Below are 55,273 nucleotides of genomic sequence, written 5' to 3' on the forward strand. Positions count from 1 at the left end.
AGCACGCGATCGCCGTCGCGCGCGATCCACAGCCGATGCCGCGGACCAAGCTGGTCGAACACGCCTTCCCAGTATTCGCGCATCTGCGCCTCGTCGACGTCCTCGAGGAATCCCAGCGAGCCGCCGCCGTCGACGACGTCGAAGAACAGCTCGCCGAGCGCCGGCATCCAGTCGCGGTCGGTAGCGCGCAGTTCGATCAGGTCCATGAGGGGTCCTTGGGTTCCGGGTTCAACGGCGGGAAGGTGGGGACTGGCGCGCTGGCGGCGGCGACCCGCAAGGACTTGCCGAGGCATGCCGCGTCCTCGCGGCCGACGTGGCTCCCGTAGTTGGGGATCTCCGAGTAGCCGTGCCGTCGATAGAAGCGCAGCGCGCGCCCGTTGACGCGGCGCGTCTCCAGCCAGATCGCGCGATACCCCATCCCAAGGGCCTCGCGTTCCAGCGCCACGAGCAGCGCGGCACCGATGCCGCGCGTGCCGTCGCGGGCGAACATCCGCTTGAGCTCGCCCACCGGCGCATCGCCCGCCTGCGCGAGCGGGCGGATCGCACCGCAGCCGAGCAGCGCGCCGTCGGCGCCGCGTGCCACGAGGAACACCGACCGCCCCGCCGGCATCGACGCGGGCTCGAAGCCGCTGGCGCCGGAATCGCCGCTGAGCGAGGCCAACCGCTGGTTGAGCTGGTGCATCAGCAGCACCGCATCGGGGTGCGTGACAGGGACGGCTTCGAGCACCGGCCCTGCGGCTGTCGCGTTGGCATGGTCAATCGCAGGCAGTTGTGGCATCGTTCAGTCTTCATTCAAACCGTCGATCAAATACTAACCAATGGTTAGCAAATCCACAAGCGGCAGCCGCGCGCCGATGCCGGATCCGCGCCCGAGCGGTCCGAAGGGCCTGCACAACACCCCGGGCGTCGTGCAGGCGGGGCCGACGGGCCCGGCCGATGCGCGCCCCCAGGCCAAGCCCCAGCCGCGTGTGCGGCAGAAGGTGGCCAGGCCGGACGGGCCGCTCAAGCGGCAGGCGCAGCGCAAGGCGAAGAACGAGGGCGACCTCGGCCTCGACCTCGACGCCGACGCGGGGGCCGCCCTCGACGCGGGCGTCCCGCCCACCGCCTCCCAGCAGCGGCGCGCCGCGCACAAGCTCGCGCTGGAAGCGGGGATCCTGTCCGCGGCGCGCGAGCTCTTCGCCGAGCGGGGCGCGGACGCGTTGACGCTGCGCGACGTGGGGGCGGCGGTGGGGTACTCCCACGCGACGCTCTACAGCTTCTTCCACGACAAGGGGGAGTTGCTCGCCCGTCTTGCCGATGACAGCCTGCGGACGCTGCTCACGCGGCTGCAGGGGGCGTCGGACGGCGCGGCCTCAGGCGGCGAAGCCGCGGCGGTGGCGAGGGCCTTCGTGAACTGGGGCTTGCAGCACCCGCACGACTACCGTCTGCTGATGCTGGACACGCCGGTCGCCCTGCGTGAATCGCTGATCGCGGGCCTGGACGGGTTGATCGCCTCGGCGGCGTTGCCGGCCGCGCGCGCCGCGGCGCTCTGGGCCGGGCTGCATGGGCTGGTGATGCTGGAGCAGGGCGGCCTCGCCGCGCTGGGCGGTGTCGCGGCGCGGGCGAAGCGTGTCGAGGCGCTGCTGGCGGGCCTGCTGGCTGCGCGTTGACGACGGTGCTCCGACGGCGCTCAGGAGGCGCTCAGGAGGCGCTTGAGGCGCGCCGAGCGACGCCCGCCCGAGCGCAGGCCCCGATGTGCCGGACGTCCGCGCGTCCGGCGCTGCGGCTCAGACCAGATGCGGCAGGCGCTTGTAGTACAGCGCGGCGGCCTGCAGCTGGCCCTCGGCGCCGTGGCAGTGATCGGGGATCTGGCCGGCGCGCTGCCAGCCCAGGTGCGCGAACACCGCTTCCGCCTGGGAATCGGCGCAGGTCTCGAGCTGCAGCAGGAAACGCCCCTGCGTCGCCGCCGCGCATTCCAGGCGCGACATCAGCTGGCCGGCCACGCCGCGGCTGCGTTCCTGGCTGTGCACCATCAGCCGCTGGACTTCCCCGCGGTGGTGCGCATTGGCCAGCGGGCACAGCGACAGCTGGACGGCGCCCAGCAGGCGGCCGGGGCCTTCGGACTCGCAGGCGATCCACAGCATGTGGTGCTGGCCCAGCCGCGCGAAGACGCCATGCCAGTAGTCCAGCGCCTGGTAGCGCGACAGCGGGGCCAGGAAGCCCAGCGTGGCGCCGAGATGGACGTTGTCGATCAGCAGCGTCGTCAGGGCGGGCAGCCATTGCAGGTCGCGGGAGGTCAGCTTGACGACCTCCATCGGCGCGCGCTGCAGGTGCTGCGACGCGGCGGCATCGCTGGCCAGCGGATTGAGGGCGCGCGGGGCTCGAGCGTGAACGGCCGTGGGGCTGAGGGCGACATGCATGGCGGGAACTCCAGGTCTGGGTACAACGTCGTCCCGACCCCTTTCGTGGAGGGTGCTGGGACCTGGAAAACCCTGATGCAAACGTCATGCCAACCGGGCGCCGGCGCACATCGACTGGGCGATTGCCGCGCGACCGGAGCGGTGTGCGTGAAGCGCGTCACGCCCGGAGGACCCCGAGCCGGGAGGCCTGGGCCCGATCGGGCTCGATCGGGCCCTGTCCAGGCGCCGCCGCAGCCGCTGGCGCCGGGAGCGCGGGGGCCCTCTTCAGGCGGGCACGGCCACGCTGAGCTCGGCCTCGAGCCCCGGTTCGGCGCACAGGCGCCCCTTTCCCTGGCGTTTGGCGGCGTAGAGCGCCGCTTCGGCGCGGTGCAGGAGGTCCTCGATATTGCGGTCGCCGTTGCGCAGCTTGGCCCATCCGGCGGAGTAGCCCAGCGTGAAGCCGAGTTCGCGCGGCGCGAGTTCCAGCAGCGCCTCGCGCTGCCGCCGGTCGAGCGCGGGCGGTCCGACGAGGTCGGAGCGCGCCATCAGCACGGCGAAGCGCTGGCCGTCGATCCGGGCGACGACGTCGCCCAGGCGCTTCTGCTCGTCCAGGCAGCGGCCGAACAGCGCGATGGCCTGGTCCCCTTGGCCTCGCCGTGCGTCATGTTGATCGCCTTGCAGCCGTCCAGGTCCATGACGAGCAGCATCAGCGGCTCGCTGTAGCGGCGGGCCATCGAGATCATGTCGACCGACCGCTGCTGGAATGCGCGCCGGTTGGCCAGGCCGGTGGACGCGTCGATCTGCGTGAGGCGGCGCAGTTCGGCTTCGCTCTCCCCGCGCCAGGCGACGAGGACCGCGACCGCGGCGGACAGCACGCAGACGTTGGCGGCGACGGCGAAGATCATGTTGAGCGGATGCGGCGCGTCGAAGCTGGGCAGGTGGGCCGTGTCGAAGCCGGCGAGGTAGGCGCGCGCCAGGTTCAGCACCGCCAGCAGGCCGAGGCTGACGGTGAACAGCAGCCGCCAGCGCAGGTTGCCGACCGGACCGCGCTTGACCGGTTGCATCAGGCTGGCCCCGAGCGCCAGCATCTGCAGCCCGATGCAGCCGTTGGACCAGGCCAGGCGCAGCGCGTAGTTGTCCCAGCCGGCGCCGTAGCCGACCATGACGAGCGCCGGCATGCCGTACTGGAAGAGCCGGCCGAGTCGGCCGGGCAGCCAGCGGTCGGCGGCCATCCACAGCAGCGTGACGCTGCCGCTGAGCAGCCCGAGCGCGACGATCGCGGTCAGGCGCATGCCGTCGGGCGGCAGCAGCAGCAAGGCCCAGCCGGCGGCCTGCGCGGCCGCGCTCAGTTGCGCGCGACGGGCGGCGATGCTGTCGCACCAGCCGAGCAGCAGCGGCAGCAGCAGCGCCAGCGCCAGGGACTGGATCAGCATCAGGCTGAACAGCGTCGGGACGTCGAAACGCATACGCGCGGCGCCCGCCGGCGAGGCGGGCTGGAGCTGGTCGTGACGGGGCATTGTGGCCGTAAAGTCGCGCTCCGATGACCCCCTCGACCCCCATGATCCCTGCTCCCCCGCCCGAGGGCTTGCCGTTCGCGTACGCCGGCGGTTATGCGCCGCAGTGCGGCGGGATCCACGCGCTGGTGCGCGACGCCGACGGCCGCGTGCACGCGCGCCTCGCGGCGGCCGTGCCGGGCAGCCCGACGTGGTTGCACCTGACCGACGGCGGCCGGCGTCTGCACGCCCTGCTGGAGGACGGGCACGAGCTCGCGACCTTCGATGTCGATGCGGCAGGCGCGCTGACGCTGCTGTCGCGGCACGCGACGGGCGGCGCGTTGCCGGTGCATCTGGCGCTGGACGCCCGCGTCGAGGGCGGGCACGCGTGGATCGCGCACTACGGCGATGGCTCCCTGCGCCGGGCCGCGATCGGCGCGGATGGGGCGCTCCGGGCGCCGGATGCCGTCATCGCGCCCCGGTCCGGTGTCGGCGCCGCCGCGACCGGGAACGGCACCGAGACCGAGACCGCGGCCGCGCACGCGCACATGGCCCGCTTCCATCCGCGCTGGCCGCTGATGCTGGCCACGGACCTCGGACGCGATCTGCTTCGGGCGTGGCGACTCGGGACCGGCATGGCAGAGCCCGTGGAGCTGGAAGGTCTCGTGCTCCCGGCGGGCTCCGGGCCGCGTCACTTCGTCTTCCATCCCCGCAACGACGGCCATGTCTATCTGCTCAACGAGCAGGCGAACGCGCTCGACTGGCTGGGCCTGGACGAGGCGGGCCGTCTCACGCATCGGCTGCGCCTCAGCAGCCTGCCGGCGGGCTTCGAGGGCCTGAGCTACGCATCGGATTTGCTCATGGCGGCGGACGGTCGTCGACTGTTCGCGCTGAACCGTCTGCACGATGCGATCGCCGTCTTCGATCTCGACGAGGCGGGACGACCCGCCTGGGGAGGGGAGACCTGGACGCAAGGGAGCTACCCGCGCAGCGCGACCGTCAGCCCGGATGGCCGGGAGCTGTGGGTCTGTCTGCAGCGCAGTCACCAGATCTGCGTGTTCGAACTCGAGGGCACGGCGCTGCCGCGCTTCGACGGCCGCTTCATCGCCATGCCGGGTGCCGCCTGCGTCGTGTTCCGCTGACGATCTGCGCGTTCAGCCGAACTGGCGTCGATACCGTGACGGCGCTGGCAGCCCCATCAGCCGGAAATGCCGCCGCATCGACTCCGGCGAGCCCAGGCCGGCGAGGTCCGCCACGGCCTCGACGTCGAGCGCCTCGCGCGTCTCCAGCAACTCCTTGGCGATGGCGACGCGCTCCCGGGTCAGCCATTCGAGCGGTGCGAGGCCGGTGGTGTCCTTGAAGCGGCGCTGCAGCGTGCGGGCGCTCATCGCGGCCTGACGGGCCATCGACGCGACGGTGTGCAGCTCGCGCGGATGCGCGCGCAGCCAGTCCTGCAGCACGGCGATGGGACTGGCCTCCTCGGAGGGCATCGGCCGGGGCACGAACTGCGCCTGCCCGCCGTCGCGGTGAGGCGACATCACCAGCCGCTGCGCCACGGCGTTGGCGATGCGCGGACCGTGATCGCGTCGCACCAGGTGCATCAGCATGTCGAGCCCCGCGGCGGATCCCGCCGAGGTGATCAGCGCGCCCTCGTCGACGTAGAGCGCGGACGGATCGACCTCGATCGACGGGAACTCCCGCGCGAGCCGCTCTGCGTAACGCCAGTGCGTGGTCGCGCGCTTGCCGTCGAGCAGCCCCGCATGCGCGAGCACGAAGACGCCGGAGCAGATCGTGCACAGCCTGGCGCCGCGCGCATGGGCGGCGCGCACCGCGTCGAGCAGCGCTCCGGGCGGCCGCTCGGCGGCGTCGCGCCAGCCGGGAATGACGATGGTGTCGGCGCGGCGCAGCATCGCCAGCGTGTGCGGGGCCTCGATGCGCACGCCGCCGGTCCCGCGCAGCGGGCCGGGCTCCGCGGCGCAGATCGCATGGCGGTACCAGGCGACGCCGAGTTCCGGGCGGTCGAGCGCGAAGAGTTCGACGGCGCAGCCGAACTCGAACATGCAGAGCCGGTCGTACGCGAGGATCGCGACGAGAGGCGGCTTCGCCGGTGTCGACGAGGCAGGAAGGGGCCGGGCCTGGGATCGAGTGGTGGCGGTCTCACGTGGCATGGCGCGATGTTACCGGTCAATGTCTTTCCTGCCACTCGATCGATCCGGAGGATCTCACGACACTGACCCTCGTCGATACAACACCGCTGAAGGAAACCCCGATGAGCTCGAACATCTCCGCCGTTCCCGCCGCGCCCAGCGCCCAGGCACTCGCGCACTTCGCGCAGGCATTCGCCTTCGAGACCGATTGCTGGGACGTGCACGACGCGTTCGCGCGCGGCGTCGAGGACTTCGTGCTGCTCGATGTCCGCAGCCACGAGCTCCACGCCCGCGGCCACGTGCCCGGCGCGGTGAGCCTGCCGCACGGCAAGATCACCGAGGGCAAGATGGCCGCGTACCCGATGGACACGCTGTTCGTCGTCTACTGCGCCGGTCCGCATTGCAACGGCGCGCACCGCGGCGCGATCCGGCTTGCGACGCTCGGGCGGCCGGTGAAGCTGATGATCGGCGGATTGACGGGCTGGATCGACGAGGGATTCGACGTCGCCCGCCAGGCGACGCCCGAAGTTGCCGCTCAGTGAGAGGACACGAACGGTCCGTCGTCCTGCGCCGGCAGGGCGAACGAGGCCTTCAGGCGCGCGACTTCCGCCTGTGGCGCCTGCCCGAACAGGCGGCGGAACTCGTGGCTGAACTGTGAGGCGCTCGCGTATCCGACGCGGTCGGCGGCCGCGGCCGCCGTCATGCCCTGCCGCAGCATCAGCAGGCGCGCCCGGTGGAGCCGCGTCGACTTCAGGTACTGCATCGGCGTGGTCTGCGTGACCGCCTTGAAGTGGGCGTGGAAAGCGGCGAGTCCCAGGCCCGCCTCGCGCGCCAGGCGCGAGACGTCCAGCGGCTCGGCGAAGTCCGCATGGATGCGCCGGAGCGCCAGGGCGATGCGCCCGAGGTGCCCGCGCTCGCCGAGCACGCTGCGCAGCGTCGCCCCCTGGGGGCCGTCGAGCACGCGGAAGTACAGCTCGCGCAGCAGCGCGGGCCCCAGCACGGCGGTCTCGACGGGATCCGCCATCGCTTCGAGGAAGCGCAGCAGCGTGGCCTCGATCCGGTCGTCCATGGGTGAAGCCTCGAGTCCGAGCGCTCCGGGCGCGCTCGAGTCATCGTCGCGCGCCCCTCGACTCCGATCGATCGCGAGGGCGACTTCCGCCGCCAGCGTCTGGTCCAGTCGCAGGTAGACGGCCAGCAGAGGCGCCGCCTCGCTGGCGTCCGTCTCCATCGTGAACGGCACCGGCACGGCGACCACCAGGTAGTGCCGAGCGTCGTAGACGATCGTCCGATCGCCGACGAAACCGCGCTTGCGGCCCTGGCAGACGAAGACGATGCCCGGCTCGTAGAGCACCGGCGTGCGGTCGAGCGGGCGGTTGCTGCGCAGCCACCGGACCGAGTCGATGGGGCTCACGGTGTAGCCCTCGTCCGGCGCCAGCTGGCGCAGCAGGTCGCGGATCTGGCGTTGGCGGTGGTCGTCGGTCATGGGATGCCGTGAATTCTCGTCTCCGTGAGGACCGGTCGGCGGCAGCATGGAGGAATAGGCAAGACCGGCAGGCCCCTGGGCCTGCGCAAACGGCCCGGCGATTCCTAGCATTCCCTGCCATGAACACGACCCCCACCAACTGTCCGCCGTCGACGGCGCGATCCGCCAAGACCTTCCTCATCACCGGCGTCAGCAGCGGCTTCGGACGCGCGATCGCGCAGCGCGCGCTGACGGACGGCCACGTCGTCGTCGGCACGGTGCGCAACGCCGAAGCGGCGCAGGCGTTCGAGCGGCTCTGTCCGGGCCGGGCGCACGCACGTCTGCACGACGTGACGGCGCTGGCGCTGGCGGCGCCGCTGGTGACGGCCATCGAGGCCGAGGTGGGCCCGGTCGACATCCTCATCAACAACGCGGGCTACGGGCACGAGGGCATCCTGGAGGAGAGTCCGATCGACGACCTGCTGCGCCAGTTCCAGGTCAACGTCTTCGGGGCGGTGGCGATGATGAAGGCGGTGCTGCCGTTCATGCGAGGCCGTCGTTCGGGTCGCATCTTCAACACGACGTCGATGGGCGGCTTCATCACGATGCCGGGCATCACGTACTACTGCGGCAGCAAGTTCGCGCTGGAGGGCCTCTCCGAGGCGCTGGGCAAGGAGGTCGCGGACCTGGGCATCACCGTCACCGCGATCGCGCCGGGGTCCTTCCGGACCGACTGGGCGGGACGGTCGATGGTCCGGTCCGGGCGCAGCATCGCCGACTACGACGCGATCTTCGACCCGATCCGCGCGCGGCGGCAGGCCGTGAGCGGTCGTCAGCTGGGGGATCCGGCGCTGGCCGCGGGCGTGATCGTGGACCTCGCCGTCGGCGCGGAGCAGCCGCCTGCGCATCTGCTGCTGGGCAGCGACGCGCTGGGGCTGGTGCAACAGAAGCTGACGTCGATGACCGCGTCGATCGACGCGTGGCGCGCGGTGACCGTCAGCACGGATGCGCCGCTCGGATGACGGCGCGTGGCGCCGCCAGTGCCGGGAACGGTCGGTGACGTCCCTCGGTGAGGATCAGCGGCGGCCCCATGGCCCGACCGCCGCCATGGCCCCCTTGGCGGTCCTCACTTCACCGGAATGACGGTCCCCCGATCCACCGGCACCGCGGTCACGCTGTTCTGTGGCGAGCCTTCGATCACGCGGTCCGAGTAGGTCAGGTAGACCAGCGTATTGCGCTTCGCATCGACCATGCGGACGACACGCAGCCGCTTGAACACCAGCGAGGAACGCTCCGAGAAGACTTCTTCCTGCTTGGGCAGCGGCTTGGGGAAGCTGATCGGGCCGACGGCGCGGCAGGCGATCGACGCTTCCGACTTGTCCTCGGCCAGGCCGAGACCGCCCTTGATGCCACCGGTCTTCGCGCGCGACACGAAGCAGGTCACGCCGTTCACGGCGGGATCGTCGTAGGCGTCGACGACGATCTTGTGGTTCGGGCCGACGAACTTGAACACCGTGCTGACTTCGCCGATCTCCTCGGCGCTGGCGGCCATGCACGCGGAGGCCACGAGGGCCAGCGCGGCAGCGCCGATGGACAGGATCGCCGTGCGGCGGGCAGGACGGGAATGGCCGGAAGGACGAAGGCTACGCATGCTGAGGACTCCTTGGATCCGCCGTTGTAGCACGCGGGGCCTCGGCGAATTGCGACGGGATCCAGCGGTCCCGCAAGGCCAGGAACGGCAGCTCCACCCACCGGTACAGCAGCCAGCCGCCGAGCAGGCAGGCCGCCGCGATCACCGGCACCGTCCAGCCCGAGGCGCGCATCAGGCCGATCGCCGCGAGCGGTTTGACCAGCGCAAAGGCGATCGGCTTGTGGGTGAGGTACAGCGCATACGACCAGCGCGCCAGCGCGTTGGCACCGGGGACCTGGACACACGCCATCGGCCCTTGCGGCGGGAGCACGGCCAGCACCATCAGCCCGAAGCTCCAGGCCAGCGCGCTGTAGCCCCAGCTGCTCATCGCATGGCCGTAGCCGTAGTCGTCGATGTAGTAGCCGTGCAGCATCAGGGTCAGCATGCCGAGGCTGGCCGCCACGCCGATCGCGAGCAGCGTCCTCGCGCGCCGCATCAGCGCCGCCCAGAGGTCCGCGTGGCCGTGCTTCATCAACGCGATCGCGACGCCGGGCAGGAATTCATCGAGTCGCGCGAGGCTGCCGTAGTACAGGTGCGGGTAGTAGCCGAGCGACGGGTCCTGCGTGCCGTACAGGCGCCACAGGTGGTCGCGCCAGACGACGGCCGCCAGCGTCAGCACGCCGATCAGCGACCAGGCCAGCGCGCGGCGGTGGCGCTTCAGCGCCGCACCCAGCATCAGCGCCGCCGGCAGCACCAGGTAGAACTGCTCCTCGATGCACAGCGACCAGGCATGCGAGAAGGCGGTGCCCGGCGTCAGCGCGATGTTCTGGGTGAAGGTCAGGAAGCGCCACAGCGGCGGCGGCTCGCGTCCGCCCATCACCTGCGGGAACAGCCAGTACAGCGCCAGCACCACGTAGAAGTTGGGCAGCGTGCGCAGCAGGCGCCGCCCGTAGAAGCGCGGCAGCGAGAGTTGCTCCCCGTTTCATGCCGCCCATCAGCTGGTTCGCGATCAGGTAGCCGCTCAGCACGAAGAACAGGTCGACGCCTGTCCAGCCGATGCGGCTCAGCCAGCCGAAGGTCGGTGCGCCGCTGACGAAGACCTGGTAGTGGTACGCGAAGACCAGCAGGATGGCGGCGGCGCGCAGCGTGTCCAGGCCGTGCTGGCGCGGTGAACCCGTGGCGGGCAGGGAAGGGGAGGACATGAGCGGAGTCGGGCCTCGAGGCCGTGTCGTGTGAGCGGCGGCGATTCTCGGCGCGCTGCCCGACGCCGGGACGGATCGTGCGACGAAATCGTCGGAGCGGACGACGACACCCCGGCGGAAGGCGCGTTACGAGCGTTACGCGCAAGGCCCGGCGCGACGCGCGCCTGCCCGGGAGCGCGGCGGGCTCATCCGCGATGCCGCTCGCGGCTGTCCGGTGGCGCCTGCTCGCGTTCGGTCATGCCGTAGTCGCGCAGCACCGACGCGACACGCAGCCGGTAGTCGGCGAAGACGCCGGCGCGGCCCTCGGATTGCGCGCCGCGATGCGCCTCGATGCGGCGCCACTCGCGCACCGCCTCCTCGTCGCGCCAGAAGGACAGCGATAGCAGCTTGTCGGGATCGGTCAGGCTCTGGAAGCGTTCGATGCTGAGGAAGCCGTCGACCTCCTGCAGCAGAGGCTTGAGTTCCGCGGCGAGTTCCAGGTAGCGGTCGCGTCCATCGGCGCTGGGGATGACTTCGAAGATGACGGCGATCATGAGCGGGGCTCCTTGTCCAGGTTGTCCTGGTCGTCCAGGATGTCCAGGATGTCCAGGAATTGCGGGATGTCCATGTTGGGCAGCGACAGCGGTGCGGCCGGCTCCGGAAGGCGCAGGCCGGTCTGCTCCGAGAGCCAGTTCAGTGCCGCGAGCAGGCTGGTGAGTGTCAGGCCTTGCCCGGGACAGCGGTGGGCGCCGTCGCCGAAGGGATGGTCGGTGCCGGACAGCGGCACGCTCACGGGCTCGGCGGGGACGTGTCGCACGTCGAAGCGCCGGGTCACGCGCACGGCCCCGTCGTCGCGGGCGATGCGGAGCAGTCCGTCCCGGGAGGGCATGCGACCGGTGGCCCGCCATTCGAGCAGTGCGTGCCCGAGCAGTGCCGCGCCCGCCTCGTGGCTCTGCCAGATCAGCGCCAGCCGGTTGGCGGTGAACGCCGCGCGGTCTGTCCATCGCTCAGGGGCCGCGTGTCGAAGCAAGGTCCATTGCAATGGCGCGTCCGGTGAAAGACGCTCCGCATCGTCGAGCGCTTTCAGCCATCCGGCGACGGCGTCGCCGCCCGCGCGGACCGCGTCGGTGCCGGCACTCGCGCCCAGGCCGGCCGCCATCGCGCGCAGGGCGGCATGCAGCCGTCGTTGCGCGTCGACATCTCGGATCTCGAGGCCGAGCAGGCTCGCGACCGTCGACGCCGGAACGGCCCAGGACCAATGCGACCAGCCGCCCTGCAGCGCGATCGCGGCCTGTCGCCGCGCATGGGCGCGGACGTCATCGTCCGAGAGCGCCTGCAGCGCGCGCGTCAGCGCCGCCTTCTCGGGCGCATGCGCGGTGTCGTCGCGCTGGCGCAGCCAGCGCGCGAAGACGTCGGCCAGCGGCCCGCCGTGCGCGCGCAGCGGCGGCGGCAGCGGCTCGCCGGGCGGCCGCATGCGCAGGTCGGGATCGAGCAGCGGCGAATGGAAGGGGCAGGAGGAGGTCATGGGGGAATCTTCGCGATGGATCGCCAGGAACGCTTCGCTTAGCATCGAAGCATGATTGACGCCCCCACCGCCGACGAGGCGCTGGCCCACATCGCCGCCAGCATGGCCGAGCCGGTACGCGCGCGCATGCTCTGCTGCCTGATGGACGGCCATGCGCGCACGGCGACCGAACTGGCCGCCGTCGGCGACGTGGCCGCGTCGACCGCCAGCGCGCATCTGGCCAAGCTGCTCGGACAGGGCCTGGTCGGCTGCATGGCGCAGGGCAAGCACCGCTACTACCGGCTCGCCGGGCCCGAGGTCGCCCAGGCGCTGGAGGCGATGCTGGTGCTGGCGGGGCTGCCGCGTCCTCGCTTCGAGCCCAGCACGCCGCCTGCGCTTCGACAGGCCCGCCGTTGCTACGACCACCTGGCTGGCCATTGGGGCGTGCGCCTGCACGACCACGCGCTGCGTCTGCAGTGGATGGCGCCGGACCCCGACGAGGCCCGCGGTTACCGCTTCACCGGCGCGGGCCTGGACGCGCTGCGCGAGCTCGGCGTCGATGTCGTCGCCGCCACCGGCGCGCGCCGTCGTCGCCTGGCCTGCGCCTGCATGGACTGGAGCGAACGGCGCCCGCATCTCGGCGGCGCGCTCGGCGCCGCCTGGCTGCAGGCGATGCTGGCGCAGGACTGGCTCGACCCCGATCCCGACAGCCGCGCGCTGCGCGTGACGCGCCGCGGACAGACCCGACTCGAACGACTTCTGGAGGACACGACGACATGAGCACCTCGATCCACGTGGGCATCGGCGGCTGGAACTTCGAGCCCTGGCGCGAGACCTTCTATCCCAAGGGGCTGCCCGCCTCCCGCGAGCTGGAATACGCCAGCCGCCAGTTGAGCGCCATCGAGGTCAACGGCACCTACTACTCGACCTTCAAGCCGGCGACCTTCGCCAAGTGGCGCGACACCGCGCCGGAGGGTTTCGTGTTCTCGCTCAAGGCCAACCGCTTCGCGACCAACCGGAGCGTGCTGGCCGAGGCCGGCGAGTCGGTGATGCGTTTCATCGACAGCGGCGTCGCGGAGCTCGGCCCCAAGCTGGGACCCATCGTCTGGCAGTTCGCCACCACCAAACGGTTTGATCCGGCCGATTTCGGGGCCTTCCTGAAGTTGCTGCCGAAGGACTCCGCGGGCGTCCCGCTGCGGCATGCGCTCGACGTCCGGCACGAGAGCTTCCGTTCGCCGGAATTCCTGGCGATGGCGCGCGACCACGGGGCCGGTGTCGTCTTCACCGAATCGGACGACTATCCGCCGATCCCGGACCTCACCGCCGACTTCGTCTACACGCGGGTGATGCGCACGCGCTCCGAGCTCGTCACCGGGGTCACGGAGGAGGAACTCGACGGGCTGGCTGCCAGCGCGTCGCGCTGGGAGTCCGGCGGACAGCCCGACCGGCTGCCGCTGGTCGAGGCCGACCGCACGCCGCCCAGGCGCGCACGCGACGTGTTCGTCTTCTTCATCAGCGGCGCGAAGGAGCGCGCGCCGGCCGCGGCGATGGCGCTGATCGACCGTCTGTCCTGAGCGCGAACGCAGGCGTTCCCCATGGCCACGTGGGTCTGACGCGTCGGTAACCGGCAACGCCCGCGATGTAGGGGGCAACGGCGGGGCGTCGTCACTACACTCCTGCGTCATGGCGTCCATCCACATCCCCACGCTGATGTTGGCGCTGCTGAGCGGTTTCGCGATGCTCGGCGTGCAGCTGTGGGCGGCGCAGCGCAGCCGGTTGCATTACCTGGACCTCGGCGTGTGGACCTGGGGCTCGTGGACGCTGCTGTTCGGCTTCGTGGGGCTGGCGTCGCGCCTGGTGCTGCCGTTGTGGATCTCCGCGCTGGTCGGCAACGGGCTGATCGCCCTGGGCCTCGTGTTCTACAACGAGGCGATCCACCGGCATGTGCTGGGACGTTCGCTGCCGCGATGGATGTGGTGGGGCGGACCGGCGGTGGCCTGGGGGCTGACCGCGTGGATGCTGGCGTGGCCGCTGGCGCTGCGCACCAGCGCGATCTCGCTGGTCTTCGCGGTGCTGCTGCTGCCGGCGATCTTCGTGCTGCTGGGGCCGGGGTGGCGCGGTGAGGCCTCGCTGCGCGCCGTCGGCGTCACGCTGGTGGCCGCCGCCGCGAGCCTGCTGCTGCGCAGCGTGCATGCGCTGACGAATCCGGACGAGTACCTCGACCTGATGCAGGGCAGCCTCGGCCAGGGCCTGACCTTCCTGTTCAGCTTCATCTGCCTGATCGGCGCCGGCTTCGGCTTCGTGCTCGCCAACTTCGAGCGCATCGCGAGGCGCATGGAGGAGGTGGCCTCGACGGACGGCCTCACCGGCTGCCTGAACCGGATGACCGCCGACGCGCTGCTGCGGCATGAGCTGGAGCGCGGCCGGCGCGAAGGCACGCCGCTGGCCTTCGTGCTGCTGGACCTGGACCACTTCAAGGACGTCAACGACTGCCACGGGCATCACGCCGGGGACGACGCGCTGCGCGCGTTCGCGGCCGAGGTGCGGGCGCGGCTGCGCGCGTCGGATGTCGTGGGGCGCTGGGGCGGCGAGGAATTCGGACTCGTCCTGCCGGCGACCGACGGCGCGGGTGCGATGAGCCTGGTCGAGCAGATCCGGGAGGCGGTGGCCACGCTGCAGCTGTGCGACGGCGACGGCCGGGCCTTCACGCTGACGGTGTCCGCCGGCATCGCGGTGGTGGAGCCGGGTAGCGCGCTGACCGCCGATCAGCTGTTCATGCGCGCCGACCGCGCGCTGTATCGCGCCAAGGACGGCGGCCGCAACAACGTGCAGGTGCACGACAGCAACTGGGAGCTGGGGACGGAGTCTCCCGTCGCCTGAGTCCGTCGCCTGAAGCCTCGCCGTCACCTCGCCGTCACCTCGCCGTCACGCCAGCGTCGCTCCACCGCCATTCCGCCGCCATTCCGCCGCCATCCCGGGCACCCCCTGCGAGCGCCTCAGCAGTTCTCGTATTTCCAGTTCCGCCGCTTGCCTTCGGCGATCCATTCGACGGCCTGCGCCAGGCGTCGCGCGCGGGTCTCCGGCTTCTTCGCCTCGACGATCCAGTCGATGTACTCGCGCTGCTGTCCAGGCGGGAAGGACGAGAAGTGCCGGAGCGCGGCGTCGTCGGCCCGGAGCGCGGCGGCGAGATCCTCCGGGATCTCCGGAGGCGGTCTGGGTGCTGCCGCGCGCGCGGCACGGGCCTTCACGCCGTCCTCGATCAACTGCATCGCGCGCTTGAGGATGGCCTTCTGCTCGGCCTTGGACGGCAGGTCCTTGATCGCGGTCAGCTTGCCGAAGTCGCCCATCGCGCCGCCCTTGGCGTGGTCGGCGCCGACGGCCGCCTCGCCGTGCCAGAAGCCGATCGAGCAGTGCGCCTTGAAGGCGGCCATGCCGGTCAGGATCTTGTCGCGGTAGGTGAAGTTCGGGAAGCCCCACTTGATCGTCTCGACGACGTCGGGGCAGTGCGCATGCACGGTCGCGCGCCAGTGGCGCAGCAGGTCCTGCGCGAACGGGGCGGCGCGCTCGATGTAGGCATCGACGCGGGGATCGAGGGTCGGCATGGTGCGCCGAGCGTAGCGCGTCCGAGGCCCTTGGACCATCGTGGTCTATGCTCGGCCCATGCATGTGAAGCGCTCCAACTCCCTCCTTGCCCGTCTGCCGGCGGCCCTGCCCCTTTGGTCGCTGGCCGCGCCGCTGGCCGCGATCCTCGCGCTGGTGGGCCTGACGGCCGGCGCCAATTCGACACTGGTGCTGGGCGTGGTGAGCGTGCTGCTGATCGCCGCGGTGCTTGCCGCGGTGCATCACGCCGAGGTCGTCGCGCACCGCGTGGGCGAGCCCTACGGCTCGCTGGTGCTGGCGGTCGCGGTGACCATCATCGAGGTGGCGCTGATCGTGTCGCTGATGCTGGCCGGCGGCGAGTCGACCAACGCGCTGGCGCGAGACACGGTGTTCTCCGCGATCATGATCGTCTGCAACGGCGTGCTGGGGCTGTGCATCCTGGTCGGCGGCTGGAAGCATCAGGAGCTGGCCTTCCGCGTCGAGGGCACGAGCCCGACGCTGGCCGTGCTGGCCGCACTGTCGGTGCTGACGCTGGTGCTGCCGGCGTTCACGACGAGCTCGGCCGGTCCGACGTTCACGACCACGCAGCTGCTGTTCGCCGGCGGCGTGTCGCTGGTGCTCTACGGGGCCTTCGTGTTCGTGCAGGCGGTGCGGCACCGCGACTATTTCCTGCCGGTGGCCGGCGTCGACGACCAGGACACGCACGCCGCGCCGCCGAGCTGGCGCGTGGCCGGCACCAGCCTGGCGCTGCTGCTGGTGTGCCTGGTCGGCGTGGTCGGCTTGGCGAAGCTGCTGGCGCCGACCATCGAGCGCGGCGTGCAGGCGATCGGCGCGCCGCCGTCGCTGGTCGGTGTGATCGTGGCGATGCTGGTGCTGCTGCCGGAGACGGTCGCGGCGGTGCGCGCGGCGCTGCACAACCGGCTGCAGACCAGCCTGAATCTGGCGCTGGGCTCGGGCCTGGCGAGCATCGGCCTGACGATCCCGACGGTGGCGGTGCTGTCGCCGCTGTTCCCGCACTCGCTGGTGCTGGGGCTGACGCCGCTGAGCATGGTCCTGCTGTTCCTGACCTTCATCGTCGGCGGCCTGACGCTGGGCGGCGGCCGCGCGACGGTGCTGCAGGGCGCCGTCCATATGGTCGTGTTCGTGGTCTTCCTGTTCCTCGCAGTGTTCCCCTGACCGCGCAGAGGCCGGAAGGCGCTGCCGACAGGCGCGGCGCGATGGAATGACAAGAGCCGCCCGAGGGCGGCTCTTTCGCTTGTGGCGCGGAGCGGCGTGGCGTTCCGTCGCCGGTCCGTGCAGGGTCAGTCGTCGACGCCGACGATCACGCTGGACGCCTTGAAGATCGCGGTCGCCTCGGTGCCGGCAGCGAGCGCCAGTCCGGTCGCGCTGTCGTTGGTGACGACGGCCACCAGTGCCTGACCGCCGGAGAGTTCCAGGACGACCTCGCTGTTGACGGCACCGGTTGCCACGGACCGCACGCGGCCCTGGAACTGGTTGCGCGCGGAGAAGCGCGCGTTGCCGACGTCGGTGAGCAGCACGACCGACGGCGCCTTGACCAGCGCGAACGCGTGGCGGCCGAGCTTCAGCCCGAGTTCGTTGCGGCTTTCGCGCGTGACGGTGGCGACGATGCGCAGGCCCGCGGCGGTCTCGATCTCGATCTCGTCGTTGATGCTGCCGTCGCGCACCGCGGCGACGGTGCCTTCGAAGAAGTTGCGGGCGCTGGCTTTCATGCGGTCAATCTCCCTGGGCGATGAGTGGAGGCAGGGTCACGGTGGTCTGCGCCGGCGCCGCATCGGCGCCCATGCAGACCGCGAAGTCGCCGCAATCATCGCACTTGGGCGGACGCAGGCCGGGACGGCCGAGCGCATCGCCGAGGCTCAGGAACAGGTGGCGTTTCCAGCGCAGGTTCCGGACGTTGCCGTCGTGCAGGGCCGGGAAGGCGAGCTGCATCAGTCGCGAGACCTGGGCCCGTTCCTGGAGACCGAGGTCCTGCCACAGGTGATGGCTGCCCATGCAGGCGCTGGCGAGCCAGCCGGACAGGCGCGCATGCGACGAGTCCCGGGCCGCCCGGTGCTCGAGCAGGAAGCGATAGAGCGGCCCCGTGAGCGCGGCGGGGTCGGGCGCGTTCGGCGGGAAATCGCCGGCGTCGGTCCGCGACTGGACGTGGTGGCCGACGGTCGCGAACAGCGACCGGTCCGCCGCGTCCCAGTGGCGCGGCGCGTCGGACAGCAGCCGCGTCAGAGCGGCTTGATCTCGATCTTGTTCAGCCATTTGACGTGACGCGGTCCGCTGCGCAGGTCGCGGCCGGAGACGAGCGCGATGCGGCCTTCGCCGTCATCGAGCGCCTGTCCGTCGCGTTCGAAGATCACCAGCACGCCGGCGCCGACGTCGGTGTTGGTCAGCTCCGGCCAGGAGAACACGACCTTGTAGCCGTCGCTCGCGGTCGCGAGCACGGCCATGGACTTCCACTCGTGGCGATCCTTGCTGACGACGCCGGCCCGCTCCAGCACGGCGGCGAGTCGGACGCCGCGCACGGTGGTGGATTGCTCGCGGCCCTCGACCTCCTTCTTCAGCGTGAAGGTCCCGATCTGGTCCGCCGGGAAGGCGCGCAGGTCGTCGACGGTGAGCGTCAGCGGTGACCGCACGGCGCCGCCGACCTGGACTTGGTCGGTCACGGGCCCGGCGGCCAGGGCTGCCGACGCCATCGTGGACATCAGTGCAACGGCCACGCACGCCGCCATCGCGGCGCGGCGGGTGACAAGACGAATCGGCATCGGCACTCCGTGATCCGGACGCGCGGACTGCGCGTCGATGGCGAAATATATCGCTGGATATGACGTGCGTTGAATCCGTCCCGTTCAGTGCGGCCACGTCGCGGCCTTCCCGCCGTACTCCCAGCCGAAGGGCACACTGGTCTCGCCGAGCAGGCGGCGCACGATCGCCGGGTAGAGCCGCTCGGCCGCCACGTCGTTGGACAGCAGCACGACGCAGGCACCGCGTCGTTGGACACACACCATCGTGTTGCCCGTCTGGTCGTCGTGGCCGCCCTTGAAATAGCCAGGCCCCTGCGGGCCGTCGAAGACGACGACCCCCAGACCCGCCGCGAGGTCCGCCCGGCGTTGCGCCGCGGGCAACTCCGGTTGCAGCGTCGGGAACTGCGACGCGGTCGTGATCGGCGCCTGGGGGCGCGTCATCTCCGCGCGGCTCTTCGGCGACAGGCCGTCGCCGTGCGCGAGCCCCGCCGCGAAGCGCGCGAAGTCGTCGATCGTCGTGTCCATCGACCCCGCGGCCCGGACGCGGCTGCGTTCGTCGTGCGGGACCCAGCGACGTGCCTCGGTCACGCCGTCCGCCAGGTTGGCCGCGAAGTCCGCGCGCCATGTCATCGCCGTCATCGTCATGCCGAACCGGTCGAAGACGCGTCGCTGCATCTCCCGGCCGAGGTCCAGCTTCAGCCGCCCCTGCTCGAGCACGAACTGCAGCAGGATCAGGCCCTCGCCGGAATACGCGTAGCGGCTGCCGGGATCGACGTGGAAACGCAGCTTGCCGTCCGGCTCCAGGAAGGCGAAGTTGCCGAAGCCGCCGCGATGCGACAGCAGCAGGCGCGGCGTCAGCGCCCGCCAGCGGTCGTCGCCGCGCAGGTCCTGCCAGGGGCCGTAGCGGGCATCCTTCGGATAGTCCGGCAGCGGCCGGTCCAGCAAGGTCGCGATGGACGCGTCCAGATCGATCAGTCCTTCGTCGACCAGCTGCATCACCGTGTAGGCGAACACGGTCTTGGTCAGCGACGCGCCATACATCACTGTGCCGGTCTGGAGCGCCTGTCCGTCCGCGTTGCGGTGGCCATAGCTGCGCACCGCGCGTACCCGGTCGAAGTCGATGAACGCCAGCGCCAGTCCCTTGATCTCGCCCGAAGCGATCGCGGGGACGATCAGGGCTTCCGCCGAGGCCAGGCGCTGCTCGCGTTCACGATCCAGGTCGGCCTCGTACCGGGCATACCGCTTCCAGGGCTGTTCTCCGCAGCCTTGCAGCGCGGAGAGAGTCAGCAGGAGCAGCGCGGCACTGGCCGCCGCGCGTCGCCACCGCGACACGCGTTCGACACCGGCGCCGCGCGGCGTCACGCCGCCAGCCGGAAGGTGCTCACCAGCGCGGTGAGCTGCTCCGCCTGCGATCGCAGGCTGCCCGCCGCCGCGGCCGATTCCTCGACCAGCGCCGCGTTCTGCTGCGTCATCTCGTCGAGCCGCTGCACGGCGACATTGACCTGGCCGATGCCGTCCTTCTGCTCGGCCGCCGCCGTCGCGATCTCGCCGACGATGTCGGCCACGCGGCGCACGCCCTGGACGATCTCGCCCATCGCCGCGCCCGCGTTCTGCGCCAGCCGCGTGCCGGTGTCCACGCGCGACACGCTCTCGCCGATCAGCGCCTTGATCTCCTTGGCCGCGCCCGCCGAGCGCTGCGCCAGCGCCCGCACTTCGCCGGCGACGACCGCGAAGCCGCGGCCCTGCTCACCGGCGCGCGCCGCCTCGACCGCCGCGTTCAGCGCCAGGATGTTGGTCTGGAACGCGATGCCGTCGATGACGCCGATGATGTCGTTGATGCGGCGCGAGCTCGACTCGATCTGCTGCATCACGGCGACCACCTCGCCCACGACGTCGCCGCCCTTGGACGCCGACACCCGCGTCGCGCTCACCAGGTCGTTGGCCTGCTGCGCCGAGCTCGCCGTGTTGGCGACCGTGCCGGTCAGCTGTTCCATCGAGGACGCCGTCTCCTGCAGGTTGGAGGCCGTGGCCTCGGTGCGCGCCGACAGGTCCTCGTTGCCGGTCGCGATCTCGCGTGTCGCGACGTTGATCGTCTCTGTGCCGTCCCGCACCTGGCGCACCATGCGTCGCAGGGAATCCTGCATCGCGCTCAGCTCGCGCAGCAGGACGCCGATCTCGTCGCTGCGGTCGACGACGATGTCCTGGCTCAGGTCGCCGCTGGCGATCGTCTGCGCCACCGCGCCGGCGCGCACCATCGGTGCCCGCACCGAGTGCGTGATGCGCCACGCGATGAAGATCCCCATCACCACGGCGATCGCTGTCAGCGCCAGCATCAACGTTGCCGCCTGCGCGGCCTGCTCGCGCTGCTGCGCCGCGAAGGTCTCGGTGTCGTCGGAGATCAGCGAAACCAGTTTCTCGACCGACGCCAGGTAGTTGGAGGCCGCCGGGATCAGCGTCTGGTCGACCTGACGCGCGCCGGATTCCGCATCCGCCTTGATCGCTGCCATCACGCCCTTGCGGATGTCGACGTAGCGCTGACGCGCCTCCGCGATCACCGGCAGCTGCGCCTTCTGCTCGGAGTCGTCGATCGCCTTGTCGAGCTCGGCCTGCAGCTGGTTGATGCGCTCCGTGGTCCGGGTCATCTCGCCGGACAGGAAACTGCCGAGCCCCTCGTGACCGCCGGACTTGGCCATCGCCATCACGCGGTTGAGGTTGAGCTCGGTCGCGGCGCGCCAGTTCGTGGCCATCAGCCGGCGCTGCTCGAGCGTGTGCAGCTGGTCGCTGAGCCGCACCATCTCGCGCAGCTTGAACACGCCCACGCCGGTCATCAGGGCCGCCATCGCGAGTACCGCCGCGAAGCCGACTTGCAACAAGGTCGTGATCTTCATCCGGCTCAGTGCCTGCAGCATGGCGTACTCCGATATCGATGGTGCAATCGATTATGGGAGTGCCCCGCGGGGCGGCAACACGGGGGTGAACCCGGGTCCCTCGTCCGAGGGGCCGATGGAATGAGGAATCGCGCCCGTTCCGCGACCTATCTCACGCGCGGTGCCGGGTCATGCGTGGCGCGGACACCGACACGACACAGACCGTTCCGTGCGCGACGCTTCACGCGAGCCGGAATACCCGCACCAGCTCCGCGAGTTCCTTGGCCTGCTGCTGCAGGCTGTCGGCCGCCGCGCTGCTTTCCTCGACCAGCGCGGCGTTCTGCTGCGTGACCTGGTCGAGTTGCGTGACCGCATGGCCGATCTGCTGGATGCCGCGCGACTGCTCGCTGCTCGCGGACGCGATCTCGCCGATGAGCACGCTGACCTGGCGCACCTGGTCGACGATGCCCTGCATCGCCGTCCCGGCGTCGTCGGCGAGTCCCGAGCCCGACTGCACCTGCTCGACGCTGCGGCCGATCAGCGCCTTGATCTCGCGCGCGGCCTGCGCCGAACGCTGCGCCAGCGCGCGCACCTCCGACGCGACCACCGCGAAGCCCTTGCCCTGCTCGCCGGCGCGTGCCGCCTCGACCGCCGCGTTCAGCGCCAGGATGTTGGTCTGGAACGCGATGCTGTCGATGACGCCGATGATGTCGGCGATCTGCCTGGACGAGGTGCTGATGTCCTGCATCGTCCGCACGACCTGCTGGACGACGCCGCCGCCCTGGCCGGCGGCCTCGGCGGCGCGCGTCGCCAGCGCATCGGCCTGGCCCGCGGTCGACGCGTTGTTCTGCACCGTGCTCGACAGCTCCTCCATCGACGCGGCCGTCTGCTGCAGGTTGCTCGCCTGTTCCTCGGTCCGCTGGCTCAGGTCGAGGCTGCCGGTGGCGATCTCGCTGGAACCGGTGGCGATGCTCTCGCTGCTGTTGCGCACGCGGCTGACGATGTCGCGCAGCGAGCCCGCCATCGCGCCGAGCGCCGCGATCAACCGCGCCGCCTCGTCCTGGCCGGGCGTCGCATCGCGGCTGCGCAGGTCGCCCTGCGCGACGGCCTCGGCGAAGTGGACCGCCTCCTGCATCGGCGCCGTGATCGAGCGCGTCGTGAAGACGCCCGCGCCCAGCGCGATCAGCACCGCCGCGAGCGCGGCCGCCAGGCTCCAGGCGCGCACCGAGGCGGCGGTCGATTCGGCGGCGTGGAAGGATTCGGCGCCGACGCGCACCTGCAGCGCCAGCAGGGCGTCGATCGCCGTCTTGGCCTGCGCGCCCAGCGTCGCGATGCGGTCGCCGTAGATCGCCTGCGCCCTGGCCACGTCGCCGGCCTTCACCGCATCGCGTGCCGGCAGCAGCCCTTGACGGACGTAGTTGCCGCGGACCTCGGCGAAGGCGGTGGCCAGCTGCTTCTCCTCGTCGGTGAGGTAGGTGGACATGTAGTCCTTCCACAGCGCGGTGATCGTCGCCACGTTGGCCTGCAGCTGCGCGTCGAGGGTCGACAGCTGGCCCGGGTCGCGGATCATCTCCGACACCAGGATGCGGTTGCGCAGCATCAGGCTGTCGATGTCGCCGATCTGCTTGAGCGGGATGGTCCTGTCCTCGTAGATCGTCTGGAGGTCGGCGAAGACCCGGCCGCTGCCCCGGATGCCGAGCGCCGAGACGGCGAGGATCAGCAGCAGCATCAGGCCGAAGGCCAGTGACAGGCGTTTGCCGGTGGTGAAACGACGCAGGAAGGTCATGGCGGTCTCCAACGGATCTTGTGAACGACGATGCCAGAACCGATTGCACGATATGTGCCAGCGGGAGGGAAGCCCCGCACTCCCGGTGACCGGATCCGCGTCCACCGTGATCCGTGTCACGACGGGGTGCCACGCCGCGCTCCGCGGGCGCTTCACGATGCGAGGCGACGCGCCGTGATGCGCCCGCCCGCCGGACTCACATGCTGCGCCGGTACTGCCCGCCGACCTCGAACAGCGCCGAGGTGATCTGTCCGAGCGAGCACACCCGTACGGCGTCCATCAGCACGTCGAAGACGTTGCCGTTGTCGATGACCGCCTGCTGCAGCCGCTTCAGCATCGCCGGCGCCTCGCCGGCATGGCGCGCGTGGAAATCGCCCAGGCGGGTCAGCTGGCCCTGCTTCTCGTCCTCGGTGGAACGCGCCAGCTCGATGTGCTCGGGCGTCGGGTCGCCATGCGGGTTGCGGAAGGTGTTCACGCCGATGATGGGGTACTCGCCGGTGTGCTTCAGCATCTCGTAGTGCATCGACTCTTCCTGGATCTTGCCGCGCTGGTAGCCCGTCTCCATCGCGCCCAGGACGCCGCCGCGTTCGGCGATGCGCTCGAACTCCGTGAGCACCGCCTCCTCGACCAGCTCGGTGAGCTCGTCGATGATGAACGCGCCCTGGCTGGGGTTCTCGTTCTTCGCCAGGCCCCACTCGCGGTTGATCACCAGCTGGATCGCCATCGCGCGGCGCACCGATTCCTCGGTCGGCGTGGTGATCGCCTCGTCGTAGGCGTTGGTGTGCAGCGAGTTGCAGTTGTCGTAGATCGCGATCAGCGCCTGCAGCGTGGTGCGGATGTCGTTGAAGGCGATCTCCTGCGCATGCAGCGAGCGGCCCGAGGTCTGGATGTGGTACTTCAGCTTCTGGCTGCGCTCGTTGGCGCCGTACTTGTCGCGCATCGCCACGGCCCAGATGCGGCGCGCGACGCGGCCCAGCACGGTGTACTCCGGGTCCATGCCGTTGCTGAAGAAGAAACTCAGGTTGGGCGCGAAGTCGTCGATGTGCATCCCGCGTGCGAGGTAGGCCTCGACGAAGGTGAAGCCGTTGGACAGCGTGAACGCCAGCTGCGAGATCGGGTTCGCGCCCGCCTCGGCGATGTGATAGCCGCTGATCGACACCGAGTAGAAGTTGCGCACGTCGTGGTTGACGAAGTACTGCGCGATGTCGCCCATCACCTTGAGCGAGAACTCGGTCGAGAAGATGCAGGTGTTCTGGCCCTGGTCCTCCTTGAGGATGTCGGCCTGCACCGTGCCGCGCACGTTGGCCAGCACCCAGGCGCGGATCTTGGCGGCCTCGTCGGCGGTCGGGTCGCGGCCGTTGTCGGCCTGGAACTTCGCCAGCTGCTGGTCGATCGCGGTGTTCATGAACATCGCCAGGATCGACGGCGCCGGGCCGTTGATCGTCATCGACACCGAGGTCGTCGGGTTGCAGAGGTCGAAGCCGTCGTACAGGACCTTCATGTCGTCCAGCGTCGCGATGCTGACGCCGGAGTTGCCGACCTTGCCGTAGATGTCGGGCCGCGGCGCCGGATCGGCGCCGTAGAGCGTGACCGAGTCGAAGGCCGTCGACAGCCGCTTGGCCGGCAGTCCTTCGGACACCAGCTTGAAGCGCCGGTTGGTGCGGAAGGCGTCGCCCTCGCCGGCGAACATGCGGGTCGGGTCCTCGCCCTCGCGCTTGAACGCGAACACGCCGGCCGTGTACGGGAAGCTGCCCGGCACGTTCTCCAGCATCAGCCACTTCAGCAGTTCGCCCTGGTCCTCGTACGGCGGCAGCACGACCTTGCGGATCTTGGTGCCCGACAGAGACGTCGACACCAGCGCGGTGCGGATCTCCTTGTCGCGGATCTTCACGACGTACTCGTCGCCGGCGTAGGCCTGCTGCATGTCGGGCCACTGCGCGAGCAGCTGTCGCGCGTCGGCGTCGAGCCTGGCCTGGCGCGACGCGGCGAGCGCTTCCAGCGCGGACAGCGACGCGGCGTGCGTCGTGGCGTCGGTCTGCCCGAGCATTGCGACGCTGGCGGTCAGCTGCTGGATCTCGCGGGCCAGGCGCGCCTGCGCGCGGGCCCGCTTCTTGTACGAGCGCACCGTGTCGCCGATCTCGGCGAGGTAGCGCGAGCGCGCCGGCGGCACGATGGGCGTCTGGTGCGTGCTGAAGCGCGTGGCGGCGACCGGCAGGCGGCCCGCGCCGTCCCGCAGCGGCAGGCCGAGTTCGGCCAGTCGCGGCTTCAGCGCCTGGTAGAGCGCGGTGACGCCGTCGTCGTTGAATCGGCTGGCCATGGTGCCGAAGACCGGCATCTCGTCGGCCTTCTTGCCCCAGGCTTCCTTGTTGCGCTGCACCTGCTTGGCGACGTCGCGCCACGCGTCGGCCGCGCCCTTGCGGTCGAACTTGTTGATGGCGACGAACTCGGCGAAGTCCAGCATGTCGATCTTCTCGAGCTGGCTGGCGGCGCCGAACTCCGGCGTCATCACGTACATCGGCACGTCGACGTGCGGCACGATCGCCGCGTCGCCCTGGCCGATGCCGGAGGTCTCGACGATGACGAGGTCGAAGCCGGCGACCTTGGCCGCGGCGATCACGTCGGGCAGCGCCTGCGAGATCTCGGAGCCGAAGTCGCGCGTCGCCAGCGAGCGCATGTAGACGCGCTGTCCCGCGGCCCACGGCGCGATCGCGTTCATGCGGATGCGGTCGCCGAGCAGCGCGCCGCCGCTCTTGCGGCGCGACGGGTCGATCGAGATCACGGCGATGCGCAGCGCGTCGTCCTGATCCAGGCGCAGGCGGCGGATCAGTTCATCGGTCAGCGAGGACTTGCCCGCGCCGCCGGTGCCGGTGATGCCCAGCACGGGCGTCCGAAGGCCCTTGGCGGCGTCGCGCAGCGCCTGCGTGAAGGCAGCATCGGCGCGGCCGTTCTCCAGCGCGGTGACCGCCTGCGCGAGCGCGCGCCACGCGCCTTCCGAATGGCCTTGCAGCGCGGCCACGGCCTTGGGCGCGGCGGCGCTGAGGTCCTGGTCGCAACGCATGACCATCTCGCCGATCATGCCCATCAGGCCCATGCGCTGGCCGTCCTCGGGGCTGAAGATGCGCACGCCCTGGTCGGCCAGGTCGCGGATCTCGGCCGGCACGATCACGCCGCCGCCGCCGCCGAAGACCTGGATCTTGTCGCCGCCGCGCTGGCGCAGCAGCTCCACCATGTACTTGAAGTATTCGACGTGGCCGCCCTGGTACGAGCTGACCGCGATCCCCTGCGCGTCTTCCTGGAGCGCGGCGGTGACGACCTCGTCCACCGAGCGGTTGTGGCCCAGGTGGATGACCTCCGCGCCCATGCTCTGCAGGATGCGCCGCATGATGTTGATCGCCGCGTCGTGCCCGTCGAACAGGCTGGCGGCGGTCACGAAGCGGACCTTCTGGGTGGGGCGGTACTCGGCCAGGGCCTTGTACTCGGCGGACATCTCGGTCATGACGTTGTCTCCGGCTGGGGGCGCGGTCGCCTGCGGGGGATGAGGATGGTCCCGCCGCGGCGCCTGTCGTGGATCGACCCCTTCTGAGGGTCGATGTTGCCCGCCGATTCTAGATTCCGGTTGACGTTTACGTAAACGAGAGTTGGCCGCAGTTGTTCACCCGCGAAGGGCGGGTAATCCCTGTCCTGCCGACGAGGATCGGCCACGCGCGCATCCCAGCGCGAGCAGCGCCAGCCCGGCGGCCATCAGGGCCCAGGTGCCGGGCTCGGGCACCACGGCGACGGCCAGCGAATCGACGTAGTTGATGCCGACGTCGTTGAAGGCGGTGACGCCCGCCACCGGCCGGCCCTGCGCGTCGGTGACGCCGACGATGCCGTCCCAGCTGAAGCTGTGGGAGAAATCGGTCAGCCCGGCGGCCCATGCGGTGATGCGGGAATCCGGGTCGGTCAGGCCGACGACGGCGCCCGCGTAGAGCGAGCTGCGCCAGCTGATGTCGATCGCTTCGCCGAAGGTGACGGGCACGGTGTAGGTGAAGGTGCCGACGCCCTCGCCCAGGGTGAAGCGACTGCGCTCGCCGGTGGTGAAGTAATTGACCTCGTTGCTGTCGAAACGGAATGGCGACTCGCCGGGCGCTCTCAGCGACAGGCTCGTCTGCCAGCCGCTCTCCGCAGCGTAGACGCCGCCAGGTCCCTCCAGGGTGGAGGCGTAGCCGTCCGGCCAGCGCACGCCGTCGACGACGATGCGGAAGGTCATCGCGCCGGCGCTCCCGGACACGCAGGCGGGGCAGGTGAGCGCGAAGCGATCGCTCCATTCGGCAGCGACGAAGGAGGAGCCGAAGGCGACGCCGTTGCCGTCGCGGCTGTCGAGGAAGGCGCTGGACTGCGCGCTCAGGCGCGCATTGCCGTAGGTGACGTCGACGCGGGCCTGCGACTGCGCGAGGCTGCTGTGACCGGGCGCCTCGCCGGAGGCCGCGGTGACGATGCGCGCGGTGAGCGGCGATTCGGCGTAGCGGTCTTCCAGCTTGCGTTCGTCCTGCTCGGAGCTCGTGCGGCTGATGCTGTTGCCCCGCGTCACGAAGTTCGCCCCCTGGGCGTCGATGAACACGCCGCCCAGCAGGGCGGCGATCGCGGCCTGCGCCAGGAGCCCGGAGGCGCCTGCGGGCCTCATGCGATGTCCTCCGGCGACCGGCGGGCGCGCCGATGGGCGATGGCACCGAAGACGCAGAAGCCCAGCGCCATCAGCGCCCAGCTGCCGGGTTCGGGCACGGCCGCCGCCGCGGCTGCGGCGAACGAATACCGGTAGTCGATGCCCGCGGCGTTCAGCGCGGTGAATTCGCGCAACGGCGCGCCGTTCGAGTCGACCACGCCGTCGAGGCCGTCCCAGAACGTGGAGCGGGAGAAGTCCGTGGTTGACATCGCCCAACCGTCGACCGAAGGCTGGCCCTGTGCCGACACGGCGGCCATCACGCCGGCGCTGCTCTGCAGCTGGAGGTGGATGGGCTGGCCGAAGATGAAGAACACCGTCATGTAGCGATAGCCCGGGCCGAACGACGCATCGCCGAAGGTCTCGGTGTAGTCGTTGTAGAGGATGTCCATCCGCTGCCCGCCCTCGAACACGCGGCCGGGATTGTTCGGCGGGAAAGGCTCGCCGTGGGGCCAGTCCGGCGGTGGCGTGTCCCAGGGCACGCCTTCGGCTTCGATGCTGACCCCGGCGCCGCGGTCGACGTAACCGGCATGGAGCGCGTCGGGGCTGTCGACACCGCCGGCCAGGTGCGTGACGCCGTCGATGTAGACCCGCGCCGAGAAGTAGCCGAGCGTCCCGGCCACGCAGCCGTCGCAGTCGATCACGAAGCTGTCGCGGCTGACGGCCGACGACGTGCCCCAGGCCTCGGCCGCCTGATCGGGGCGGCTGGTCGCCAGATGACTCGCGCCCTGCGCGAAGGCCTGGGCGTAGCCGTAGCCGGCGCGTCCCCAGGTCGACAACTGCACGCTGCCCGCGAGGTCGGCGGTCTGCGCCATCTGCGTCAGCGCGCCGTCGACGCGCACGTTGCGCAGGCTGCCTTCACGTGTCTGCGTCAGCGTCTCGCCCGCCAGCGAGGTGGTGAGCGTCTGGCTGGTGAGGAACTCCGGCGCCTGCGCTTGCGCCAGCACCGGTGTCGAAGCCAAGGCGCCGACGGACAGGGCGGCCGTGGTCAGTGCCCCGCGCGCGCCGGCGCAGACGACAACCCAACAGCGCCAATCCCGTCGCCATCAGCGCCCAGGTGCCGGGCTCCGGCACGACCGCCGCCGTGGCGAACGACCGCGCGTAGTCGATGCCTGTCGCGTTCAAGGCGGTGAAACCGTTGACCACGTTGCCCTGCGCGTCGAACACGCTGGTGATGCCGTCCCAGTACATGCTGCGCGTCGCGTCGGTCTCCATCGCGCCGTGTCCGCTGAAGGACGTGCTGTTCTCGCCGGTGTAGACGCCGCCGAGCACCCGCGCGCTCAAGCTCATGTCGAGCCGGATCGGCTCGCCGAACACGAACTGGATCGACAGCTCCTGCAGGCCGGCCGAGACGCGGGGACTCTCTTCGATGCCGGGGACGTCGTTGTGCAGCGTCTCCAGGCGGTAGTACTGGAACCCCAGCTGGCCGGGATTCGGAGGGCCGGGCACGTCGGGCGGCGACGGGTTGGGGACGCCCTGCGCGGTGATCCCGAACCCGGTCCACCAGTCGGTGTCCGCGAGATAGCCGCCGGTCGACGTCGGCGGTTGACCCAGTCCGCCCTCGCGCGCGGTGGCGGCGTCGAAGAAGACGCGGAAGTTCATCGAGCCGACGGTCCCCGCCGCACACGTGCCGCACTGGATGATGAAGCTGTCGATCACCGTCGCGGTGATGCCGCCGAACACATAGGTGCTCTGGTCCGGCGCCTGGGCCGTGAGCGCCGTCGAGCCCTTGGCGAAGGCCTGCAGGTGACCGTAGCGCGCGGCGCCCCAGCCTTCGATGCGCGCATCGGAGAACAACGACGCGTCGCTGAAGCCGATCGCGTCGTTGAAACGGCGCACCTCGCCGGCCGTCGTGAAGGCGAGGCGCTGCTCCATCTTGCTGGTCGCGCCGGGCGCGACCAGCTGGTAGTCGTAGTCCACCTCGAAGGGCGGTGGGGACTGTGCCTGGGCAGGGCTGCCGACGCCCAGACCTGTCAGTCCGCCGCAGGCCGCGAGCAGCGCGGCGAAGCGGGTCGCCGGCCGGATCGGCGATGTCGCGCCGATGTGTCGCGGGTGCCCTCGCCGGGCGATCAGCCCCAGCACCACCAGACCGGCCACCATCAACGCCCAGGTCCCGGACTCCGGCACCACCGCCGCCGCGGTGGCGAACGAGCGCGCGTAATCGAGCCCCGCGGCATTGAGCGCGGTGAAGTCGCTGACGATGTTGCCCTGTGCGTCGACCAGCAAGGGGATGCCGTCCCAGTAGAGACTGCGGATCGCCGTCTCCATGCGGCCGTAGCCGCTGAACGGCGCGTTGCTGTCGCCGATGTAGGCCGCGCCCAGCACGGACGCGCTCAGGCTCATGTCGAGGCGGATCGGCTCGCCGAAGACGAACTCGATCCAGGGGTTGAAGTCGACGGCCGACGAGCGGTCGCTCGATTCGATCCCGGCGACGTCGTTGTGCAGCGTCTCGTTTCTGAGGAAGTTGCGCCAGTAGAAGCCGGGATTCGGATCGATCCAGCCGCCGGGCTGGGGCGGCGGATCGGGCACGCCGGCGGCGGTGAGTACGGTGCTGCTCCACCAGGCGGTGTCCGCCATGAAGCCGCCTTGCGCCATCGGCTGGCCGAGTCCGCCGGTCCGGGTCAAGGCGACGTCGCCGCCGAACTGGAAATACATCCTGCCCGTCGTGCCGGGCGCGCAGGTGCCGCACTGGATGACGAAGCTGTCGGTCATCGAGCTCGTGACCGTCAGCTGCGCGTAGCTGTTCCGGCCGCCGGTCTGCGTCTCGAGCGAGGTCGAGCCCTGGGCATGGGCCTGCAGACGGCCGTACTGCGCCGCGCCCCAGCCGGCGACGCTCGCGTCCGAGCTCAGGGCGCCGTCGCTGAAGCCGATCGCGGCGTCGAAGCGGCGCGCCTCATCGAGGGCAGTCGCACCGCCGCCCTGGCCGGTGCGCGAGCTCGTGCCCGCCGCCTCCAGGCTGTAGCTGGCGGTCACCCCGAAGGAGGGCGAGGACGACTCCTGGGCGACGCTGGCGCCCGCCAGGCCCAGTCCCGCGCCGACGACCGCGACCGTTGCCGCGAGCCGCCGCGTCGGGCCGCCGCGTCGCGTGTGCCGATGTCGCGCGATCAGCCCCAGCGCCGCGATGCCGGCCGCCATCAGGGCCCAGGTCCCGGGCTCCGGCACCACCGCGGCGTTGGCGAAGGACTGCGCGTAGTCGACGCCCACGCTGTTCAGCGCGGTGAAGCCGTTCACCAGGTTGCCGTCGGCATCGGTGACTGCGGAGATGCCGTCCCAGTAGAAGCTGTTGGAGAAGGCGGCATGGCCCATCGCGCTCAGAAAGCCGACGGCGCTGCCCTCGGGACGCAGGTCCGCCGAGGCGTCGGTGGTCGCCTGCCAGTTCATGTGGATGGGCGTTCCGAACTCGAATTCGAGTTGGTAGTCGTAGATCCCCATGCCCCCGCGCGATCCGCCGGCCACGACGCGGTCCTCGACCATTGCCAGGTAGTCGTAGGCGTACAGCGACAGCGTGCCGGGGCCGGGGAACTCCATGGCGACGCCCTCGGCACGCATCGAGAGGTTGCTGCTCCAGTAGTACGACCTCGTCCGCAAGGGGCCGGGATCCGGCTGCCCGCCGGTGCCGAACGCGGGGTCGCTCAACCCGACGTCGCCTTCCAGCACGACCCGGAAGCTCATCGTGCCGCGCGTGCCGGCGACGCAAGTCCCGCAGGAGATGATGAAGCTGTCCGTCAACGAGGCGCTGGCGTAGGACTCCGCATGCAGGCCGGGCTGGGCGCCGGAGGTGGAGGTCTGGCTCGTCGCGGCGCGTGACACGAACACGAGGTGACCGTAGCTGGCGCTCGCGTAGCCGACGCCCTCGGCGTTCTGGATCACGCCGGGCACCGCGTCCTGCACGTTGACGTCCGCGCCGGCCCAGACGGGCGAATTGCCCGTGCGCGTGTCGCCGCCCTGCTGGACGTTCTTCGTGGCGGTCTGGCCGGACGCGCTGGCCCCGGCGGTGAACTCGGCGGCGGAGGCGACGCTGGTGCCGAAGGACAGCAGCGACAGCAGCGCGATCAGCGCGACCACTTGAAGGGATGTGGGGACCCGGGGCGGCACACGGCGCATGGCAATCTCCCTGGCGGCGTGGGCGCCGCTCGCCGCGACGGTACGGCGAAGCGCCGGTTTGCGCGGCCCCTTCTTGGCAGGACCCCGGGCACGCCGGTTGCGAAAATCCGGGAGCGTCCCTTGCCCAGCGTGCGGGGGCGTCGATCGACCGACCGGCTCGACCGTCGTCCGGCCTCGGCATGGAACTTGCGCGGCGATCACGGTGAAGCCGCCGCCCGCCCCCGATGCCAGCCCGACGTCCGCGCCCGCCGCGCCGACTGCGCCTCGTGCGCACGCGGGACTTCGCGTGCTGCTCATCGACGACGGCGCGCATCGCGTCGACCTGCTGCGAGACGAGCTGGTACGCCAGGGCTGCGAGGTCGTCGGCGTCATCGAGCAGGCCACGCTGATCCACGACTGCGTGCTGCGCCTGCAGCCCGATGTCGTCATCGTCGACGCCGAGTCGCCCACGCGGGACACGCTGGAGAACCTCGCCACGCTGTCGACGAGGATGCCGCGCCCCGTGGTCATCTTCGCGGAGGACGAGGACCGTGCCCCGATGCGCCGCGCGATCCAGGCCGGTGTCAGCGCCTACGTCGTCGCCGGGCTGCAGACGCAGCGTCTCGCGCCGGTGCTGCACGTGGCGATCGCCCGCTTCGAGCAGGACCTCGCGCTGCGCGAGGAGCTCAGCAAGACGCAGGCGCAACTCGCCTCGCGCAAGCTCGTCGACAAGGCCAAGGGCATCCTGATGCGCGAGCAGGGCCTGGACGAGGACCAGGCCTACCAGCGCCTGCGCAGGCTCGCGATGGACCGCGGCGAGCCGCTCGCGCAGGTCGCCCGGCGCGTGATCGACGCGCACGATCTGCTGCGCGGCTGAACGCCGGCGCGCACCGCAACGGCGCATCGGCGCCGCCAGACAGTGCATGACGGGCTTCCGCGACGGCGGGGGCGGTCGCGACATTCCTCGCGCGTCCCCGGTCCGCCGCCCGCATTCCCCTCTGAAGGCGCTGCTGGACCGTCTTGCGGCCGCGCCGTGGCACGCATCCTGCATTGTTCGAGGCAAGCCCTCGCAACGGCGTGAGGGCCCCTGGAAGATTTGGGCAAAGGCGTCCGATCGGTTCCGCTTCGACGAAGCGGGACGGTCGTGACGCCTTTTTTGTTTTTCCGCTGGAGTTCTTCGTTGGAGATCGGGATGCAACACGGTTCGAAGGAGGGTCTGATGAGCGCTGAGCGTCGCAAGCTGCTCGCCACCGGCGCCGCGCTCGGCGGCCTGTCCGCGCTGCCGGGCGGCGGCGCGTACGCCGCCGGCTCGGACAAGCCGGAGAAGGAGGAAGTCCGCATCGGCTTCATCCCGCTGACCGACTGCGCGTCGGTGGTGATGGCGGCCGCTTTAGGCTTCGACAAGAAGTACGGCATCAAGATCGTCCCCACCAAGGAGGCCTCCTGGGCCGGCGTGCGCGACAAGCTCGTCAACGGCGAGCTCGACATGGCGCACGTGCTCTACGGCCTGATCTACGGCGTGCAGCTGGGCGTGGCGGGTCCGAAGAAGGACATGGCCGTGCTGATGACCCTCAACAACAACGGCCAGGCGATCACGCTGTCCAAGAAGCTGGCGGAGGCGGGCGCGGTGGACGCGGCCTCGCTCGCGAAGGTCATGGGCAAGGACAAGCGCGACTACACCTTCGCGCAGACCTTCCCGACCGGCACGCACGCGATGTGGCTCTACTACTGGCTGGCCGCCGCGGGCGTGAATCCGCTGAAGGACGCCAAGGTCATCACCGTGCCGCCGCCGCAGATGGTGGCCAACATGCGCGTGGGCAACATGGACGGCTTCTGCGTCGGCGAGCCCTGGAACCACCGCGCCATCATCGACGGCATCGGCATCACCGCCGCCACCACGCAGGACATCTGGAAGGACCATCCGGAGAAGGTGCTGGGCACCACCGGCGACTTCGTCAAGAAGTACCCCAACACCGCGCGCGCCGTGATCATGGCGGTGCTCGAGGCCGGCCGCTGGATCGACGCCAGCCTGTCCAACAAGCAGAAGATGGCCGAGACGATCGCCGACAAGGCCTACGTCAACACCAGCGTCGACGCGATCAACCAGCGCATCCTGGGCCGCTACCAGAACGGCCTGGGCAAGACCTGGGACGACCCCAACTACATGAAGTTCTTCAACGACGGCCAGGTCAACTTCCCCTGGCTGTCCGACGGCATGTGGTTCCTGACGCAGCACAAGCGCTGGGGGCTGATCAAGGAGCACCCGGACTACCTCGGCGTCGCGCGGCAGGTGAACCAGGTCGAGCTCTACAAGCAGGCGGCGTCGGCGCTGGGCGTGTCGGTGCCGAAGGAGACGATGCGCTCGACGAAGCTGTTCGACGGCGTCGTCTGGGACGCGAAGGATCCTGCGAAGTACGCCGATTCGTTCAAGGTCCGCGCCTGACGAGATCTCTCCCAGTTCCCTTCTGATCGATGCAGGAGTCCCCCATGGTCAGTGCTGTCTTCCATTCCCCGGGTGACGTGAACGGCGAGCCGGTCACCGTCTCCGTCGCCACGCCCTTGCCGCTGGCGCGCGACGCGGCCAACGAGCCGGTCGCCGCGCCGGTAGTCGCAGCGAAACCGCCGCGCGCGGGCATCGACTGGCGCGCCGTGTGGATGCGCGTGCTGCCGCCGGTATGCGGCCTGGGCCTGCTGTGGTTGGTCTGGCAGGTCGCGACGATGAAGGGCGGGGCCTTCCCGACACCGGGCGCGACCTGGGACGCGGCGGTGAAGCTGTTCGCCGACCCGTTCTATCGCAACGGCCCCAACGACCAGGGCATCGGCTGGAACATCCTGAACTCGCTGCAGCGGGTGGCGCTGGGCTTCGGTCTGGCGGCGGCGGTGGGCATCCCGCTGGGTTTCATCATCGGCCGCTTCGAATTCGTGAGCCGCATGCTGTCGCCGCTGATCAGCCTGCTCAAGCCGGTGTCGCCGCTGGCGTGGCTGCCGATCGGGCTGCTGGTGTTCAAGAGCGCCAATCCGGCGGCGATCTGGACCATCTTCATCTGCTCGATCTGGCCGATGGTCGTCAACACCGCGGTCGGCGTGCAGCGCGTGCCGCAGGACTACCTGAACGTCGCCCGCGTGCTGCGCCTGTCCGAATGGAAGCTGGTGACGCGCATCCTGTTTCCCGCCGTGCTGCCCTACATGCTGACCGGCGTGCGGCTGTCCGTGGGCACGGCCTGGCTGGTGATCGTCGCGGCCGAGATGCTGACCGGCGGCGTCGGCATCGGCTTCTGGGTCTGGGACGAGTGGAACAACCTCAACGTGCAGCACATCATCATCGCGATCTTCGTGATCGGGATCGTGGGCTTGTTGCTGGAGTGGTTCCTGATGAGCCTCGCCAAGCGCTTCTCGTTTGATGACTGACGAGCGACCGTCCGCCACCCGCATCACCAGGAGATTCCGATGAGCACCCCCTTCATCCGCGTGCAGCAGGCCGAGATGGTCTTCGCGAGCCGCAAGGGCCGCTTCCATGCGCTGCGCGAGATCGATCTCGACATCGCCAAGGGCGAGTTCGTGACGCTGATCGGCCATTCAGGCTGCGGCAAGTCGACGCTGCTGAACCTGATCGCCGGCCTGCTGCGGCCCACCGACGGCGGTCTGCTGTGCGACGGCCGCGAGATCGCCGGCCCGGGGCCGGAGCGCGCGGTCGTGTTCCAGAACCATTCGCTGCTGCCGTGGCTGACCTGCTTCGACAACGTGCTGCTGGCGGTGGAGTCGGTGTTCGGCGGCCGCGAACTGCGACCGCGCCTGATGGCGCGCACCGAGGAGGCGCTGCACCTGGTCGGCATGGACCACGCGATGTTCAAGCGGCCGCATGAGATCTCCGGCGGGATGAAGCAGCGCGTCGGCATCGCGCGGGCGCTGGCGATGGAGCCGAAGGTGCTGCTGATGGATGAGCCCTTCGGCGCGCTGGATGCGCTGACGCGGGCGCATCTGCAGGACGAGTTGCTGAAGATCGTCGCGGCGACGCACAGCACGGTGGTGATGGTGACGCACGACGTGGACGAGGCGGTGCTGCTGTCCGACCGCATCGTGATGATGACCAACGGCCCGGCCGCGACGATCGGGGAGATCCTGCCCGTCACGCTGTCGCGTCCGCGTGATCGCGTGGCGCTGGCTGAGGATCCGACCTATGTGCATGCGCGCAAGGCGGTGATCGACTTCCTCTACACGCGGCATCGGCACGTGGAGTCGCGGGCCGCCTGAGCGTCGATCAGCCGAGGATGATCTGCAGGCTCTGCTGGTAGTGACCCGTGAGCCACTCCAGCCGATCGAGCATCACCTCGCTGCTGCGGGCGAGCCCTTCGGCCGCCTCGCGGCCGTGGGTGAAGCGCACGCTGCGCATCAGCCGCAACCATTCGGCGCCCACTTCGGCGAGCAGCGCGCGGATCGCGTCGCTCGACAGCGGCGAAGACTCCAGCTCCGCGAGGCCCGCGGCAAAGCGATCCAGGCTGTCGAGCAGCACGACCGGATCGCGACCCGGCAGCAGGTCCGCGAGCAGGGCCTCCTTCGCCAGTTGCTGGCTCAGCATGCGCTGCCGTCCGCAGACGTTGACGACGTGCAACGGCTTGCCGCCGCCCGAGCTCGCGAGCGCCGTCGCCAGCGCATCGGAGTGCGTCAGGAGATCCTGCGCGGCCGCATCGGCGGCGGCGAGCGCTTCGGTCGCGGGCTTGCCGACCAGCAAGGGCTCCAGCCGATGCCAGGCGTCGACCACGGGATCGACGAGATGGACCGGTGTTCCGGTCGACGGCGGCAGGCCCGCCACCAGCGCCGGCAGCCGCGCCAGGTTCGCAGTCACGCGCGCGCAGGACTCGTCCTGCAACGCCTTCGCGCGTTTGACCTCGATGCCTGCGGCGCGCTGCGCCATCAGCTTCACCAGGCGCTGGCTGAGCATGCGCTGCTGGCCGGCGAGGTTCACCGCTTCGGCCAGCTGCGCCGACTGCACGACCGATCGCGCCACCTCACCCAGTCGCAGATGCGCGTGCATGGCCGCGTCTCGCAGCAGGCGGAAGGCGCCGTCTTCATCGAGATCGCGGGCCGACATCAGCAGCCCCTTCGCGCGATCGGTCCACTTGCGATCGTCCAACTGGGCCCGCAGCGACGAGAAGCGGGTGAATGACCCCATCGCCCAGCGCAACTGGCGACGCAGCGCGGAGGGCTCCGGCATCGATTCGAGGAGCACCTGCACGCCGAGGGCCATCGCGCGCGGCTGGAAGTCGACGGGCAGTCGAAACGCATCCGGGGCGATGCACACGCCCGGCAGGTTCAGCCCGGCGGATTCGAGCGCGTCCAGCCAGCCCGCGGCGTCGGGCGCGGTGCCGCCGAGGTCGAGCACGAATGCGTCCACGTCCCGTTCCTGTGCGGCGCGCACCAAGCTGTCGCGTTCCGGCTGGTGCACGGCTGCCGCAATCCAGTGCACGGCGGGGGCGTCGGTCAATGCGACGGCGCCCAGCAGCAGCACGCGGCGCGGCGATGTCGCGTCGTCATCGGGATCGGAACCGGGCGGTGCGTGGGCGTCGGACATGGCCTCGGGCAGGGGCTGGAACCAGGGCGTGACAGAGGAGGGCGGCGGCGAACGACGGATTTGCGTCGCAACGCCGGCGAAGCGCCGCAGCATAAGCCTGCAGCGGTCCGGCGTTGAGGAAATCCCGACCGCGGTGGTCGCTGGCATGCGACTTGCGACGTCCCCGGCGTGGCGCAACGACGCGCCGCACCCTCGCGGGGCTCCGGTCCCGCGGTCTTCGCGCCGGATCGCCCGCGATCCGATGCCCCATCCGTCAGAAGGCCTCGCCGAGCCCCGTGCTCGACGCGGCCTTTTTCGTTTCCAGCCACCCACAGCACTTCCGCCATGGCAGCGTTCCGCACCTTCCTGCGCTCCGGCCACGCCCCGACACTCGGCGCGGCGTTCCTGTACTTCGCCTGCTCCTGCTGCATCTGGGTGCTCAACGGCGCGCTCGCGCCCTTCATCAGCGAGGCCTACCAGCTCACCGCCGCGCAGAAGGGCCTGATGCTGTCGATCCCCATCATGGCCGGCGCGCTGATGCGCTTCCCGCTGGGCGTGCTGTCGCAGTACATCGGCCGCAAGAACGCGACGCTGGTGGAGATGGCCCTGATCGCCGTCGCCATGAGCTACGGCTACTTCATGGTGGAGAGCTACGGCGACCTGCTCGCGATGGGCGTGCTGCTGGGCATCGCCGGCGCGAGCTTCGGCGTGGCGATGTCGCTGGGCTCGGGCTGGTATCCGCCGAAGTACAAGGGCCTGGCCATGGGTCTGGTCGGCGCGGGCAACGTGGGCACGGCGGTGTCGGTGCTGGTTGCCCCGCCGCTGGCGCAGTGGCTGGGCTGGCAGAGCGTCTACGCGATCGCCGCCGCCGCGATCGCGGTGCCGATGCTCGTGATGGTGGTGTTCGCGAAGGAGCCGCCCGACGTCGACAGCCACGCCGGCCTGCGCGACCACGTCGCCTGCCTGTTCGAGAAGGACGGCTGGGCCTTCAGCCTGCTGTATGCGGTGACCTTCGGCGGCTTCATCGGGCTCACGACCTTCCTGCCGACCTACTACCACGACCAGTTCGGCGTGTCCAAGATCGCGGCCGGTCAGCTCACGATGCTGGCCGCCTTCATGGGCGCGGCGGTGCGTGTCTTCGGTGGCGCGCTGTCGGACCGCTGGGGCGGCGTCAACGCGCTCACGGTGGTGCTGGTGGTGGTGACGGTCTCGCTGTTGCTCATCGGCCCCGCGAACGGCTCGCTGGCGCTGACGACGGCGCTGCTGATCGTCTGTTTCGCCGCGCTGGGCGCGGGCAACGGCGCGTTGTTCCAGCTCGTGCCGCTGCGCTGGCCCGCGGCCACCGCGGTGGCCGGTTCGATGATCGGCGAGATCGGCGCCCTCGGCGGCGGCGCGGTCCCCAACCTGATGGGCCTGTCCAAGCAGTGGGCCGGCACCTACGCCTGGGGCTTCGCGGCCTTCGCCGTCTTCGCGCTCGCAATGCTCAGCCTGCTGCGCGTGATGCAGGCCCGCTGGACCCGCACCTGGGTCGGCGCCGGTGGCCGCGCACATCCCTCCGATTCCGCCGAAGCGCCCCGTTCACTCCCGCTCCCGACCACCCCCACACCCAATCCCTCATTTCAGATGGAGCGTGCCGCATGAAAAAGATGAAGCTCGTGATGATCGGCAACGGCATGGCTGGCGTGCGCACGCTGGAGGAGTTGCTGAAGATCTCCCCCGACCTGTACGACATCACTGTCTTCGGCGCCGAGTCGCATCCCAACTACAACCGCATCCTGCTCAGCCCGGTGCTGGCCGGCGAGCAGACGCTGGACGAGATCATCCTGAATCCGCTGTCCTGGTACGAGGACAACGGCATCACGCTGCACCTGGGCAAGGCGGTGAAGACCATCGACCGCATCAAGCGCAAGGTGATCGCCGAGGACGGCACCGAGGCCGAGTACGACCGTCTGCTGATCGCCACCGGCTCCAACCCCTTCATCCTGCCGGTGCCCGGCAAGGAGCTCGAAGGCGTGATCGGCTACCGCGACATCACCGACACCAATACGATGATCGAGGCGGCGACCAAGTACCGCCACGCCGTGGTCATCGGCGGCGGGCTGCTCGGCCTGGAGGCCGCGAACGGCCTGATGCTGCGCGGCATGCAGGTCACCGTCATCCACATCGCCGGCTGGCTGATGGAACGCCAGCTCGACGACCAGGCCGGCGATCTGCTGCGCAAGTCGCTGCAGGAACGCGGCCTGCGCTTCCGCATGGGCGCGCAGACTGAAGCGCTCATCGGCGACAAGGACGGCCGCGTGATGGCGGTCCGCTTCAAGGACGGCGAAGAGATCCCCGCCGACCTCGTCGTGATGGCCGCCGGCATCCGCCCCAACACCGCACTCGCCGAGAACGCCGGCATCCACTGCCACCGCGGCATCGTCGTCACCGACACGCTGCAGACGGTCACTGATCCCCGTGTCTACGCCGTCGGCGAATGCGCCGCGCACCGCGGCATCGCCTACGGCCTGGTCGCACCGCTGTTCGAGCAGGGCAAGGTCTGCGCCAACCACCTGGCGCAGTTCGGGATCGGCCGCTACCTCGGCAGCCAGACCAGCACCAAGCTCAAGGTCACCGGCATCGACCTGTTCTCCGCCGGCGACTTCATGGGCGGCGAGGGCACCGAGGAGATCGTGATGAGCGATCCCTTCGCCGGCGTCTACAAGAAGCTGGTCATCAAGGAGGACCAACTGGTCGGTGCGTGCCTGTACGGCGACACCGTCGACGGCAGCTGGTACTTCAAGCTGCTGCGCGAGGGCCGCAAGATCGGCGACATCCGCGACAAGCTGATGTTCGGCGAGAGCAACATCGGCGACGTCGGCCACCAGGGCCACAACAAGGCGGCCGCGATGGCCGACAGCGACGAGGTCTGCGGCTGCAACGGCGTCACCAAGGGCGCCGTCTGCAAGGCGATCAAGGAGAAGGGCCTGTTCACGCTGGAGGAGGTGCGCAAGCACACCAAGGCGAGCTCGAGCTGCGGTTCCTGCACCGGCCTGGTCGAGCAGCTGTTGATGTTCACCGCGGGCGGCGACTACTCGTCGGCGCCGAAGAAGAAGGCGATCTGCGGCTGCACGGACCTGAGCCACCAGGAAGTGCGCGACGCCATCTTCAAGGACCACCTCATCAAGCTGGGCGATGTCTACGCGCGCCTGAACTGGAAGACGCCCAACGGCTGCGCGACCTGCCGGCCGGCGCTCAACTACTACCTGCTGTCGTCGTGGCCCAAGGAGGCCGTCGACGATCCGCAGTCGCGCTACATCAACGAGCGCAGTCACGCGAATATCCAGAAGGACGGGACCTACTCGGTGATCCCGCGGATGTGGGGCGGGGAGACAACCGCCGATGAGCTGCGTCGGATCGCCGACGCCGTCGACAAGTACAAGATCCCGACCGTCAAGGTGACGGGCGGCCAGCGCATCGATCTGCTGGGCGTCCGCAAAGAGGATCTGGTCGACGTCTGGCGCGACATCGGGATGCCCAGCGGGCACGCCTACGCGAAGGCGCTGCGCACGGTGAAGACCTGCGTGGGCTCCGAGTGGTGCCGCATGGGTACGCAGGACAGCACGCAGATGGGCAAGGACCTGGAACGCGCGATGTGGCGGATGTATGCGCCGCACAAGGTGAAGTTCGCCGTCAGCGGCTGCCCGCGCAACTGCGCGGAGGCCGGCATCAAGGACGTCGGCATCATCGGCGTGGACTCGGGCTGGGAGATGTACGTGGCGGGCAACGGCGGCATCAAGACCGAGGTGGCGCACTTCCTCGTCAAGCTCAAGACCTCCGAGGAGGTCATGGAGTACACCGGTGCGTTCATGCAGCTCTATCGCAAGGAGGGCTGGTACCTCGAACGCACCGTGCACTACGTCAGCCGCGTGGGCCTGGACCACGTGAAGCGCCGAATCCTCGACGACCACGAGGGACGCAAGGCGCTGTGGGCCGAACTGCAGTTCGCGCTCGACGGCGAGCCGGACCCGTGGTTCGAGTTCGCCAAGGCGCAGGTGGACGTGCGGCAGTTCGAACCCGTCGCCACCGTCCAAGCCACTGCCGACGCCACGGCTGGCGCCACCAGCCAAGTCACTGTTCAAGCGTGAGGAGCACCCCATGACGAACTGGATCTCCGTCTGCACCGTGGCCGACATTCCCGTGCTGGGCTCGCGACGCGTCGCCCGCGCGAAAGGACCGCAGGTCGCGCTGTTCCGCACCGCCGACGACCGCGTGCATGCGCTGCTCGACCGCTGCCCCCACAAGGCGGGCCCGCTCAGCCAGGGCATCGTGTTCGGCAACGCGGTGGCTTGTCCTCTGCACAACTGGACCATCGCGCTGGAGAACGGTTGTGCCCGCGAGCCCGATGAGGGCCGCACGCCGGTGTTCCAGGTGAAGGTCGAGGACGGCGTCGTGCTGCTGATCCAGGAGGAGCTGGACACGATCGCCACCGATCTCGCGCCGGTGAAGGCCGGCCCCTGCACGCGCGTGGCCTGCTGAGCGACGCCGACGTGGTCGCCGAGCCGCAGTCTCCGATGAACACGGACATCCGAACCACGCGCTCGACCTGCCCGTACTGCGGCGTGGGCTGCGGCGTACTGATCGACGCGACCGGTGAAGGCGCTCAGGCGCGGATCGTCGGCGTGCGCGGCGATCCGGACCATCCGGCCAACTTCGGACGGCTCTGCACCAAGGGATCGACGCTGCATCTGACCGCGACGCCGGTGGTGCGCGCGCAGCAGCGGCTGCTGCAGCCGGCGTGGCGGGAGACGCGCGATGCGCCGCTCCAGCCGATGGATTGGGACACGACGACGCAGCGCCTCGCCGACCGGTTGCTGGCGATCCGCGCGGAGCACGGTTCGGACGCGATCGGCTTCTACATCTCGGGCCAGCTGCTGACCGAGGACTATCACGCGTTCAACAAGCTGGCGCGCGGGCTGATAGTCACGAACAACATCGACAGCAACTCGCGGCTGTGCATGAGCTCGGCGGTGGTGGGCTACAAGCAGTCGCTGGGCGCGGATGCGCCACCCACCTGCTACGAGGACCTGGAGCAGACGGACTGCCTGTTCATCGCGGGCGCGAACACGGCGTGGGCGCATCCGATCCTTTTCCGGCGCATCGAGGCGGCGCGCGCCGTGCGGCCGGGGATGAAGATCATCGTCGTCGATCCGCGCCGCACCGAGACGGCGGAGTTCGCCGACCTGCATCTGGCGCTGAAGCCTGGCAGTGACGTCGCGCTCTTCCACGGGATGCTGCACGCGGCGATCTGGGAGGGCTGGATCGATGCTTCCTTCATCGCTCAGCACACCAGCGGCTTCGACGCGCTGAAGGCGCTCGTGCGCACGATGACGCCGGCCGAATCGGCGCGGCTGACGGGACTGAAGGAAGCAGACATCCTGCAGGCGGCGCAGTGGTTTGCGCAGTCGCCGTCGGCCCTGTCGCTGTACTGCATGGGGTTGAACCAGAGCAGCAGCGGCGCGGCGAAGAACACGGCGCTGATCAACCTGCATCTCGCGACGGGACAGATCGGTCGCGCGGGCGCGGGGCCGTTCTCGCTGACGGGCCAGCCCAATGCGATGGGCGGCCGCGAGAGCGGCGGCATGGCGACGCTGCTGCCCGGCCATCGTGACCCGGGCAACGCGACGCATCGCGCGGAGGTCGCCGCGATCTGGGGCGTGGACGCGCTGCCGGAGCGGCCGGGCAAGACGGCGGTCGAGCTGTTCCAGGCGGCCGCGCGCGGCGAGGTGAAGGCGCTGTGGATCGCGTGCACGAACCCGGCGCAGTCGATGCCCGATCAGGCGCTGGTGCGCGCCGCGCTGGAGCGCTGCGAGCTGGTGATCCTCCAGGAGGCTTTCGCGGGTACGGCGACGGCGGCGTTCGCCGATGCGGTGCTGCCGGCGGCAACCTGGGCGGAGAAGGAAGGCACTGTCACCAACAGCGAGCGGCGCATCAGCCGCGTGCGCGCGGCGTTGCCGCCGGCCGGCGACTCGCGTGCTGACTGGCGCATCGTGCGGGACGTGGCTCGCCGCATCGAAGCGGCGTTGCGGCCGACGGCGCCGTCGCTCTTCGCCTGGGATCGTGAAGAGCAGGTCTGGCTGGAGCATCGCGCGGCGACGCTCGGCCGGGATCTGGACATCGGTGGCCTGAGCTATCCGATGCTGGAAGAGGCGCCGCGGCAGTGGCCTTGGCCCGCTGGCGCAAGCACCGCGAAGGCGCGGCTCTACGAGGATGGCGAGTTCGCGCACGCGGACGGTCGTGCGCGCTTCATCACAAAGCCCTTCGCGGCGACCGCGGAGATGCAGGACGCGAAGTTCCCGTTGGCGCTGAGCACCGGTCGTCTGCGCGATCAATGGCACGGCATGAGTCGCAGCGGCACCGTGCCGAAGCTCTTCGCCGGCGAGCCGGGACCGGCGGTGACGATGCATCCGCAGGACATCGACCGTCGCGGGTTGAAGGCGGGGGCGCTGGTCCGCGTGCGCTCGCGGCGCGGCGAGTTGATCGTGCCACTGCGCGCGGATGACGGCGTCGGCGCGCAGCAGGCCTGGATGCCGATGCATTGGGGCAGCGAGTTCCTCGGCGGGCGCGGCCTGTCGGGCATCAACGCGCTGACGCAGCCCGCGTACTGCCCGGACTCCCGGCAGCCGGAACTGAAGTTCACCGCCGTGGCCGTTGAAGCGGTCGACCTGCCGTGGCGGATCTTCGGCGCCGCTTGGATCACGCCCGGCGAAGGCGCCGCGCTGCGCAGTCAGCTCCGCGGCCTGATGGCGGAGGCCGACTACGCCTGCTGCCTGCCCGGTCCGGCGCAGGACGGGCTGGAAGGGCACGAGGGGCAGGATGGGCAGGATGGGACGGAAGGATCGGGAGGTCGGCGTGCATTGGAGGGCTGGAGTCTCGAACTCGCCTTCGCCGAGCCGCCGCCCGCAGCGGTCGTTCAGGCGCTGGCCGCCGTGCTGCAACTGAACGGCGTCGGCGTGCTGCGTTATGCCGATGGCCGTCGTGGACGCAGCCGTTCGCTGCGACTCGACGGCGAAGGCGTGGAGGCGAAGTTGCAAGCGTTGATGCGCGTCGGCGAGGGCAGCGAGGCCGTGTGGCTCGACGCGCTCTGGCGCGAGCGCGCGCCGGTCGCGCCGTTCGGGCGGCGCCTGCTGGCGCCCGACGCGGAGCAGCCCGCAGCGGCGGTCAGTCCGCAGATCTGCAATTGCTTCAACGTGCGCGAGGACGCGATCGCCGCGTGCCTGCGACGCCAGCCGGAAGGCGCGCCCGAGGCTCGCCTCGCCGCACTGCAAGGCGAGCTGCGCTGCGGCACGCAGTGCGGCTCCTGCCTGCCGGCGCTGAGGCGCCTCGTGCAGGCCGTGGGATCGAAGGCCGCGACCGCACCGTCGTCGCGGTCCATCCCGGTGATGCCCGTCTCGAATCAAGTGAAGGAACCAACATGAGCCCGTTCGACGCCAGCCCGATCGCCAGCCAGACTGCTCGCCCCTTTTGCGTTTCCCTCGTCGGCGCGGGCCCGGGCGATCCGGAGCTGCTCACGGTCAAGGCGCTGAAGCGTCTGCAGCAGGCGGAGGTGGTGTTGACGGACGACCTCGTCGACACGCGCGTGCTGGCCTGTCTGCCGGCCTCCGCACGCGTGCTGCGCGTCGGCAAGCGCGGCGGCTGCGTGTCGACGGAGCAGCGCTTCATCCACGAGCTGATGATTCGCGAGGCCCGGTCCGGCGCACGCGTCGTCCGGCTGAAGGGGGCGATCCGTTCGTGTTCGGACGCGGCGGCGAAGAGGTCGACGCGCTGCGCGAGGCCGGCATCGAGGTCGAGGTGATCAACGGCGTGTCCGCGGGTCTGGCGGCGCCGGCGTCGGTCGGGGTGCCGGTCACCGACCGCCGCTGCACGCCGGGCGTGGCCTTCGTGACCGGACACAACGGCGAGCACGGCGTCGCGCCGGATTGGGCGGCGCTGGCGCGCAGCCGGCTCACGCTCGTCGTCTACATGGGGCTGACGCGGGCCGCGGTGATCGCGCAGTCATTGCAGGACGGTGGCCTGTCCGCGGAGACGCCGGCGGTCATCGTGAGCGCGGCCCACACGCCGCGTCAGCGCGAGTGCTTCACGACGCTGGGGGATCTGCCCGCCGCGATCGAGCGCGAAGGCCTGCCGAGCCCGGCGCTGCTGGTCATCGGCGAGGTGGTGGCGTTGTCGCCGCAATGGCGGGCGGACGTCGGGATCGAGCAGATGACGGGATCGATGACCGACATCGACGACTCACGCGTCGCCGCGCGCTTCCAAACTGCGTAGTCTGAGCATGATCAACATGCCGACAGTGAGCACGGCGGCGGTCAGCCAGAGCGACGCGCCGTAGCTGCCGCTGGCTTGCGCCATCGCGCCGGCGAGCGCAGGTGCCGTGACCTGCGCGACGCCATAGCTCAGCGTGAGGCGCGCCATCGCCTTGCCGGGATTGCCGGGCGAGCGCCGACCCACGAGCGCGAGGGTGAGGCTCACGAGGCCGATGAAGGTTGCCCCGTAAAGCAGCGCGCCGATGAGCGCGGCGGCGAGGCTCCCCGACAGCATCGGGAGCACGACGGAGACGATCTGCAGCGCGAAGGCGGCGAGCAGCGCGTTGAGATCCCCGAAGCGGCGCGCCACGCGATCCCACAGGAACACGGCCGGCGTGGCGGAGAGGCCGACGAGCAGCCAGGCCCACGGCCCTTGGCCGTGCAGCAACGGCTGACGCTCGACGATCGTGACGATGAAGGTCGCGCTGATGACGAAGCCCCAGCCGGCGCAGAAGTAGCCGGCGATCATCCAGCGCATCCACCGGGCGCTGGGCGCGCCGGTACCGAGCGCGGCGGTGGCGGGCGGCGGCACGGGCGGGCGCCACCACCACGTGATCGCGAGCAGCGGCACGCCGATGACGACGAAGCCCCACCAGTGTCCGGACCAGTCGAGCGCGAGCTGGTCCATCGCCATTGCGCCGATGGCGGAGACGACGATACCCAGGCCGAGTCCCATGAAGTGGACGCCGAGCTCGGGACGTCTGCCGGCGCGCATCAGGAAGCCCAGCACGAGGCCGGATCCGAGCAGCATGCCGGCGGCGCCGCTGAGTCCGCCGAGGTAGCGGGAGACGGCCCACAGCGCGAGATTGGGCGCGAGCGGCATCATCGCGGTGGCGACGAGGCCGAGCAACATGCCCCAGAAGTACAGCCGCGATCGCCAGCGCGGATCGTCGATGAGCGCGGCGAGGACGGCGCCGCTCATGTAGCCGGCATAGTTGACGGCGGCGAGCGTTCCGCCCATCGCGTCGCTGAGCCCGGCCTGATGCTGCATCAGCGGCAGCACCGGCGTGTAGGCGAAGCGCGCCAGTCCGATGCTCAGGATCAGGCCGGCGATGCCGCCGGCTGAGACTTGCCATGGGTGGCGGGGACTGGCGCTACGCATTGCTCAGGCGGCCAACGCGTCGATTTCCTCCACCAGCTGATCACCGTGCGCTTGCAGGATGACCTCGATGTCGTACTGCGCCTGGAGGTTGAGCCAGAACCGTGGATCCACGCCGAACGCGAGACCGAGTCGCACGGCAGTGTCGGCAGAGATCGAGCGTTCACCCGCGCAGATTTCGTCGATGCGGCGCTGCTGCACGCCAATCGCCTTGGCGACGCGATAACGGGTCAGGCCGAGCGGTTCGATGAACTCTGACATCAGGATCGTTCCCGGGTGCACAGGGTCGAGCCGACGCCCCGTCGTGATGTCACCGAAGTCGATCTGGTTCAGGCGGTTGCGTGGAATGCTCATGTCTTCGTTCCGTTACTGTCGACGCCGGTCAGTGATAGTCAGCGATTTCGACGTCCAGCGCCGTGCCTTCGGTCCACCGGAAGCAGACCCGCCACTGCCCGTTCACTCGCAGACTCCACTGCCCCTTTCGGTCGCCCTTTAGCAACTCCAGGCGATTGCCGGGCGGGAACCGGAGTGTCTCGATCGAGAGCGCGGCATCGATGGCGCGCATCTTCTGCCGGCAGAGTTGTTGGAGTTCTCGCTCCATCCCTCGAACTTCCCGACCGTCGAAGATCGCCGCCGTGCGCTTGTCCGCAAAGCTCTTGATCATTAGTATCGGCACGCGATAGTAGCCGCGTCGGGGAGACTTGAATGCAAGCAGCGTGGTCGTCAGCGCGAACGTGACGACGCCGGGCGTGGTGACATCGGCCGGATGAAGAGACATAGGCGATCCCTCGACGTTGAGAGGGCAGTCAGCCTAGATCCAGTTCGGTCACCAAAAAACCATTCCCAAACAGAACGACCTCTATTCAAGAGGTCGTTGCGCTGGATCAAAAAGTCTCCCAATCGCCGTCGGGAGCGGCTGTTGCGCTGGGGCCAGAGGGGGTTGGCGCTGCCGGTTTTGGTGTATGTGTCGCGGCGGGCGATTTCGGCGCCGGCGCCTTGGCGACAGGTCTTGCCATCGGCTTCGTCGCGGTCACTTTGCTGGTGGTCTTCGAAGCCGGCGGCTTGACCGTCGAGGTCTTCGCCGCGGCTGGGGTCGTCGCAGGACGCGGAGCCGTAGCGGGCTTCGCGACCGGCGCGGACGCACGAGCGATCGGCGCGGGCGCCGCGACGACGTTCGTCGCATCGCCCGGCTTCGGCTTGGGATCGCTGACCTTGAAGTGCCCCACCAGCGCGGTGAGCTTGCGCGCCTGATCGCTGAGCGACTCGGCCGCCGCCGCCGATTCCTCGACCAGCGCGGCGTTCTGCTGCGTCATCTGGTCCAGCTGTGCCACCGAGCCGTTGACGCTGCCGATGCCCTGGCTCTGCTCCACCGTGCTCGCGCTGATCTCGCCGATGATGTCCGACACGCGCTGCACGCTGGCGACGATCTCGTTCATCGTCGCGCCGGCGTCGCGCACCTGCTGCGAGCCGACTTCCACCTTGGTCACGCTGTCGCCGATCAGCGCCTTGATCTCGCGCGCCGCGCCGGCGCTGCGCTGCGCCAGCGCCCGCACCTCGGACGCCACCACCGCGAAGCCCTTGCCGTGCTCGCCCGCGCGGGCCGCCTCGACCGCCGCATTCAACGCCAGGATGTTGGTCTGGAACGCGATCCCGTCGATGGTGCCGATGATGTCGTTGATCTTCTTGGCCGACGCGTCGATCTGCGCCATCGTGCCCACCACGTCGCCCACCGCCGTGCCACCGCGCTCGGCGACTTCGGCCGCGCTGCCGGCGAGCTGGTTGGCGGTGCGCGCGCTCTCGGCGCTCTGCTGCACGGTGCCCGTCAGCTGCGACAGCGACGACGCCGCCTGCTGCAGGTTGGACGCGGTCTGTTCGGTGCGCTGGCTCAGGTCCTGGTTGCCGCTGGCGATCTCCTGGCTCGCGGTCTGCATGCCGTCGGCGCTCGCGCGCACTTCCCGGATGACCTTGCGCAGCGAGCTCTTCATCGCCGCCAGCGCGCGTTGCACGTCGCCGATCTCGTCCTCGCGGTAGTCGCGCTCGACATGGAACAGGTCGCCTTCGCCGATGCGCTCGGCCTCGGCCATCAGCGATTTCAGGGGCGCGGAGATCGTCCGCACGAAGTACGCCGTGGCGAGCGCGAGCGCGCCGACGATCAGCGACATCAGTGCCGCCACGCCCCACACGGTGCGCATGCGCTCGGCGCCGGCGGCCTCGCGCAGCGCCGCGGACCGCTTCTGCTGCAGCACGACGAAGTCCTGCTGCGCGGCCAGGTACTGCTCGATCGCGGGCACGACCTTCTGCTTGAGCGCCTGGTGCGAGCCGTCGTTGTCGCCGCCGGCCTTGAGCTTGTTGGCGTCGTTGCGCACGGCGATGTAGGCCTTGCGCTGCTCCGCGATCTTCGCCATCGCGGCCTTGTCCTCGTCGCCTTCGGCGAGCGCCTCGAGCTGCTTCTGCACCTCGTTGATCGCCTCGGTGGTGCGGGCGATGTCGCCCTTCATCGCGTCGGCGACGGCGTTGTCGTTGGCGGCCAGGCCGGCCTGCACGCGGCTCGCGTTGGCCTCGGTCAGGCCGCGCCAGCGCAACGCCAGCTCGAAGCGCTGCTGCTGCCGCTCCTGTGTCACCTGGGCGACTTCCAGCAGGGTGCGGGTCCGGGATGCCGCGCCCAGCGACATGACGACGGTCATGACGGACATGACGGCGACGGGGATCCACAGTCGCGTGGCGATGGAGAACTTCATCGGTCCGGAGCCTTGTTGTTGTGTCGACGGCGTCGCCCCGGGGTGGTGCGACGAGCCTCGATTCAATCCTAAATCGGCCGTCGGGTGCACCGGCTTGAGGACAAACACTGCTAACCTGCCGCCCTGTCCCCCACGGCACCGACATTTCCCCAAGAACTCCACGTATTCCTCGACGGATTCGCGCAACGCCCATGAGCTTCCTGGCCATCGACATCGGCAACACCCGCCTCAAGTGGGCGCTTTATGCCGGCCCGCAACCGGGCAGTCCGATGCTGGCGCACGGCGCGCAGTTCCTGGAGAACATCGAGAAGCTCGCCGAGGACGACTGGGCGAAGCTGCCCGCGGTGCCGGGCAGCATGCTCGGCAGCAATGTCGCCGGCGACGCGATGCGGCATCGCGTCGAGGAGCAGATGGAGGAGATCTGGGACATCGAGCCGCGCTGGGTTGCCTCGTCGGCACAGGCGGGCGGCGTGACCAACGGGTACGACCATCCCGGCAGACTGGGCGCGGACCGCTTCGTCGCGCTGATCGGCGCGCGGCACCACGTGCTGGCGCGCGGACGCGGACAGACCCCGAAGCCGGCGCTGGTGGTGATGGTGGGGACGGCGGTCACGGTCGACGCGCTCGACGCGGACGGGCGGTTCCTCGGCGGGCTGATCCTGCCCGGTCACGGGATCATGCTGCGCTCGCTGGAAGGCGGCACCGCCGGCCTGCGCGTGCCGACCGGCGAGGTGCGCGAGTTCCCGACCAACACCTCGGACGCGCTCACCAGCGGCGGCAACTATGCGATCACCGGCGCGATCGAGCGCATGCACCGCCACATCCTCAAGCGCTGCGGCCAGGCGCCGGTCACGTTGATGACCGGCGGCGCGGGCTGGAAGGTCTCGCCGGCGCTGGACATCCCGCACGAGCTGATCGACTCGCTCATCTTCGACGGCTTGCTGGCGCTGCAGGCGCATCGGCTGGCGCTCTGAGCGGCCTCGCCGCCGCGCCGTTCACACGTCGACCTTGAACCCCAGGTCGATCTCCGACGCCGGCACGCCGCCGCGCAGGCCCCAGTTCTCGCGTGCGACCTCATTCAGGATGATCTTCACGTGGTCGGCGGGAATCGCCATCTCCCCGAGTCGCTGAACCAGGCCTTGATAGAGGCGGCGCTTGGCCTCGAGGGTCCGGCCCGCGAAGGCGGAGACGGTCACCACGGTGTACCGGTCCGGCTCGGTGAGCCGCGTCGGGGCGATGAAACGATGCGGCTCGTACGCGATGAGGCGCACGCAGCGGTCTTCTGCCGGGATCTTGAAGCCCTCGACCAGCGCCGCCTGAACGGCTTCGATCAGCTGGACTTCCTGCTCCTGCGAGTAGGCGCGGCGGACTTCGATGAGGGTGCTCGGCATGGGCGTGGCTGTGGAGGGCGACGGACCTCCCAGCTTATCGCGACCCAGGCGGACGGAGACGTGGAAGTGGGGCATGACGGGATCGGTGTCCACTCGTTGAGGAGACGCCAGTCTCGTCACGCCCTTCGAGGGCAGCATGAGCCCGCGGTGAGGCCGGCGTGAAGTCGGCCGGCCCCGGTCGCCGGGTGGCCGCGGACGTTCAGCGGCTCACGACCTGCTTGCTCTGGAAGTCGACCGGCACCGAGGTGTGCTGGTGCACGACGCGCCACGTGCCGCCGTCGTTGCGCAGGACCACGGTCAGGCGGTTCTCGGTCGCGCGCAGCGGCTGACCGTCGGCATCGAGCGCCGCGAATGCCAGCGTGGCCGATCCGCCGGCCACCTGCGCGTCGCGCCAGGTCTTGACGTCCTTCGCCGTGACACGGACCCGCACGTCCTGGATGCCGTTGAACCAGGCGGCGATCATGCCGCCCCAGTCGTCGCGGCCGGCATAGTCCCAGCGGTCCCAGCTGTCGAAGACCTGGGTGTCCTGCGTGTACAGCTCCAGGAAGCGTGGCAGATCACGGTCGAGGACCGCCGCGGCGTAGTCGCGCAGGAAGGTGTGGACGGGATCGTCGGTCATCGGAGGCTCCTTGGCGTTCATCGAGGGTGGATGACGAACGACGAACGGGACCCGCGGAAATCGACAGACCCCGGCCGGATCACGACGCCATCCGCTGCTGGTGCCGCGCCCAATCGCGCTTCCACGAGACGATGTTGTACAGCAGCACCGAGGCCGACGTGGCCCAGAACATGCCGAGCCAGATGCCGACCACCTTCAGCGTGAAGGCCATGTCCCCGTCGCAGCGGCCGATGGCGTTGCACGGCGAGGGGACGTAGACGTCGATGAGCAGCGCGGATGAGACGTTCCACACCAGCAGCCCGAGGAGCACGGAAGCGAGAAAGCGGTTCATGGCGGGACGGGTCCTTTCCTGAGGTGAAGGCCCCAGTCTCGCCATGCGTTTCGAGCTCAGGATGAGGCCTGTGTGAGCTCGGGGTGAAGCCGGCGGACGCCGCACGCCAGGGGGCGTTCCGCGCGTCATTGCCCTGTTCAGGCAGCGATCACTTCGGAAAGTCGGTCGACACCGCCAGTTCGCGCCACTCGGCGAGCTCCCCGGCGACGAAGACGTTCTTCTGCTCGATCGCCGCGACGGTGTCGGAGCCGAACGGCATGCGCAGCGGCGGTTGCGCCGCGTCGACCACCTGCAGCAGCGCCTTCGCCAGACGTGCCGGATCTCCCGGCTGCTGATGATTCAGCTCGCTCGCGAGGCGCCGCACCGTGCCGACCGGTGTGTCGGCGTAGTCGGGGATCGTCGCCGGCAAGGTCGTCAGCGAGCCGCCGTCGAGGAAGTCGGTGCGGAAGTAGCCCGGCTCGACGATCGTGACGTGGATGCCCAGCGGCTTCACCTCTTCGGCGAGCGCCTCGCTGATGCCTTCGACGGCGAACTTGGTGGAGGCATACACGCCGAAGCCCGCCGCGCTGCGATACCCGCCGATCGACGAGATGTTGATCACGTGGCCCGCGCGCTGCCTGCGCAGTTGCGGCAGCACCGCGCGCGTCACCGCCAGCAGGCCGAAGACGTTGGTGCGGTAGACCGACTCGACGTCCGCCGCGCTCGTCTCCTCGATCGCGCCGAGCACGCCGAATCCGGCGTTGTTGACGACCACGTCGATGCGCCCGAATCGCTTGACCGCCTGCGCGACGGCGGCGCGGGCCTGCGCCTCGTCGGTGACGTCGAGGTTGGCCGCGAGCAGGCGCGGGTGGTCGCCGAACGTGTCGACGATCGCGCGGGCATTGCGCGCCGTGGCGACGACGTTGTCGCCGCGCTCCAGCGCTTGCTTGACGAACAGGGTGCCGAAGCCGCGCGAGGCGCCGGTGATGAACCAGGTCTTCATGGGGAACTCCTTGTGGGGAATGAGGGGTGGGGCAGGCGGGAAGGCGGGGGAGGGCCGGGGAACTCAGTTCGCCGGGACCGGGTTCTGCCGCCAGAACTCGTCGAAGGCGATGCTGTCGAAGAAGGCCGTGACGCGGACGGCCTTGCCGTCGCGCATCGTCAGCATCCAGACGTAGCTGTTCGCATAGGGCTTGCCGGCGTTGGTCGTGCCGGCGGCGGAGAAGTGCGCGACGACGGTGTCGCCGTCGGCGTAGACCGCATGGATCGTGCGCGGCCGGAAACGGTCCTGCGATTGCGCGAAGCGCGCGCCGAACGGGCCGAGTACGGTGCGGTTGAGTTCGTCGCGGCTGCGCGTCGTGCCGGCGACGAGGGAGTTGCCGGCGATCGTCCACTCGATGTCGTCGGCGAGCATCGGCTGCAGCGCGCCGTAATCGCCGCCCATCCAGCGGCGCAGCATCGTGTCGACGGCGGTCTTGTTGGCGGCGGTGTCGGTGCCGGCGGGGCTCCCTGCATTCGAGGCCTGGGCCTTGGCCGGGGCGGTCGCGGCGCGGGCTGCGGGAATGGCCATCGCGAGCGACGCGATCACGGCGCCCGTCATCACGGCGGAAACAAGTCGGGTGCTGGTCATGGTGCGGATCCTTTGCTGGTCGTGTCACGGCGCCTCGTTCAATGGCGGCGCGGTGTGGAACGAACTCTAGGAACCGGCGATTGATGCGTCTATGCTCAGGAATTGAAACGAGTTAGTGGGGAATACTCATGAATGCGTGTACGGACCGGTCCGATGACTGAGCGTCCCAGCCTCGCGGAGCTGACCGCCTTCCTGGCGATCGTGCGTCACCAGTCCTTCCGCGCCGCGGCGGACGAGCTGGGGATGTCGCCGTCCAGCCTGAGTCATCTGGTGCGGGGCATGGAGGAGCGGCTCGGCGTGCGACTCTTCAACCGGACGACGCGCAGCGTGGCGCCGACCGACGCCGGCCAGCAGCTGGCGCGCAATGTCGGGCCGATCCTGGCGGAGCTGGACAACGCGTTGGGCGACCTGGGCTCGTTGAGCGGCCGCACGTCGGGCCGTCTGAGGATCAACGTCTCGGAGATCGCGGCCGGCGAGCTGATGCGGGACATCGTGCCCGCGTTCGTCCAACGCCATCCGGACGTGCAGCTGGACCTGGTCACCGAGGGCAAGCTGGTCGACATCGTCGCCGAGGGCTTCGACGCGGGCGTGCGGCTCGGCGAGGCGCTGCCGCAGGACATGGTCGCGGTGCCCTTCGGTGGCGACGTGCGCTTCATCGTGGTGGCCTCGCCGGACTACCTGGCGGAGCACGGCACCCCGCGCACGCCGGACGCGCTCGCCGAGCACCGCTGCCTCCGCTTCCGCCTGCCCAGCGGCAAGAGGTACCGCTGGGAGTTCGAACGCCAGCGGCAATCGCTGAAGGTCGACGTGCCGGGCTCGGTGACGCTCGACCACATCGGGCTGATGGTCGAGGCCGCGGCGAAGGGAATGGGCCTCGCCTACGTCTGGTCCACGAAGGCCGAGGCGGAGATCGCCGCGGGTCGTCTGGTCACCGTGCTCGACGACTGGACGCCGCCGATCCCCGGCCACCACCTCTATTACCCGAGCAGCCGCCTGATGCCCGCGGCGCTGCGGGCCTTCATCGAGGTGATCCGCGAGGTGGAGGCGCAGCGCGCGCCGGCGAAGGCGCGGGTGACGGCGACGTCGGCGCTCGGGAAGGCGAAAGGCCGGGCCGCCGTCAGCAAGGCGCCCGCGGTGCGGGACTGAGGCGCGCTCAGGGAGCGAGGCTGGCGCCGTCGCTCCCGCAGCAGTCGCTCACCCCGGCGACCAGCATTGGCGCAGCACGTCGCGGAACAGCCCGGACAGCAAGGGCTCGACTTCCGGTCGATCGTTGGCGGGAAGCTCCAATCCTTCGATGCGCTCCAGCTCTCGTTCGATGAAGCGCTGAATGGGAACGACCTGCGGCGACCGGCCCAGTTCAGGCGATTGGCGCTTGAGTTCGAGCAGGTCATCGATCGCCGCGGGCAATCCGGGCTCATCGGCAACGGTGTCTAGCAACCGGTGGAACTCGATCGGCGCGGGTTGCCGGTGGCGTTCCAGCCAACGCACCGCGAGCAGCGGCCGCAGCACGTAGAAGTACTTCTTCAGCGGCACCTCGTCGGTTTGCAGGTAGCCGCGGAAGTTGGTCTTGGCCATGCTGCGGTAGTGATGGATGCCGCGCACGGTCGAATACACGATGGGCAGCAACTCCCGCGCCCGAGCATGGAAGCTGGTGCTGCTCTCGTAGACGATGGGCGACTGGATCCATTCGACGAAGCCGGGATTGGAACTTCGGAAGAGACGCAGCGCCTTGCGCAGGTCCCAGCCGTTGATGTCCATGTCGTCGACGATCGGGTACTCGATGACGTCGCGCTGCTCCTCCAGACCCACCGACAGGTACCAGTCCGTCCGGTTCGCATAGATGAAGCGCGCATCGAAGTCGCTGTTGGGCGAGGCGAATCCCCAGGCGCGGCTGCCGGACTCGATGGCCAGCAGCACGCGCACCTGATGCTCGGATTCGGCGGTGCGGAGTCGCGCGTGGATCTCCGCCCGCGCGGCTTCGGGGATGGCGGAGATGTCGGTGGCGGGAAGGGC

The 55,273-nt window shown here is 70.0% G+C and carries 49 protein-coding genes and 3 pseudogenes (2 of these 52 only partly in view); 19 read left to right on the forward strand and 33 right to left on the reverse strand.

The annotated features are described in order from the left end of the window. Together ACQ86G_RS09795 and ACQ86G_RS09800 are read right to left on the reverse strand one after the other, a co-directional pair. Window positions 1-206: the beginning of a GNAT family N-acetyltransferase gene (locus ACQ86G_RS09795; protein ID WP_431260390.1), read on the reverse strand. 304 nt of this gene lie to the left of the window's left edge; only the first 206 of its 510 coding nucleotides appear in the window; its start codon is at window positions 204-206; the stop codon falls past the left edge of the window. Further along, entirely contained in the window at window positions 197-778 is a 582-nt protein-coding gene (locus ACQ86G_RS09800) for a GNAT family N-acetyltransferase (RefSeq protein WP_431260391.1), read from the reverse strand. The genes ACQ86G_RS09795 and ACQ86G_RS09800 overlap by 10 nt, the downstream gene beginning before the upstream one ends. A 76-nt stretch (window positions 779-854) precedes the next feature. Between ACQ86G_RS09800 and ACQ86G_RS09805 the strand changes: the two genes are divergently transcribed. Continuing rightward, window positions 855-1,649, forward strand: a complete 795-nt coding sequence (locus ACQ86G_RS09805; RefSeq protein WP_431260392.1) for a TetR/AcrR family transcriptional regulator — start codon at window positions 855-857, stop codon at window positions 1,647-1,649. 117 nt (window positions 1,650-1,766) lie between these two features. Here the strand turns inward: ACQ86G_RS09805 and ACQ86G_RS09810 are convergent, their stop codons facing one another. Both ACQ86G_RS09810 and ACQ86G_RS09815 read right to left on the reverse strand, forming a co-directional pair. Further along, on the reverse strand, window positions 1,767-2,399 hold the full coding sequence (locus ACQ86G_RS09810) for a GNAT family N-acetyltransferase (RefSeq protein ID WP_421037313.1): 633 nt from the start codon (window positions 2,397-2,399) through the stop codon (window positions 1,767-1,769). 264 nt (window positions 2,400-2,663) lie between these two features. Continuing rightward, window positions 2,664-3,895 (reverse strand): annotated as a pseudogene (locus tag ACQ86G_RS09815) (GGDEF domain-containing protein). Window positions 3,896-3,936: 41 nt separating this feature from the next. Here ACQ86G_RS09815 and ACQ86G_RS09820 point away from each other — a divergent pair. Then, window positions 3,937-5,013, forward strand: coding sequence for a lactonase family protein (locus ACQ86G_RS09820; RefSeq protein WP_431260393.1), 1,077 nt, complete (start codon window positions 3,937-3,939; stop codon window positions 5,011-5,013). 12 nt (window positions 5,014-5,025) lie between these two features. Here ACQ86G_RS09820 and ftrA read toward each other — a convergent pair whose 3' ends face one another. Further along, window positions 5,026-6,039, reverse strand: coding sequence for a transcriptional regulator FtrA (ftrA, locus tag ACQ86G_RS09825; protein ID WP_431260394.1), 1,014 nt, complete (start codon window positions 6,037-6,039; stop codon window positions 5,026-5,028). 101 nt (window positions 6,040-6,140) lie between these two features. On the opposite strand from ftrA, the gene ACQ86G_RS09830 reads away from it, so the two are divergent. Continuing rightward, on the forward strand, window positions 6,141-6,560 hold the full coding sequence (locus tag ACQ86G_RS09830) for a rhodanese-like domain-containing protein (RefSeq protein ID WP_431260395.1): 420 nt from the start codon (window positions 6,141-6,143) through the stop codon (window positions 6,558-6,560). Here the strand turns inward: ACQ86G_RS09830 and ACQ86G_RS09835 are convergent. After that, a complete protein-coding gene (locus tag ACQ86G_RS09835; protein WP_431260396.1) occupies window positions 6,554-7,501 on the reverse strand; it encodes an AraC family transcriptional regulator in 948 nt (315 codons plus the stop codon). The two genes, ACQ86G_RS09830 and ACQ86G_RS09835, sit on opposite strands and share 7 nt — an antisense overlap. Before the next feature lie 119 nt (window positions 7,502-7,620). Here ACQ86G_RS09835 and ACQ86G_RS09840 point away from each other — a divergent pair, with 119 nt between their 5' ends. Continuing rightward, window positions 7,621-8,502, forward strand: a complete 882-nt coding sequence (locus ACQ86G_RS09840; protein ID WP_431260397.1) for an oxidoreductase — start codon at window positions 7,621-7,623, stop codon at window positions 8,500-8,502. 104 nt (window positions 8,503-8,606) lie between these two features. On the opposite strand, the gene ACQ86G_RS09845 is transcribed toward ACQ86G_RS09840, so the two are convergent. From ACQ86G_RS09845 to ACQ86G_RS09865, 5 genes and pseudogenes are all read right to left on the reverse strand, one after another. After that, the gene (locus tag ACQ86G_RS09845; RefSeq protein WP_431261366.1) at window positions 8,607-9,032 is read right to left on the reverse strand and encodes a CreA family protein; all 426 of its coding nucleotides are present in this window, start codon (window positions 9,030-9,032) and stop codon (window positions 8,607-8,609) included. Between the two features lie 91 nt (window positions 9,033-9,123). Then, entirely contained in the window at window positions 9,124-10,023 is a 900-nt protein-coding gene (locus tag ACQ86G_RS09850) for an acyltransferase family protein (protein ID WP_431260398.1), read from the reverse strand. A 136-nt stretch (window positions 10,024-10,159) separates the two neighbouring features. Next, a pseudogene (locus ACQ86G_RS09855) lies at window positions 10,160-10,312 on the reverse strand (hypothetical protein); the annotation flags it as partial. 185 nt (window positions 10,313-10,497) lie between these two features. Next, complete coding sequence (locus tag ACQ86G_RS09860; RefSeq protein WP_331613410.1) at window positions 10,498-10,845, reverse strand: antibiotic biosynthesis monooxygenase family protein; 348 nt, start codon at window positions 10,843-10,845, stop codon at window positions 10,498-10,500. After that, a complete protein-coding gene (locus ACQ86G_RS09865; protein ID WP_431260399.1) occupies window positions 10,842-11,816 on the reverse strand; it encodes a hypothetical protein in 975 nt (324 codons plus the stop codon). The genes ACQ86G_RS09860 and ACQ86G_RS09865 overlap by 4 nt, the downstream gene beginning before the upstream one ends. Window positions 11,817-11,867: 51 nt before the next feature. On the opposite strand from ACQ86G_RS09865, the gene ACQ86G_RS09870 reads away from it, so the two are divergent. The 3 genes from ACQ86G_RS09870 (at window position 11,868) to ACQ86G_RS09880 (ending at window position 14,675) form a co-directional block, all read left to right on the forward strand. Then, on the forward strand, window positions 11,868-12,575 hold the full coding sequence (locus ACQ86G_RS09870) for an ArsR/SmtB family transcription factor (RefSeq protein ID WP_431260400.1): 708 nt from the start codon (window positions 11,868-11,870) through the stop codon (window positions 12,573-12,575). Then, window positions 12,572-13,369 (forward strand): DUF72 domain-containing protein, encoded by a 798-nt coding sequence (locus tag ACQ86G_RS09875; RefSeq protein WP_431260401.1) that lies wholly within the window; start codon window positions 12,572-12,574, stop codon window positions 13,367-13,369. Before ACQ86G_RS09870 ends, ACQ86G_RS09875 begins: the two co-directional genes overlap by 4 nt. Before the next feature lie 109 nt (window positions 13,370-13,478). Further along, a complete protein-coding gene (locus ACQ86G_RS09880; RefSeq protein ID WP_431260402.1) occupies window positions 13,479-14,675 on the forward strand; it encodes a GGDEF domain-containing protein in 1,197 nt (398 codons plus the stop codon). Between the two features lie 116 nt (window positions 14,676-14,791). Here ACQ86G_RS09880 and ACQ86G_RS09885 read toward each other — a convergent pair whose 3' ends face one another. Continuing rightward, entirely contained in the window at window positions 14,792-15,397 is a 606-nt protein-coding gene (locus tag ACQ86G_RS09885) for a YdeI/OmpD-associated family protein (protein WP_431260403.1), read from the reverse strand. A 58-nt stretch (window positions 15,398-15,455) separates the two neighbouring features. On the opposite strand from ACQ86G_RS09885, the gene ACQ86G_RS09890 reads away from it, so the two are divergent. Continuing rightward, window positions 15,456-16,571 carry a calcium:proton antiporter gene (locus ACQ86G_RS09890; RefSeq protein ID WP_431260404.1) on the forward strand — a complete coding sequence of 372 codons (1,116 nt, stop codon included), beginning with the start codon at window positions 15,456-15,458 and terminating at the stop codon, window positions 16,569-16,571. A gap of 125 nt (window positions 16,572-16,696) precedes the next feature. Here the strand turns inward: ACQ86G_RS09890 and ACQ86G_RS09895 are convergent, their stop codons facing one another. The 10 genes from ACQ86G_RS09895 to ACQ86G_RS09940 form a co-directional block, all read right to left on the reverse strand. Continuing rightward, on the reverse strand, window positions 16,697-17,125 hold the full coding sequence (locus ACQ86G_RS09895; RefSeq protein WP_431260405.1) for a TOBE domain-containing protein: 429 nt from the start codon (window positions 17,123-17,125) through the stop codon (window positions 16,697-16,699). Between the two features lie 4 nt (window positions 17,126-17,129). After that, window positions 17,130-17,666, reverse strand: a complete 537-nt coding sequence (locus ACQ86G_RS09900) for a nitrogen fixation protein NifQ (RefSeq protein WP_431260406.1) — start codon at window positions 17,664-17,666, stop codon at window positions 17,130-17,132. Further along, window positions 17,633-18,169 carry a molybdopterin-dependent oxidoreductase gene (locus ACQ86G_RS09905; RefSeq protein ID WP_431260407.1) on the reverse strand — a complete coding sequence of 179 codons (537 nt, stop codon included), beginning with the start codon at window positions 18,167-18,169 and terminating at the stop codon, window positions 17,633-17,635. The genes ACQ86G_RS09900 and ACQ86G_RS09905 overlap by 34 nt, the downstream gene beginning before the upstream one ends. Window positions 18,170-18,253: 84 nt before the next feature. After that, window positions 18,254-19,510: a serine hydrolase domain-containing protein gene (locus ACQ86G_RS09910; protein WP_431260408.1), complete on the reverse strand. Its 1,257-nt coding sequence runs from the start codon at window positions 19,508-19,510 to the stop codon at window positions 18,254-18,256. Beyond that, window positions 19,507-21,057: a methyl-accepting chemotaxis protein gene (locus ACQ86G_RS09915; RefSeq protein ID WP_431260409.1), complete on the reverse strand. Its 1,551-nt coding sequence runs from the start codon at window positions 21,055-21,057 to the stop codon at window positions 19,507-19,509. The genes ACQ86G_RS09910 and ACQ86G_RS09915 overlap by 4 nt, the downstream gene beginning before the upstream one ends. A gap of 199 nt (window positions 21,058-21,256) precedes the next feature. Next, window positions 21,257-22,801: a methyl-accepting chemotaxis protein gene (locus tag ACQ86G_RS09920; protein WP_431260410.1), complete on the reverse strand. Its 1,545-nt coding sequence runs from the start codon at window positions 22,799-22,801 to the stop codon at window positions 21,257-21,259. Window positions 22,802-22,997: 196 nt separating this feature from the next. Next, window positions 22,998-26,297: a fused isobutyryl-CoA mutase/GTPase IcmF gene (icmF, locus tag ACQ86G_RS09925; protein WP_431260411.1), complete on the reverse strand. Its 3,300-nt coding sequence runs from the start codon at window positions 26,295-26,297 to the stop codon at window positions 22,998-23,000. A gap of 156 nt (window positions 26,298-26,453) precedes the next feature. Beyond that, window positions 26,454-27,464 carry a PEP-CTERM sorting domain-containing protein gene (locus tag ACQ86G_RS09930; protein WP_431260412.1) on the reverse strand — a complete coding sequence of 337 codons (1,011 nt, stop codon included), beginning with the start codon at window positions 27,462-27,464 and terminating at the stop codon, window positions 26,454-26,456. Continuing rightward, entirely contained in the window at window positions 27,461-28,462 is a 1,002-nt protein-coding gene (locus tag ACQ86G_RS09935) for a PEP-CTERM sorting domain-containing protein (RefSeq protein WP_431260413.1), read from the reverse strand. Before ACQ86G_RS09935 ends, ACQ86G_RS09930 begins: the two co-directional genes overlap by 4 nt. Beyond that, on the reverse strand, window positions 28,359-31,604 hold the full coding sequence (locus tag ACQ86G_RS09940) for a PEP-CTERM sorting domain-containing protein (RefSeq protein WP_431260414.1): 3,246 nt from the start codon (window positions 31,602-31,604) through the stop codon (window positions 28,359-28,361). Before ACQ86G_RS09940 ends, ACQ86G_RS09935 begins: the two co-directional genes overlap by 104 nt. 286 nt (window positions 31,605-31,890) lie before the next feature. Between ACQ86G_RS09940 and ACQ86G_RS09945 the strand changes: the two genes are divergently transcribed. The 4 genes from ACQ86G_RS09945 to ACQ86G_RS09960 all read left to right on the forward strand — a co-directional run bounded on the left by ACQ86G_RS09945 (window position 31,891) and on the right by ACQ86G_RS09960 (window position 35,834). Continuing rightward, the gene (locus ACQ86G_RS09945; protein WP_431260415.1) at window positions 31,891-32,460 is read left to right on the forward strand and encodes an ANTAR domain-containing response regulator; all 570 of its coding nucleotides are present in this window, start codon (window positions 31,891-31,893) and stop codon (window positions 32,458-32,460) included. Between the two features lie 342 nt (window positions 32,461-32,802). Next, on the forward strand, window positions 32,803-34,026 hold the full coding sequence (locus ACQ86G_RS09950; protein ID WP_431260416.1) for a CmpA/NrtA family ABC transporter substrate-binding protein: 1,224 nt from the start codon (window positions 32,803-32,805) through the stop codon (window positions 34,024-34,026). Between the two features lie 44 nt (window positions 34,027-34,070). Beyond that, window positions 34,071-34,991 (forward strand): nitrate ABC transporter permease, encoded by a 921-nt coding sequence (gene ntrB / locus ACQ86G_RS09955; RefSeq protein WP_431260417.1) that lies wholly within the window; start codon window positions 34,071-34,073, stop codon window positions 34,989-34,991. Between the two features lie 39 nt (window positions 34,992-35,030). Then, window positions 35,031-35,834, forward strand: a complete 804-nt coding sequence (locus ACQ86G_RS09960) for an ABC transporter ATP-binding protein (protein ID WP_431260418.1) — start codon at window positions 35,031-35,033, stop codon at window positions 35,832-35,834. A 7-nt stretch (window positions 35,835-35,841) separates the two neighbouring features. Here the strand turns inward: ACQ86G_RS09960 and ACQ86G_RS09965 are convergent, their stop codons facing one another. Further along, window positions 35,842-37,299, reverse strand: a complete 1,458-nt coding sequence (locus tag ACQ86G_RS09965) for a type IV pili methyl-accepting chemotaxis transducer N-terminal domain-containing protein (protein WP_431260419.1) — start codon at window positions 37,297-37,299, stop codon at window positions 35,842-35,844. 177 nt (window positions 37,300-37,476) lie between these two features. Between ACQ86G_RS09965 and ACQ86G_RS09970 the strand changes: the two genes are divergently transcribed. From ACQ86G_RS09970 to cobA, 5 genes and pseudogenes are all read left to right on the forward strand, one after another. Next, window positions 37,477-38,772 (forward strand): MFS transporter, encoded by a 1,296-nt coding sequence (locus ACQ86G_RS09970; protein WP_431260420.1) that lies wholly within the window; start codon window positions 37,477-37,479, stop codon window positions 38,770-38,772. After that, window positions 38,769-41,258 carry a nitrite reductase large subunit NirB gene (gene nirB, locus ACQ86G_RS09975; RefSeq protein ID WP_431260421.1) on the forward strand — a complete coding sequence of 830 codons (2,490 nt, stop codon included), beginning with the start codon at window positions 38,769-38,771 and terminating at the stop codon, window positions 41,256-41,258. The genes ACQ86G_RS09970 and nirB overlap by 4 nt, the downstream gene beginning before the upstream one ends. Window positions 41,259-41,268: 10 nt before the next feature. Next, window positions 41,269-41,649, forward strand: coding sequence for a nitrite reductase small subunit NirD (nirD, locus tag ACQ86G_RS09980; protein WP_431260422.1), 381 nt, complete (start codon window positions 41,269-41,271; stop codon window positions 41,647-41,649). A gap of 35 nt (window positions 41,650-41,684) precedes the next feature. Beyond that, window positions 41,685-44,588: a molybdopterin-dependent oxidoreductase gene (locus ACQ86G_RS09985; protein ID WP_431260423.1), complete on the forward strand. Its 2,904-nt coding sequence runs from the start codon at window positions 41,685-41,687 to the stop codon at window positions 44,586-44,588. After that, window positions 44,585-45,435 (forward strand): annotated as a pseudogene (gene cobA / locus ACQ86G_RS09990) (uroporphyrinogen-III C-methyltransferase). Before ACQ86G_RS09985 ends, cobA begins: the two are co-directional and overlap by 4 nt. On the opposite strand, the gene ACQ86G_RS09995 reads toward cobA, so the two are convergent. The 4 genes from ACQ86G_RS09995 to ACQ86G_RS10010 form a co-directional block, all read right to left on the reverse strand. Then, window positions 45,403-46,575 carry a YbfB/YjiJ family MFS transporter gene (locus ACQ86G_RS09995; protein WP_431260424.1) on the reverse strand — a complete coding sequence of 391 codons (1,173 nt, stop codon included), beginning with the start codon at window positions 46,573-46,575 and terminating at the stop codon, window positions 45,403-45,405. The pseudogene cobA and the gene ACQ86G_RS09995 overlap by 33 nt on opposite strands. Window positions 46,576-46,578: 3 nt before the next feature. After that, complete coding sequence (locus ACQ86G_RS10000; protein WP_431260425.1) at window positions 46,579-46,926, reverse strand: HigA family addiction module antitoxin; 348 nt, start codon at window positions 46,924-46,926, stop codon at window positions 46,579-46,581. 28 nt (window positions 46,927-46,954) lie between these two features. After that, a complete protein-coding gene (locus ACQ86G_RS10005; RefSeq protein ID WP_431260426.1) occupies window positions 46,955-47,350 on the reverse strand; it encodes a type II toxin-antitoxin system RelE/ParE family toxin in 396 nt (131 codons plus the stop codon). Between the two features lie 106 nt (window positions 47,351-47,456). After that, window positions 47,457-49,310: a methyl-accepting chemotaxis protein gene (locus tag ACQ86G_RS10010; protein ID WP_431260427.1), complete on the reverse strand. Its 1,854-nt coding sequence runs from the start codon at window positions 49,308-49,310 to the stop codon at window positions 47,457-47,459. A 191-nt stretch (window positions 49,311-49,501) separates the two neighbouring features. Between ACQ86G_RS10010 and ACQ86G_RS10015 the strand changes: the two genes are divergently transcribed. After that, window positions 49,502-50,284, forward strand: a complete 783-nt coding sequence (locus ACQ86G_RS10015; RefSeq protein ID WP_431260428.1) for a type III pantothenate kinase — start codon at window positions 49,502-49,504, stop codon at window positions 50,282-50,284. Between the two features lie 21 nt (window positions 50,285-50,305). Here the strand turns inward: ACQ86G_RS10015 and ACQ86G_RS10020 are convergent, their stop codons facing one another. The 5 genes from ACQ86G_RS10020 to ACQ86G_RS10040 form a co-directional block, all read right to left on the reverse strand. After that, window positions 50,306-50,701 (reverse strand): tautomerase family protein, encoded by a 396-nt coding sequence (locus tag ACQ86G_RS10020; protein WP_431260429.1) that lies wholly within the window; start codon window positions 50,699-50,701, stop codon window positions 50,306-50,308. 199 nt (window positions 50,702-50,900) lie between these two features. Next, window positions 50,901-51,320, reverse strand: coding sequence for a YybH family protein (locus ACQ86G_RS10025; protein WP_431260430.1), 420 nt, complete (start codon window positions 51,318-51,320; stop codon window positions 50,901-50,903). A 79-nt stretch (window positions 51,321-51,399) separates the two neighbouring features. Beyond that, window positions 51,400-51,651, reverse strand: coding sequence for a hypothetical protein (locus ACQ86G_RS10030; protein ID WP_431260431.1), 252 nt, complete (start codon window positions 51,649-51,651; stop codon window positions 51,400-51,402). 148 nt (window positions 51,652-51,799) lie between these two features. Continuing rightward, entirely contained in the window at window positions 51,800-52,633 is an 834-nt protein-coding gene (locus tag ACQ86G_RS10035) for an oxidoreductase (protein WP_431260432.1), read from the reverse strand. A gap of 63 nt (window positions 52,634-52,696) precedes the next feature. Continuing rightward, entirely contained in the window at window positions 52,697-53,260 is a 564-nt protein-coding gene (locus ACQ86G_RS10040; protein WP_431260433.1) for a nuclear transport factor 2 family protein, read from the reverse strand. A gap of 153 nt (window positions 53,261-53,413) precedes the next feature. Here ACQ86G_RS10040 and ACQ86G_RS10045 point away from each other — a divergent pair, with 153 nt between their 5' ends. Then, window positions 53,414-54,406 (forward strand): LysR family transcriptional regulator, encoded by a 993-nt coding sequence (locus ACQ86G_RS10045; RefSeq protein ID WP_431260434.1) that lies wholly within the window; start codon window positions 53,414-53,416, stop codon window positions 54,404-54,406. Between the two features lie 48 nt (window positions 54,407-54,454). On the opposite strand, the gene ACQ86G_RS10050 is transcribed toward ACQ86G_RS10045, so the two are convergent. After that, a protein-coding gene (locus ACQ86G_RS10050; RefSeq protein WP_431260435.1) for a nucleotidyltransferase domain-containing protein crosses the window boundary here: on the reverse strand, window positions 54,455-55,273 show its 3' portion. It continues 6 nt past the right edge of the window; 819 of the gene's 825 nt are visible here — the last part of the coding sequence; the start codon falls outside the window, past its right edge — the gene reads right to left on this strand; the stop codon is at window positions 54,455-54,457.

The sequence above is a fragment of the Roseateles chitinivorans genome, assembly GCF_050632145.1.
GTDB classification, from domain to species: Bacteria; Pseudomonadota; Gammaproteobacteria; order Burkholderiales; family Burkholderiaceae_C; genus Roseateles; species Roseateles chitinivorans_B.

What these genes read in the sequence shown, in the direction of transcription:
- ACQ86G_RS09800 (WP_431260391.1), bottom strand. Translation starts at nt 778, where the DNA reads ATGCCACAACTGCCTGCGATTGACCATGCCAACGCGACAGCCGCAGGG.
- ACQ86G_RS09805 (WP_431260392.1), top strand. Translation starts at nt 855, where the DNA reads ATGCCGGATCCGCGCCCGAGCGGTCCGAAGGGCCTGCACAACACCCCG.
- ACQ86G_RS09810 (WP_421037313.1), bottom strand. Translation starts at nt 2,399, where the DNA reads ATGCATGTCGCCCTCAGCCCCACGGCCGTTCACGCTCGAGCCCCGCGC.
- ACQ86G_RS09820 (WP_431260393.1), top strand. Translation starts at nt 3,937, where the DNA reads ATGATCCCTGCTCCCCCGCCCGAGGGCTTGCCGTTCGCGTACGCCGGC.
- ftrA (WP_431260394.1), bottom strand. Translation starts at nt 6,039, where the DNA reads ATGCCACGTGAGACCGCCACCACTCGATCCCAGGCCCGGCCCCTTCCT.
- ACQ86G_RS09830 (WP_431260395.1), top strand. Translation starts at nt 6,141, where the DNA reads ATGAGCTCGAACATCTCCGCCGTTCCCGCCGCGCCCAGCGCCCAGGCA.
- ACQ86G_RS09835 (WP_431260396.1), bottom strand. Translation starts at nt 7,501, where the DNA reads ATGACCGACGACCACCGCCAACGCCAGATCCGCGACCTGCTGCGCCAG.
- ACQ86G_RS09840 (WP_431260397.1), top strand. Translation starts at nt 7,621, where the DNA reads ATGAACACGACCCCCACCAACTGTCCGCCGTCGACGGCGCGATCCGCC.
- ACQ86G_RS09845 (WP_431261366.1), bottom strand. Translation starts at nt 9,032, where the DNA reads ATGGCCGCCAGCGCCGAGGAGATCGGCGAAGTCAGCACGGTGTTCAAG.
- ACQ86G_RS09860 (WP_331613410.1), bottom strand. Translation starts at nt 10,845, where the DNA reads ATGATCGCCGTCATCTTCGAAGTCATCCCCAGCGCCGATGGACGCGAC.
- ACQ86G_RS09865 (WP_431260399.1), bottom strand. Translation starts at nt 11,816, where the DNA reads ATGACCTCCTCCTGCCCCTTCCATTCGCCGCTGCTCGATCCCGACCTG.
- ACQ86G_RS09870 (WP_431260400.1), top strand. Translation starts at nt 11,868, where the DNA reads ATGATTGACGCCCCCACCGCCGACGAGGCGCTGGCCCACATCGCCGCC.
- ACQ86G_RS09875 (WP_431260401.1), top strand. Translation starts at nt 12,572, where the DNA reads ATGAGCACCTCGATCCACGTGGGCATCGGCGGCTGGAACTTCGAGCCC.
- ACQ86G_RS09880 (WP_431260402.1), top strand. Translation starts at nt 13,479, where the DNA reads ATGGCGTCCATCCACATCCCCACGCTGATGTTGGCGCTGCTGAGCGGT.
- ACQ86G_RS09885 (WP_431260403.1), bottom strand. Translation starts at nt 15,397, where the DNA reads ATGCCGACCCTCGATCCCCGCGTCGATGCCTACATCGAGCGCGCCGCC.
- ACQ86G_RS09890 (WP_431260404.1), top strand. Translation starts at nt 15,456, where the DNA reads ATGCATGTGAAGCGCTCCAACTCCCTCCTTGCCCGTCTGCCGGCGGCC.
- ACQ86G_RS09895 (WP_431260405.1), bottom strand. Translation starts at nt 17,125, where the DNA reads ATGAAAGCCAGCGCCCGCAACTTCTTCGAAGGCACCGTCGCCGCGGTG.
- ACQ86G_RS09900 (WP_431260406.1), bottom strand. Translation starts at nt 17,666, where the DNA reads ATGGCTGAACAAGATCGAGATCAAGCCGCTCTGACGCGGCTGCTGTCC.
- ACQ86G_RS09905 (WP_431260407.1), bottom strand. Translation starts at nt 18,169, where the DNA reads ATGCCGATTCGTCTTGTCACCCGCCGCGCCGCGATGGCGGCGTGCGTG.
- ACQ86G_RS09915 (WP_431260409.1), bottom strand. Translation starts at nt 21,057, where the DNA reads ATGCTGCAGGCACTGAGCCGGATGAAGATCACGACCTTGTTGCAAGTC.
- ACQ86G_RS09920 (WP_431260410.1), bottom strand. Translation starts at nt 22,801, where the DNA reads ATGACCTTCCTGCGTCGTTTCACCACCGGCAAACGCCTGTCACTGGCC.
- icmF (WP_431260411.1), bottom strand. Translation starts at nt 26,297, where the DNA reads ATGACCGAGATGTCCGCCGAGTACAAGGCCCTGGCCGAGTACCGCCCC.
- ACQ86G_RS09930 (WP_431260412.1), bottom strand. Translation starts at nt 27,464, where the DNA reads ATGAGGCCCGCAGGCGCCTCCGGGCTCCTGGCGCAGGCCGCGATCGCC.
- ACQ86G_RS09940 (WP_431260414.1), bottom strand. Translation starts at nt 31,604, where the DNA reads ATGCGCCGTGTGCCGCCCCGGGTCCCCACATCCCTTCAAGTGGTCGCG.
- ACQ86G_RS09950 (WP_431260416.1), top strand. Translation starts at nt 32,803, where the DNA reads ATGAGCGCTGAGCGTCGCAAGCTGCTCGCCACCGGCGCCGCGCTCGGC.
- ntrB (WP_431260417.1), top strand. Translation starts at nt 34,071, where the DNA reads ATGGTCAGTGCTGTCTTCCATTCCCCGGGTGACGTGAACGGCGAGCCG.
- ACQ86G_RS09960 (WP_431260418.1), top strand. Translation starts at nt 35,031, where the DNA reads ATGAGCACCCCCTTCATCCGCGTGCAGCAGGCCGAGATGGTCTTCGCG.
- ACQ86G_RS09965 (WP_431260419.1), bottom strand. Translation starts at nt 37,299, where the DNA reads ATGCCAGCGACCACCGCGGTCGGGATTTCCTCAACGCCGGACCGCTGC.
- ACQ86G_RS09970 (WP_431260420.1), top strand. Translation starts at nt 37,477, where the DNA reads ATGGCAGCGTTCCGCACCTTCCTGCGCTCCGGCCACGCCCCGACACTC.
- nirB (WP_431260421.1), top strand. Translation starts at nt 38,769, where the DNA reads ATGAAAAAGATGAAGCTCGTGATGATCGGCAACGGCATGGCTGGCGTG.
- nirD (WP_431260422.1), top strand. Translation starts at nt 41,269, where the DNA reads ATGACGAACTGGATCTCCGTCTGCACCGTGGCCGACATTCCCGTGCTG.
- ACQ86G_RS09985 (WP_431260423.1), top strand. Translation starts at nt 41,685, where the DNA reads ATGAACACGGACATCCGAACCACGCGCTCGACCTGCCCGTACTGCGGC.
- ACQ86G_RS09995 (WP_431260424.1), bottom strand. Translation starts at nt 46,575, where the DNA reads ATGCGTAGCGCCAGTCCCCGCCACCCATGGCAAGTCTCAGCCGGCGGC.
- ACQ86G_RS10000 (WP_431260425.1), bottom strand. Translation starts at nt 46,926, where the DNA reads ATGAGCATTCCACGCAACCGCCTGAACCAGATCGACTTCGGTGACATC.
- ACQ86G_RS10005 (WP_431260426.1), bottom strand. Translation starts at nt 47,350, where the DNA reads ATGTCTCTTCATCCGGCCGATGTCACCACGCCCGGCGTCGTCACGTTC.
- ACQ86G_RS10010 (WP_431260427.1), bottom strand. Translation starts at nt 49,310, where the DNA reads ATGAAGTTCTCCATCGCCACGCGACTGTGGATCCCCGTCGCCGTCATG.
- ACQ86G_RS10015 (WP_431260428.1), top strand. Translation starts at nt 49,502, where the DNA reads ATGAGCTTCCTGGCCATCGACATCGGCAACACCCGCCTCAAGTGGGCG.
- ACQ86G_RS10020 (WP_431260429.1), bottom strand. Translation starts at nt 50,701, where the DNA reads ATGCCGAGCACCCTCATCGAAGTCCGCCGCGCCTACTCGCAGGAGCAG.
- ACQ86G_RS10025 (WP_431260430.1), bottom strand. Translation starts at nt 51,320, where the DNA reads ATGACCGACGATCCCGTCCACACCTTCCTGCGCGACTACGCCGCGGCG.
- ACQ86G_RS10030 (WP_431260431.1), bottom strand. Translation starts at nt 51,651, where the DNA reads ATGAACCGCTTTCTCGCTTCCGTGCTCCTCGGGCTGCTGGTGTGGAAC.
- ACQ86G_RS10035 (WP_431260432.1), bottom strand. Translation starts at nt 52,633, where the DNA reads ATGAAGACCTGGTTCATCACCGGCGCCTCGCGCGGCTTCGGCACCCTG.
- ACQ86G_RS10040 (WP_431260433.1), bottom strand. Translation starts at nt 53,260, where the DNA reads ATGACCAGCACCCGACTTGTTTCCGCCGTGATGACGGGCGCCGTGATC.
- ACQ86G_RS10045 (WP_431260434.1), top strand. Translation starts at nt 53,414, where the DNA reads ATGACTGAGCGTCCCAGCCTCGCGGAGCTGACCGCCTTCCTGGCGATC.